The 57,671-nt window shown below is 60.9% G+C and carries 55 protein-coding genes and 1 riboswitch (1 of these 56 running past the window's edge); of the genes, 20 read left to right on the forward strand and 35 right to left on the reverse strand.

The features are described from left to right. The 7 genes from pglX to RM532_RS13175 form a co-directional block, all read left to right on the forward strand. On the forward strand, positions 1–2,238 hold a 2,238-nt coding region (gene pglX / locus RM532_RS13145), incomplete at its 5' end, for a BREX-1 system adenine-specific DNA-methyltransferase PglX (RefSeq protein WP_311653796.1). A 52-nt stretch (positions 2,239–2,290) separates the two neighbouring features. After that, a complete protein-coding gene (locus RM532_RS13150; RefSeq protein WP_311653797.1) occupies positions 2,291–4,117 on the forward strand; it encodes an ATP-binding protein in 1,827 nt (608 codons plus the stop codon). Positions 4,118–4,129: 12 nt separating this feature from the next. Then, on the forward strand, positions 4,130–4,954 hold the full coding sequence (locus tag RM532_RS13155; protein ID WP_311653798.1) for a type IV toxin-antitoxin system AbiEi family antitoxin domain-containing protein: 825 nt from the start codon (positions 4,130–4,132) through the stop codon (positions 4,952–4,954). Continuing rightward, entirely contained in the window at positions 4,947–5,876 is a 930-nt protein-coding gene (locus RM532_RS13160) for a nucleotidyl transferase AbiEii/AbiGii toxin family protein (RefSeq protein ID WP_311653799.1), read from the forward strand. Before RM532_RS13155 ends, RM532_RS13160 begins: the two co-directional genes overlap by 8 nt. Beyond that, positions 5,873–8,503, forward strand: a complete 2,631-nt coding sequence (pglZ, locus tag RM532_RS13165; RefSeq protein WP_311653800.1) for a BREX-1 system phosphatase PglZ type A — start codon at positions 5,873–5,875, stop codon at positions 8,501–8,503. The genes RM532_RS13160 and pglZ overlap by 4 nt, the downstream gene beginning before the upstream one ends. After that, positions 8,487–10,550: a protease Lon-related BREX system protein BrxL gene (brxL, locus tag RM532_RS13170; protein ID WP_311653801.1), complete on the forward strand. Its 2,064-nt coding sequence runs from the start codon at positions 8,487–8,489 to the stop codon at positions 10,548–10,550. Before pglZ ends, brxL begins: the two co-directional genes overlap by 17 nt. Positions 10,551–10,704: 154 nt before the next feature. Further along, positions 10,705–11,097 (forward strand): hypothetical protein, encoded by a 393-nt coding sequence (locus RM532_RS13175; RefSeq protein ID WP_311653802.1) that lies wholly within the window; start codon positions 10,705–10,707, stop codon positions 11,095–11,097. A 2-nt stretch (positions 11,098–11,099) separates the two neighbouring features. On the opposite strand, the gene metK is transcribed toward RM532_RS13175, so the two are convergent. Beyond that, positions 11,100–12,386 carry a methionine adenosyltransferase gene (gene metK / locus RM532_RS13180; RefSeq protein WP_349255326.1) on the reverse strand — a complete coding sequence of 429 codons (1,287 nt, stop codon included), beginning with the start codon at positions 12,384–12,386 and terminating at the stop codon, positions 11,100–11,102. A gap of 165 nt (positions 12,387–12,551) precedes the next feature. Next, positions 12,552–12,628: riboswitch (SAM riboswitch) on the reverse strand. A gap of 56 nt (positions 12,629–12,684) precedes the next feature. Then, the gene (locus RM532_RS13185) at positions 12,685–13,161 is read right to left on the reverse strand and encodes a hypothetical protein (RefSeq protein WP_311653803.1); all 477 of its coding nucleotides are present in this window, start codon (positions 13,159–13,161) and stop codon (positions 12,685–12,687) included. A gap of 168 nt (positions 13,162–13,329) precedes the next feature. On the opposite strand from RM532_RS13185, the gene RM532_RS13190 reads away from it, so the two are divergent. Together RM532_RS13190 and RM532_RS13195 are read left to right on the forward strand one after the other, a co-directional pair. Further along, positions 13,330–13,782 (forward strand): hypothetical protein, encoded by a 453-nt coding sequence (locus RM532_RS13190; protein WP_311653804.1) that lies wholly within the window; start codon positions 13,330–13,332, stop codon positions 13,780–13,782. 200 nt (positions 13,783–13,982) lie between these two features. Continuing rightward, positions 13,983–14,768, forward strand: a complete 786-nt coding sequence (locus RM532_RS13195) for a hypothetical protein (protein ID WP_311653805.1) — start codon at positions 13,983–13,985, stop codon at positions 14,766–14,768. A gap of 279 nt (positions 14,769–15,047) precedes the next feature. Here RM532_RS13195 and RM532_RS13200 read toward each other — a convergent pair whose 3' ends face one another. Genes RM532_RS13200 through RM532_RS13210 form a run of 3 tightly spaced genes read right to left on the reverse strand, consistent with a single transcriptional unit; the run spans position 15,048 to position 17,497 of the window. Then, the gene (locus tag RM532_RS13200) at positions 15,048–16,019 is read right to left on the reverse strand and encodes an HD domain-containing protein (protein ID WP_311653806.1); all 972 of its coding nucleotides are present in this window, start codon (positions 16,017–16,019) and stop codon (positions 15,048–15,050) included. Positions 16,020–16,038: 19 nt separating this feature from the next. Next, complete coding sequence (locus RM532_RS13205) at positions 16,039–17,271, reverse strand: Arm DNA-binding domain-containing protein (protein ID WP_311653807.1); 1,233 nt, start codon at positions 17,269–17,271, stop codon at positions 16,039–16,041. After that, a complete protein-coding gene (locus RM532_RS13210) occupies positions 17,264–17,497 on the reverse strand; it encodes a hypothetical protein (protein WP_311653808.1) in 234 nt (77 codons plus the stop codon). The genes RM532_RS13205 and RM532_RS13210 overlap by 8 nt, the downstream gene beginning before the upstream one ends. A 24-nt stretch (positions 17,498–17,521) precedes the next feature. On the opposite strand from RM532_RS13210, the gene RM532_RS15965 reads away from it, so the two are divergent. The 3 genes from RM532_RS15965 (at position 17,522) to RM532_RS13220 (ending at position 24,479) form a co-directional block, all read left to right on the forward strand. Continuing rightward, entirely contained in the window at positions 17,522–17,848 is a 327-nt protein-coding gene (locus RM532_RS15965) for a helix-turn-helix domain-containing protein (protein WP_349255327.1), read from the forward strand. Between the two features lie 791 nt (positions 17,849–18,639). Continuing rightward, positions 18,640–18,987 (forward strand): hypothetical protein, encoded by a 348-nt coding sequence (locus tag RM532_RS13215; protein WP_311653809.1) that lies wholly within the window; start codon positions 18,640–18,642, stop codon positions 18,985–18,987. Continuing rightward, on the forward strand, positions 18,984–24,479 hold the full coding sequence (locus RM532_RS13220; RefSeq protein ID WP_311653810.1) for a hypothetical protein: 5,496 nt from the start codon (positions 18,984–18,986) through the stop codon (positions 24,477–24,479). The genes RM532_RS13215 and RM532_RS13220 overlap by 4 nt, the downstream gene beginning before the upstream one ends. Here the strand turns inward: RM532_RS13220 and RM532_RS13225 are convergent, their stop codons facing one another. After that, positions 24,480–24,896 carry a hypothetical protein gene (locus tag RM532_RS13225; RefSeq protein ID WP_311653811.1) on the reverse strand — a complete coding sequence of 139 codons (417 nt, stop codon included), beginning with the start codon at positions 24,894–24,896 and terminating at the stop codon, positions 24,480–24,482. Between the two features lie 265 nt (positions 24,897–25,161). On the opposite strand from RM532_RS13225, the gene RM532_RS13230 reads away from it, so the two are divergent. Then, positions 25,162–25,512 (forward strand): hypothetical protein, encoded by a 351-nt coding sequence (locus RM532_RS13230; protein WP_311653812.1) that lies wholly within the window; start codon positions 25,162–25,164, stop codon positions 25,510–25,512. Then, positions 25,488–26,138 (forward strand): hypothetical protein, encoded by a 651-nt coding sequence (locus RM532_RS13235; protein ID WP_311653813.1) that lies wholly within the window; start codon positions 25,488–25,490, stop codon positions 26,136–26,138. Before RM532_RS13230 ends, RM532_RS13235 begins: the two co-directional genes overlap by 25 nt. Before the next feature lie 722 nt (positions 26,139–26,860). On the opposite strand, the gene RM532_RS13240 is transcribed toward RM532_RS13235, so the two are convergent. Beyond that, positions 26,861–28,008, reverse strand: a protein-coding gene (locus RM532_RS13240) for an IS3 family transposase (RefSeq protein ID WP_311653814.1) whose coding sequence is annotated in 2 segments (ribosomal slippage) — positions 26,861–27,768 and positions 27,768–28,008 — 1,149 coding nt in all. Because the reading frame shifts where the segments join, the coding sequence is not laid out codon by codon here. Positions 28,009–28,245: 237 nt separating this feature from the next. Then, positions 28,246–28,692 carry an Hg(II)-responsive transcriptional regulator gene (gene merR, locus RM532_RS13245; protein WP_006911920.1) on the reverse strand — a complete coding sequence of 149 codons (447 nt, stop codon included), beginning with the start codon at positions 28,690–28,692 and terminating at the stop codon, positions 28,246–28,248. A gap of 73 nt (positions 28,693–28,765) precedes the next feature. Between merR and merT the strand changes: the two genes are divergently transcribed. The 5 genes from merT (at position 28,766) to merA (ending at position 31,641) form a co-directional block, all read left to right on the forward strand. Further along, positions 28,766–29,116, forward strand: coding sequence for a mercuric ion transporter MerT (merT, locus tag RM532_RS13250; RefSeq protein WP_027965778.1), 351 nt, complete (start codon positions 28,766–28,768; stop codon positions 29,114–29,116). Positions 29,117–29,129: 13 nt separating this feature from the next. Then, positions 29,130–29,426, forward strand: coding sequence for a mercury resistance system periplasmic binding protein MerP (gene merP, locus RM532_RS13255; protein ID WP_022519794.1), 297 nt, complete (start codon positions 29,130–29,132; stop codon positions 29,424–29,426). Positions 29,427–29,428: 2 nt separating this feature from the next. Next, positions 29,429–29,686, forward strand: a complete 258-nt coding sequence (gene merF, locus RM532_RS13260; protein ID WP_033988342.1) for a mercury resistance system transport protein MerF — start codon at positions 29,429–29,431, stop codon at positions 29,684–29,686. Between the two features lie 73 nt (positions 29,687–29,759). Continuing rightward, positions 29,760–29,999: a mercury resistance system transport protein MerF gene (gene merF / locus RM532_RS13265; RefSeq protein ID WP_027965777.1), complete on the forward strand. Its 240-nt coding sequence runs from the start codon at positions 29,760–29,762 to the stop codon at positions 29,997–29,999. Continuing rightward, positions 29,992–31,641, forward strand: a complete 1,650-nt coding sequence (merA, locus tag RM532_RS13270) for a mercury(II) reductase (protein WP_082051506.1) — start codon at positions 29,992–29,994, stop codon at positions 31,639–31,641. The genes merF (RM532_RS13265) and merA overlap by 8 nt, the downstream gene beginning before the upstream one ends. A 534-nt stretch (positions 31,642–32,175) precedes the next feature. Here merA and RM532_RS13275 read toward each other — a convergent pair. From RM532_RS13275 to RM532_RS13325, 11 genes are all read right to left on the reverse strand, one after another. Then, positions 32,176–34,578 carry a heavy metal translocating P-type ATPase gene (locus RM532_RS13275; protein ID WP_311653815.1) on the reverse strand — a complete coding sequence of 801 codons (2,403 nt, stop codon included), beginning with the start codon at positions 34,576–34,578 and terminating at the stop codon, positions 32,176–32,178. Beyond that, a complete protein-coding gene (locus RM532_RS13280; protein WP_311653816.1) occupies positions 34,575–34,976 on the reverse strand; it encodes a MerR family transcriptional regulator in 402 nt (133 codons plus the stop codon). Before RM532_RS13280 ends, RM532_RS13275 begins: the two co-directional genes overlap by 4 nt. Before the next feature lie 91 nt (positions 34,977–35,067). Continuing rightward, on the reverse strand, positions 35,068–35,547 hold the full coding sequence (locus RM532_RS13285; protein ID WP_311653817.1) for a DUF411 domain-containing protein: 480 nt from the start codon (positions 35,545–35,547) through the stop codon (positions 35,068–35,070). Next, the gene (locus RM532_RS13290) at positions 35,547–36,371 is read right to left on the reverse strand and encodes a copper resistance protein B (RefSeq protein ID WP_311653818.1); all 825 of its coding nucleotides are present in this window, start codon (positions 36,369–36,371) and stop codon (positions 35,547–35,549) included. Before RM532_RS13290 ends, RM532_RS13285 begins: the two co-directional genes overlap by 1 nt. Beyond that, a complete protein-coding gene (locus RM532_RS13295; RefSeq protein WP_311653819.1) occupies positions 36,364–38,211 on the reverse strand; it encodes a copper resistance system multicopper oxidase in 1,848 nt (615 codons plus the stop codon). Before RM532_RS13295 ends, RM532_RS13290 begins: the two co-directional genes overlap by 8 nt. 45 nt (positions 38,212–38,256) lie before the next feature. Beyond that, positions 38,257–39,054, reverse strand: coding sequence for a c-type cytochrome (locus RM532_RS13300; RefSeq protein ID WP_311653820.1), 798 nt, complete (start codon positions 39,052–39,054; stop codon positions 38,257–38,259). Between the two features lie 34 nt (positions 39,055–39,088). Beyond that, entirely contained in the window at positions 39,089–39,541 is a 453-nt protein-coding gene (locus RM532_RS13305; RefSeq protein ID WP_311653821.1) for a hypothetical protein, read from the reverse strand. A gap of 546 nt (positions 39,542–40,087) precedes the next feature. Then, positions 40,088–40,396 (reverse strand): hypothetical protein, encoded by a 309-nt coding sequence (locus tag RM532_RS13310; RefSeq protein ID WP_311653822.1) that lies wholly within the window; start codon positions 40,394–40,396, stop codon positions 40,088–40,090. A 200-nt stretch (positions 40,397–40,596) separates the two neighbouring features. Further along, positions 40,597–41,394: a hypothetical protein gene (locus tag RM532_RS13315; RefSeq protein ID WP_311653823.1), complete on the reverse strand. Its 798-nt coding sequence runs from the start codon at positions 41,392–41,394 to the stop codon at positions 40,597–40,599. A 23-nt stretch (positions 41,395–41,417) separates the two neighbouring features. Then, a complete protein-coding gene (locus tag RM532_RS13320; protein ID WP_311653824.1) occupies positions 41,418–41,963 on the reverse strand; it encodes a CHRD domain-containing protein in 546 nt (181 codons plus the stop codon). Between the two features lie 243 nt (positions 41,964–42,206). Further along, entirely contained in the window at positions 42,207–42,635 is a 429-nt protein-coding gene (locus RM532_RS13325) for an efflux RND transporter permease subunit (protein WP_311653825.1), read from the reverse strand. Between the two features lie 349 nt (positions 42,636–42,984). Between RM532_RS13325 and msrB the strand changes: the two genes are divergently transcribed. Further along, positions 42,985–43,491: a peptide-methionine (R)-S-oxide reductase MsrB gene (msrB, locus tag RM532_RS13330; RefSeq protein ID WP_311653826.1), complete on the forward strand. Its 507-nt coding sequence runs from the start codon at positions 42,985–42,987 to the stop codon at positions 43,489–43,491. A 162-nt stretch (positions 43,492–43,653) separates the two neighbouring features. On the opposite strand, the gene RM532_RS13335 is transcribed toward msrB, so the two are convergent. The 16 genes from RM532_RS13335 to RM532_RS13410 form a co-directional block, all read right to left on the reverse strand. After that, positions 43,654–44,289, reverse strand: a complete 636-nt coding sequence (locus RM532_RS13335) for a peroxiredoxin (RefSeq protein ID WP_311653827.1) — start codon at positions 44,287–44,289, stop codon at positions 43,654–43,656. A gap of 63 nt (positions 44,290–44,352) precedes the next feature. After that, positions 44,353–44,592, reverse strand: a complete 240-nt coding sequence (locus tag RM532_RS13340) for a hypothetical protein (RefSeq protein ID WP_311653828.1) — start codon at positions 44,590–44,592, stop codon at positions 44,353–44,355. A gap of 13 nt (positions 44,593–44,605) precedes the next feature. Further along, positions 44,606–44,848, reverse strand: coding sequence for a hypothetical protein (locus RM532_RS13345; protein ID WP_311653829.1), 243 nt, complete (start codon positions 44,846–44,848; stop codon positions 44,606–44,608). 35 nt (positions 44,849–44,883) lie between these two features. Then, a complete protein-coding gene (locus tag RM532_RS13350) occupies positions 44,884–45,033 on the reverse strand; it encodes a MerR family DNA-binding transcriptional regulator (protein WP_311653830.1) in 150 nt (49 codons plus the stop codon). A gap of 375 nt (positions 45,034–45,408) precedes the next feature. Next, positions 45,409–46,077, reverse strand: coding sequence for a peptide-methionine (S)-S-oxide reductase MsrA (gene msrA, locus RM532_RS13355; protein ID WP_311653831.1), 669 nt, complete (start codon positions 46,075–46,077; stop codon positions 45,409–45,411). 12 nt (positions 46,078–46,089) lie between these two features. Next, entirely contained in the window at positions 46,090–49,350 is a 3,261-nt protein-coding gene (locus RM532_RS13360; RefSeq protein ID WP_311653832.1) for an efflux RND transporter permease subunit, read from the reverse strand. Continuing rightward, on the reverse strand, positions 49,344–52,151 hold the full coding sequence (locus RM532_RS13365; protein ID WP_311653833.1) for an efflux RND transporter periplasmic adaptor subunit: 2,808 nt from the start codon (positions 52,149–52,151) through the stop codon (positions 49,344–49,346). The genes RM532_RS13360 and RM532_RS13365 overlap by 7 nt, the downstream gene beginning before the upstream one ends. After that, positions 52,138–53,451, reverse strand: coding sequence for a TolC family protein (locus RM532_RS13370; RefSeq protein WP_311653834.1), 1,314 nt, complete (start codon positions 53,449–53,451; stop codon positions 52,138–52,140). Before RM532_RS13370 ends, RM532_RS13365 begins: the two co-directional genes overlap by 14 nt. A gap of 141 nt (positions 53,452–53,592) precedes the next feature. Continuing rightward, positions 53,593–53,946 (reverse strand): hypothetical protein, encoded by a 354-nt coding sequence (locus tag RM532_RS13375; RefSeq protein WP_311653835.1) that lies wholly within the window; start codon positions 53,944–53,946, stop codon positions 53,593–53,595. Positions 53,947–54,096: 150 nt separating this feature from the next. Continuing rightward, positions 54,097–54,771 carry an SCO family protein gene (locus RM532_RS13380; protein ID WP_311653836.1) on the reverse strand — a complete coding sequence of 225 codons (675 nt, stop codon included), beginning with the start codon at positions 54,769–54,771 and terminating at the stop codon, positions 54,097–54,099. After that, positions 54,768–55,637 carry a cytochrome c oxidase assembly protein gene (locus RM532_RS13385; RefSeq protein WP_311653837.1) on the reverse strand — a complete coding sequence of 290 codons (870 nt, stop codon included), beginning with the start codon at positions 55,635–55,637 and terminating at the stop codon, positions 54,768–54,770. The genes RM532_RS13380 and RM532_RS13385 overlap by 4 nt, the downstream gene beginning before the upstream one ends. A gap of 7 nt (positions 55,638–55,644) precedes the next feature. Continuing rightward, on the reverse strand, positions 55,645–55,866 hold the full coding sequence (locus RM532_RS13390) for a signal peptidase II (RefSeq protein ID WP_311653838.1): 222 nt from the start codon (positions 55,864–55,866) through the stop codon (positions 55,645–55,647). A 7-nt stretch (positions 55,867–55,873) separates the two neighbouring features. Continuing rightward, positions 55,874–56,026 carry a hypothetical protein gene (locus RM532_RS13395; RefSeq protein WP_311653839.1) on the reverse strand — a complete coding sequence of 51 codons (153 nt, stop codon included), beginning with the start codon at positions 56,024–56,026 and terminating at the stop codon, positions 55,874–55,876. Beyond that, positions 56,023–57,087, reverse strand: a complete 1,065-nt coding sequence (locus RM532_RS13400; RefSeq protein ID WP_311653840.1) for an IS5 family transposase — start codon at positions 57,085–57,087, stop codon at positions 56,023–56,025. The genes RM532_RS13395 and RM532_RS13400 overlap by 4 nt, the downstream gene beginning before the upstream one ends. After that, positions 57,071–57,460 carry a signal peptidase II gene (locus tag RM532_RS13405; protein WP_311653841.1) on the reverse strand — a complete coding sequence of 130 codons (390 nt, stop codon included), beginning with the start codon at positions 57,458–57,460 and terminating at the stop codon, positions 57,071–57,073. The genes RM532_RS13400 and RM532_RS13405 overlap by 17 nt, the downstream gene beginning before the upstream one ends. Further along, positions 57,457–57,671: the final stretch of a protein-disulfide reductase DsbD domain-containing protein gene (locus tag RM532_RS13410; RefSeq protein ID WP_311653842.1), read on the reverse strand. It continues 310 nt past the right edge of the window; only the last 215 of its 525 coding nucleotides appear in the window; the start codon falls outside the window, past its right edge; the stop codon is at positions 57,457–57,459. The genes RM532_RS13405 and RM532_RS13410 overlap by 4 nt, the downstream gene beginning before the upstream one ends.

Here is a 57,671-nt window from a genome sequence, read left to right on the forward strand (position 1 = left end):
CTGGGGCGGGATGCGGCGGAGACTCTCCTGCTACTGGTGGCGCAGGCGGAGGTACTAGCGAAAGCTTTTGATGCGGTGGTGGCGAATCCTCCATATATGGGAGGCAAAGGCATGAATGCCGACATCAAAGCTTGGGCGAAAAAGGCTTTCCCGGCTAGCAAGGCGGATTTATTCGCTATGTTTATTGAGCGAGGTTTTGGTTGGTGTAAGTCCTCTGGACAAATCAGCATGGTGACCATGCATAGTTGGATGTTCTTGCCGCGATTTGAACAAATTCGGACTGAGATTATTGAAAGAAAATTGATTTTTTCGATGGCTCATTTGGGAGCGAGGGCGTTCTCAGAAATATCCGGAGAGGTTGTAAAAGCCACTGCTTTCACTGTCCTGAATAGTGGGGCGCCGTCATACAAGCCTGTTTTTCTGCGTCTAACAGAAGGCAGTGAAACTGAGAAAGATGCTGCACTTAAATCTGGATCAATGAGATTTGAAAATAAGTCTCAGGCCGATTTAATTAAAATTCCAGGAAGCCCGATAGCCTATTGGCTGCCGGGTAGCATAGTAAAAATGTACGAGGATGGTGCGTTGCTTGGGGACTTGCTTCACGCAGCAGCAGGACTGCAGACAGGGAACAATGATAGATTCTTGCGTTATTGGTTCGAGATTGATCAACGCAAGGTTGCCTATCATGTTCAGTCTCAGGATCATGCAGAACAAACTCAACGCAAGTGGTTCCCATGTAATAAAGGCGGGGGATTTAGGAAATGGTCTGGAAATAAGGATTATTTAGTAAATTGGGAGCGTCGGGGATTGGATATCCATAAGTACAATAATGTCGATTTGCATTTCTGCGGCTCGCCGGTTCGGGCTAAGGAAAGATATTTCAATGAGTCAATAAGCTGGTCGGACATTGCATCAGGGCAGCCTGCCTTTCGGTATTTCGAACAAGGTTTCATTCCTGAAGCCAAAGGCATGTCCGCTTTTAATAAAGCGGGTGCTTTTTCTCTTCATTTCATTTTGGGTTTTTGTAATACGCCAATTGTTCGAGAGCTGGCGCCAGCTCTAAATCCAACAATGAGTTTTCAGGTTGGTAATTTTGAGAGTCTGCCGTTGCTGCTAAGTAAATCACAAAGCATTGCTCGAAGAATCGAGAAAAATGTTCGTGAACTAATCAAAATATCGGAAGATGACTGGGATATGTATGAAAGGTCATGGAACTTCAATGCACATCCGTTGATTTCGAACCCCCAAGCCGGAGGGGGTGGGATTCAACATAATTTCGGTGGTTGGATTACTCGGGTTGAAGAACACGCCGCTCGGGCACAGGCGCTGGAGGAAGATAACAACTCGGCGTTCATTGAGTGTTTTGGTCTTTCAAATGATCTCTCTTATGCGGTAGACAAAAGTGAAATCACTCTTACGTCGAATCTAGATTATCGCTACCGTTCAGAACCTGATTGCGAGGTCAAAATGACCTTTGCCAGAAAAGATGCTTCTGTTGAGCTTGTTTCCTTTTCTGTTGGCTGTATGATGGGCCGCTACAGCCTAGACTCCCCCGGCCTGATCTACGCCCACGCCGGCAACGAGGGCTTCGACCCCAGTCGCTACACCACCTTCCCGGCCGACGACGACGGCATCGTCCCCATCACCGACGAAGCCTGGTTCGACGACGACGGCGCCAACCGCATCCGCGAATTCGTCCGCGTCGTCTGGGGCGAGGAGACGGAGGCCGAAAACATGGCCTGGCTCGCCGAATCCTTGGGGCAAAAAGCCAGCGAATCCGCCGACGACACCATCCGTCGCTACCTCAGCCGCGACCTCTACAAAGACCACCTGCAAACCTACAAAAAGCGGCCCATCTACTGGCTGTTCAGCTCCGGCAAACACAAAGCCTTCGAAGCCCTCGTGTACCTGCACCGCTACAACGCCGGCACACTCTCCCGTATGCGCATGGAATACGTCGTCCCCCTCCAGTCCCGCATGCAATCCCGCATCGACAGCCTCGAACAAGACATCCACGCCGCCACCTCCAGTGCCGAAACCAAACGCCTGCAAAAACAACGCGACAAACTCACCAAACAACTCGACGAACTCCGCCGCTACGACGAAAACCTCCGCCACTACGCCGACCAACGCATCACCCTCGACCTCGACGATGGCGTGAAGGTCAACTACGGCAAGTTCGGGGATCTGCTGGCGGAAGTGAAGGCGGTTACGGGGAAGAGCGCTCGATCGCGATGAAAACGCTTGCCGCACTCGCGACGCCCCGTATGACACTGCTGGGGAATATGCCATGCGCCTAAAAGCTATCACTTTGGAGAATTTTCGCGCCTACGCTGAGCCTCGCCGTCTGGCGTTCGATGATGTGACCACCATCATCGGCCGTAACGATGTTGGTAAATCAACTGTGCTCGAAGCACTGGAGATTTTCTTCAACAGTGATGTTGTGAAGATGGAGTCGTCGGATGCGAGCGTCAGAACCGATTCGTCGGTAGCCGTTATCACCGCCGAATTTGACCAATTGCCGCACGAGCTCACTCTGGATTCAGGAGCACCGACGACGCTTGCGGGCGAATACCTGCTGAGTCAGGCGGGGACACTTGTGATTCGCAAGGACTTCGACTGCAGCAAGTCCAAGCCGAGTGAGGACGCATTCATTGTCGCCAATCACCCGCGCGTCGAGGGGCTCAATAATCTGCTGGAGCTCAAGGAGAAGGATTTGCAGGAGCTGGTCAAACTGCGCGTCCCGGACGGGCCGTTGAAGGGAAACCCTGCGATGCGGCATGCGTTATGGAGCTCGGTTGAAGATCTGGAGCTTGGCGAAGTGGGGATTCCAATCTCGAAGCCGAAGGAGGATAGCAAGCGCATCTGGGAGCAGGTTGAGCGGCATTTGCCGATATTCGCTCTGTTTCAGAGCGACCGGCCTAGCAAAGATTCTGACGGTGAAGTACAGACGCCAATGAAGGCGGCCATTGCTTCGGCTATCGCGGAGGTCAAGGCTGAAATCGAAACCATCCAGCACAAAGTCCAGGAGCGCGCGGAGGAGATTGCCGATCTGACACACAAGGCACTGCAATCCATTGACTCGAACCTCGCGCAGTCGCTGTCGCCGCGTTTCACGCCGCCGACCCCGGCCAAGTGGAACGGGCTGTTCAGCATGGGTATGGAAACTGACGAGAACATCCCACTGAACAAGCGGGGCAGTGGCGTGCGGCGGCTGATCCTGGTGAGTTTCTTCAAGGCGGAAGCCGAGCGCAAGATGGCGACTTCGTCCAGAGCACAAATCATCTACGGGGTGGAGGAGCCTGAAACATCTCAGCACCCGACTAATCAGCGGATTCTGATCGATGCGTTCAAGACTTTGGCTGCCGAGGATGGCTGTCAGGTAATCCTGACGACGCACAGCCCGGGGCTTGCGAGCGAATTGCCGGCTGACAGCGTGCGGTTTCTTCATGGCCAGCCGTTTCAAACGCCTGACATCGGGTCAGGTGCAGCTGTCTTTGGTAATGTTGCAGAGACGCTCGGCTTGTTGCCAGACAGTCGGGTGAAAGTTCTGGTGTGCGTAGAGGGCCCAACGGACGTCGCGGCGCTGCAGGGGTTGAGCCGAGCGTTCCATCAAGAGGATCCGACGATCCCAGACTTGTCGACGGATACACGCTGCGCGTTCGTCGTGGCTGGGGGTTCGACACTCAAGCACTGGGTGACTGAGCACTACTTGAAGGGTTTGGGTCGTCCCGAGGTCCACATCTACGACAGTGACGTTGGAAAGTATCAGGCCGCTGTCGATGAGGTGAATGCACGTACTGACGACCTGAATTCCTGGGCGACTTTGACCCGGAAGCACGAAATCGAATGCTACCTGCACAGCGATGCGGTGGAAGACGAATTCGGGTTCGGCATCGACGTTGTCGATCATCCAGATGACCAGAGCCCCGCGCCGCCAAAGGCATTCGGCCTTGCGTTTGCTCGACACCGAGGATTGGACAACCCGATGGGCGATTCCAAGTCCAAGCAGAAGCTCAGCTTCGCGTTTGCGAGGATGACGGCAACCCGCATTCGGGAACGCGATCCGGATGGCGAAGTCGAGCTATGGTTTCGCGAAATTGGGCGACGTCTCTGATCAAGGGTTTACATGCGCGCACACGAGGGTAATATTGCTACCTCTATGACGCGCATTTCAAACCTAATAGCTGAGCTCCCGCAAGGAGCCGTCGTCGGGAACGCCTGGCTGGAACAGCGCAGCGTCAGCCGCGATCTTGCCAAGCACTACGTGCGTTCGGGCTGGCTCCAGCGAGTGGGCGTGGGGGGCTATGCGGCGAGCAGAGGAAAGCCGACTTGGCAGGGGGCTATCTGGGGCCTGCAGCAGGTCAAAGCGCCCGTATGGCCGGGCGGCATCACAGCTCTTGCTATGCAGGGCTATAGTCAGAACGTCGGATTCGGTGCGGGGGGATATGGAAGCGGAAGCTTTGGCAGGGGACCACAGGTAACTCTCTTCTCGGAACCAAAATTTCAGCTTCCTGCCTGGTTCAAGCGACGGGACTGGGGCCCGGAGGTCTCACTGCACCGAGCAAGCCCCTTTGTTGAAGATGTTAGTGATGTCGCTTGGCAAATGGTGGACTGGCAAGACCAGCAATTGAAGGTGTCTTGCCCCGAACAGGCTGCTATCGAACTCGCGAGTCTAGTCAGGGATGAGCACAGTTTTGAGCAGTTGCAGCACGCGATGGAATCACTGCTGACGCTGCGTCCCAAGCGCATGAACCGATTGCTGGCGGCATGCCGCTCGGTCAAGGCTAGTCGCCTCGTTCTTTTGCTGGGCGAGTACTACAAACATCCCTGGACCGAGCGCCTGGATCGAGATCAGCTCAACCTGGGGAGTGGCAAACGCCAGCTGTGGGCTGGGGGCGCTATGCACCCGCAATACGGCATCACGGTCAGCCGGAGCTTGCTCCATGGCTAGACCGATCTACGAAGCACAGGTTCGGTTGCTGGTTTCCACGTTGCCGCTGGTGGCGGAAGAGCCATGCTTCGCCTTGAAAGGCGGTACAGCAATCAATCTGTTCGTTCGTGACCTTCCTCGGCTCTCGGTGGATATCGACCTCACGTATCTGCCGCTGGAAGAACGCGGGGTGGCATTGCCCAATGCTCGGGCTGCACTGCAAAGAATTGGCCGGCGCGTTGCTGAGGCGACCGGTGCTCGCGTAGACCTGATGGAGAACCGTGGCGAGGGTTTGCTGCTTTACGTCGAGCGCGCGAAGGCGCGCATCAAGGTTGAGGTCAATCCGGTGCTTCGCGGCTGTTTGAAGCCGCCGAAGTCCATGGATATTAGGGATCTCGCGGAGGACGAGTTCGGATTTGCCCGCATGCCTGTACTCGATCTGGCCGACCTCTACGGCGGCAAGATCTGCGCGGCTCTGGATCGCCAGCATCCGCGCGACCTGTTTGATGTGAAGCTCTTGCTGGATGAAGATGGGCCAACCCGCGACGTGATCGAGGGCTTTCTCGTCTATCTGATCAGCCATCGTCGCCCCATTCGGGAATTGCTGGCCCCAAGACTGGCCGACATCCGCGAGACTTTCATCAATCAATTCCAGGGAATGACGCGCGAGCCTGTGCAGGTTGAGGAACTCGAGCATGCGCGTGAGGAATTGCTGGCACGGCTGCGTGAAATGCTGACCCCGGCTGACTGTGCCTTCCTGCTGAGCGTAAAGCGCGGGGAGCCGGACTGGTCGCATCTGCCGTATCCGCATGTTCAGGAATTGCCAGGTGTTCGCTGGAAGCTACAGAACATCGGGAAGATGAAGCCTGATGCTCGGCAGCGCGATCTCGCGGCGCTCGAGGAAGTGCTCGCTACGCACTACAACTATGGAGGGAAGGAATGAGCGCGAGTGCCGTGCCAGATCGCATCACAGCCGGCCTGAGCAAGTTGCTGGCTGATGGGCATCGGGTGATCTGGTGGTCTGATCCTGAAGCGGAGTTTCTTGATGCAGTGGGTGAGCTGACACTGGACGGTGCTGAGTTCATCGCTTTGCAGGATAGCGCCGCACTGGCCATCAAACGCCGCATCGAACTGGATGAGGACGATCCCGCCATCGTGCTTTACGAAAGCCAACCCGCGCCCGACCCAGATGATGACTGGCTGTTGGACGTGCGCCTGTATGCCGCACCGTTCGCGGCGGACGCCACGTCCATGCTGCAGCAGGATCTTGGCCTGCGCAGCGCGGGCGTGCGCGATCATCTGAAGTCACGCGCGCGCTTTTTCGCCAGCAAGGAACGCACGGCAAGGCTGGCGGCCAAGATCCAGCCTGACGATCACGCCCGCGACATCGATGCGAAGATCTGGGCGGTGCTGGCGCGCAGCCCCTCTGCCGATGCCTTCACGCTGCTGATGGATTTGCTCTGCGACGTGGCGGCGCTGGAGGTCGGCACGCCGGCAGATGAGTCGCCTCTGTGGCGCGAATTGGGCAAATACGGTCTGGAGGACTTCGCCTGGCGGCTGATCGAAACGCAATTCGGTTATCGCGATAAAGCGCCGTCTCTGGCTCGGCTGGTCCTGCGCTTGTTCGTGACCGATCTTGCACAGGGCTTGCACGCGGAATTGCCGCCGGGGTTGGCGAAGTTGGTTTTGCCCGATGCGCGCATGTCTTCGGTGGCCGTGTTCCTGTCCCAATGGCGTGATTCTTCGACCCGTCAGGAGATGTACGACCGTCTGTCCGCGCGTGTGGCGGACGAGTTGCAGGTCAGGACGCACCTGAGTGGGCTGGCGCCTGATGACGTAGGCATTTGTGCCACCTTCGTGGAGCTCGAGCGGATCGTTGCCAATGGGTTGCGTGATCTATTGCTGGATAACCACGCTGCAGGCGTTGCCGCCGACATTCGCCGCATTGCGACGGGTCGGATGGAAGGGTTCTGGGCCAATACCCGCTGTCTTGATACCGCGGTTGGCAAGCGATCAACATGGCGTAGCTATTATCTGGCGCTTCTGGCAGCAACGGATCTATTCGCAGCGATCGATGCCCATGCCCGGCAGTTCACTTACGCCGGCGCCGACGAAGCCTATCGGGCATACACCGATACCCTGTTCGAGATCGACCAACTGTATCGGCAATTTCACGAGGCAGCGGATAAGGTTTCCAGCCGTTATCCGGATGCGATGGCGCCGCTGGATGAACAGGTCGAAGCCCGGTATCTGAATGGCTATCTGTCCAAGCTCGCTGCCCACTGGGATGGCCATCTGAAAGCAGGCTTGCTCGACACCTGGAAGATCACCGGCATCGACAACCAGCAGGGCTTCTATAGCCGTGTCATCGCGCCTTACGTGAAAGGCGGCGATGAGCGCCGGATGTTCGTGATCATCAGCGATGCCCTGCGCTACGAGGTAGCTGAAGAGCTCAAGACGCAGATCAATGGCCGCGAGCGTGTGGAAGCCAAGCTCTCAAGCCAACTCGGTGTGCTGCCGAGCTACACCAAGCTGGGCATGGCTAGTCTCCTGCCGCACCAGCACTTGAGTTACACCGACAAGGGCACAGTGCAGGCGGATGGCTGTTCGACAGATGGACTGGAGAACCGCAGCAAGATTCTTGACGGCGTCAAAGGCGTGGCGCTCAAAGGCGAAACGCTGGCCAACATGGGCAAGCAAGACTTGCGTGACCTGGTGCGGCCGTATCGGGTGGTATACATCTACCACAACACCATCGATGCGATGGGCGATTCTGCGAGCACCGAATCACATACCTGGACGGCCTGCCGACAGGCCATCAATGAACTGGCTGATCTGGTCGGGCGACTGGTAAACAACGCCAATGCCACGGCCATCACAATCACCGCCGATCATGGCTTCCTGTTCCGCGAGACGCCACTGGAAACAGTCGACAAAAGTGCCATGGGCCCAAAGCCTGCCGGCACGATTCTGGCCAAGAAGCGGTACTTGATCGGCAATGATCTTGATGATACCGAGTACGCGCATCATGGCCGTACAGCGGTGACAGCTGATACGGATTGCGACACCGAGTTCTGGCTGCCGCAGGGTGCCGGACGCTTCCACTTTGTGGGCGGTGCGCGTTTCGTGCACGGCGGCGCCACGTTGCAGGAGGTGGTTGTGCCGGTGATTGAGATTCGTCAAAAGTACGGCAAGTCAGCTGAATCGACGCGGGTGAGCAAAGTAAGCGTGAATGTGCTTGGACACCAGCATCGTGTCACCACCAATCGGCATGTCTTCACCTTGCTGCAGACCGAAGCTGTCAGCGAGCGGGTGCTGGCCTGCTCGGTGAATGTGGCGTTGGTCAACCAGGACGGTGAGCCGGTTTCTTCTGTGGCGTTGGTGCGAATGGACAGCGACGAGACCGATATGAACCAGCGACAGACCAAGGTGCCGCTCAGTCTGCTCGCACAAGCCGTGCACAAGGGTGATCAGCATTACCTCACCCTGAGTGACGCCGAGACCGAGGTGGAACTCCAGCGCATTCCGGTGCGCATCGATTTGGCGATAGAAAATGACTTTGATTTCTGACAACTCCGCCCACACCGGCGACAGCTTGGATCTCGACGCCAAGCTGATCGAGTATTTCCCCGGCAAGATCGTCCGTAAGGATCTGACCAAGCGCCTAAAAGAAGGCGCGAATGTACCTGTGTACGTTCTCGAGTATCTGCTGGGTATGTACTGCGCCTCGGCCGATGATGAGCAGATTGATATCGGTATGGACCGCGTTAAGCAGGTGCTGGCGGAAAACTACGTGCGACCGGACGAGGCCGAGAAGATCAAGGCCAAGATCCGGGAAGCCGGCAGCTTCAAGATCATCGACAAGGTGACGGTTCGGCTTAACGAGAAGAAGGATCAGTTCGAGGCCATGTTATCCAATCTTGGCATTACGAACGCGAACATCGAAGGCCGTCATGTCAAAAACTTCGAGAAGCTGCTGGTTGGCGGTATTTGGTGCATTGCCACTATCCGTTACTACTACGAGGAAGGACAAGGCGGTTCGCCGTTTACGATCCAAGAGCTAAAGCCCATCCAGATGCCGAACACGGATCTCGATGCCCTGCTGGATGCGCGCCCACAGTTCACGGAAGAAGAGTGGCTGGATGTGTTGCTGCGCTCCACTGGCATGGAGCCATCGCACTTCGAGACACGGGTGAAGTGGCATTTACTGGCCCGACTAATCCCGTTTGTAGAGAACAACTATAACGCGTGTGAACTGGGGCCGCGCGGTACCGGTAAAAGCCACGTTTATAAGGAATGTAGTCCGAACTCCATTCTGGTATCTGGCGGGCAAACCACGGTCGCTAACCTCTTCTACAACATGTCACGCCACCAAGTGGGCCTCGTTGGCCTCTGGGATGTAGTGACCTTCGACGAGGTTGCCGGCATTCACTTCAAGGACAACGACGGCGTCCAGATCATGAAGGACTATATGGCTTCTGGATCGTTCGCCAGAGGTCGCGACTCGATCAACGCGCAGGCCAGCATGATGTTCATCGGCAACATCAATCATTCGGTCGAGTCGCTACTGAAGACCAGCCATCTGTTGACCCCCTTCCCGGAGGCGATGATTGACTCGGCCTTTTTCGATCGCTTCCACGCCTATCTCCCGGGCTGGGAGATTCCGAAGATGCGGCCAGAGTTCTTTACTAATCAGTACGGTCTGATCACCGACTATCTTGCCGAGTTCATGCGTGAAATGCGTAAACGCAACTTCTCCGACGAGATCGATCGCTACTTCAAGCTAGGCAACAATCTTAATCAGCGCGATAGCATCGCCGTGCGCCGTAGCGCATCGGGCTTGCTGAAGCTTTTGCACCCCCATGCGGGGCATGACAAGGAAGCGGTTCGGCGATGCCTGGAATATGCCCTGGAAGCCCGCCGGCGCGTAAAGGAGCAGCTCAAGCGCATTGGCGGCATGGAATTCTATGACGTGCATTTCTCTTACATCGACAATGAGTCGATGGAAGAGCACTTCGTGAGCGTTCGCGAGCAAGGCGGCGGCGGTTTGATTCCGGAGGGACCCAGCCACCCCGGCACGGTGTATACCGCGACCACCGGGTCTGGTGGTCACCTTGGTCTATATCGACTTGAAACGCAGGCAACGAGTGGTAATGGCAAGCTGACAACCTCGGGATTGGGCTCAAGCGCGGCCGCGAAAGAACCTCTGAAGGTTGCGCACGACTATTTCAAGGCGAATATCTCCCGCGTCAGCACCATGACGAGGGCGGGGGAGTTCGACTTGCACCTGCACATCGTCGAGTTAAACAATACCGGGCCGGCCAAACAGATGACGCTTCCGGCATTTCTAGCTTACTGCTCGGGCACGATGGGGCGGCCGCTTCAGAGTCAAATGTTGGTGCTAGGCGACATGAGCCTAGGTGGCAACATCGTTCCAACGGAAAATCTCGCCGAAGTACTGCAGGTTGGCATGGATTCCGGCGCTAAAAAGGTGCTGCTACCAATGAGCAGTGCCAAAGATATTGCGTCTGTGCCCAGCGAATTGTTCTCCAAGTTTCAGGTCAGCTTTTACTCTGACCCGGTCGATGCCGTGTTCAAGGCGCTCGGCGTTGATTGAAGCTGATGGACTCAGCTCACCTTTCCAACAGAACACGTGGATTGTTGAGAGCCTGTTTCTCGGCGGACAAGCTGGTTAAGCAGTAATGCATACGAGTGATTCGCGTGATCGGTTAACCGATATTCTCTTCTACGGTCTTTATCTCGACCCGCGCATGCTCACGGACCGCGGGGTGCAACCGCGCAACCCGCGGCTGGCCTCGGTACCGGATCACCAGCTTTGCATTGGTCACCTCTCCACTATTGTGCGGTCGCCCGGTGATCATGCATTCGGGGTTGTTTACTCGCTCACCCACGATGAAATCCGCGAGCTTTACCGGGACTCTGGCTTGGATGTCTACGGACCGGAGGCCGTCATCGCCGAACTCTTCGACGGCCCCAGCATCCCCGCCGTCTGCTGGATTCTGCGCGAACCGCCGTCGCCCGACGAGCAGAACCCCGACCTCGTCGAAAAGCTCGGCCGGGCGATGGCCGAGGCGGGCCTTCCCGCCATCGACCTGTCCCGGCACACGGCCGCCGCCGTGATGGGCGTGACTGCGCCATGCTAGGATCAGTAGCGATTCGCCCACCAGGCGCGCATCTCGTCGCTGACCTGCCCGGCGCCATGCAGTTCCTTCATGAAGCGGGACAGCTGCCGTTGCTTTTCCGGCGCGCCGGGTCCGAGCCCGAGTTCTGCCCGCAGCGCATCGACCCGGGCCGTCGATTCCCACGTGAATTCCGGCAGCTCCCGCCCGAAGTGGCCGAAAGCCGCGGTCGCCGCATAGATCGGTCGTGTCAGCTCGAGGTCCCGGATGATGCCCGCCGGCGACAGATCGAAGACCCGATGGACGGCCTGTTCAATCTCCGCCTCCTCAATGCTGGCGGTGCCATGAGTGTCCACACGCACCGACACCGGGGCTGCTCGGCCGATCGCATAGGCCAGTTGCACGGTGGCCTTCGACGCCAGCTCCGCGGCCATCACCGTCTTGGCGACCCATCGCGCCGCATACGCGGCTGACCGGTCAACCTTGGTCGGGTCCTTGCCCGAGAATGCGCCACCGCCATGCGGACAGCTCCCGCCATAGGTGTCCACGATGATCTTGCGCCCGGTCAGCCCGGTATCCGCGTGGGGGCCGCCGGCCTCGAATCGCCCGCCGGGGTTGACCAGGCACTGGGAGTGGGGGCGCATCAGTGCCTTGGGCATGATCGGCGACACGACCTGTTGCATGACCTGGTTATGGAGCTCGATCTCATCGAGGGTGCCATCGGTCTGGGTGGAGACCACTACGGTTTCAATGGTCGCCGGGCGGCCGTCCTCATAGCCGAGCGTCACCTGGGCCTTGGCGTCCGGGCGCAGCCAGAGCAGGGTGCCGTCCCCGCGCAGCCGCTTGTGCTGCTGCATGATCCGGTGTGCCAGGCGGATGGCCAATGGCATCAGCTCCGGGGTCTCGTCACAGGCGTATCCGAACATCAGGCCCTGATCGCCGGCCCCGAGTTCGCCATCCTCGTGAACGACGGCCCCGGCGATCTCCACCGACTGGCCGTGCACCCGCAGGAGCACCTCGCAGCGGTCGGGGTCGATGCCGGGAAAGCTGTCGTTGTAGCCGGTCTCGCGCAGGACGCCACGGACCAGCCCGTCCAGCTCGCCACGCAGCTGCTCGAAGTGCCGTTCGTCGCGAAAGCCGAATTCGCCGGCCACCACCACGAGGTTGTCGGCCAGCAGGGTTTCGCAGGCGACCCGCGCGTGGGCGTCCAGCGTCAGACAGCGGTCGAGGACGGTATCCGAGATGCGGTCGGCCAGCTTGTCGGGGTGGCCGTCGGAGACCGACTCGGAGGTGAAGAGATAGCGCTGCGTCATGATCCGATTCCTCGTCCCCGAACAGAAACACCGGCAGGTGTCGGTCGGGGAGTGAACCGGATACCGCCGCTTTAGCCGTACTTGTATCCCGCCCGCAAGTTGGTACTTAAATCGGCGGCTGCCCGGCACCCGGGCAATAAAAAACCCGCTCAGCGAATACGCCAAAGCGGGCCTTTCCAGGTCGCTTTAGCGGCATTTGTTACGCGCCCGCAAGCTGAGCTCAAATCGGCGCGATGTGAAGACTAGCAGCGCTACCGAGGCCCTGCAAATGCGTCGCCGAGATTGGACGGGCCCGTGTTCAGGACAACGCCGCCATCAGATCGTCCTGGTGCTGCCACTCGAACTCGCGCTTGATTTCGTATCGCACGAGCACCCAAAAGTCCGGCTTGGGCTCGCCGGATTCGGCCTCGAGCCAGGTTCTGGCGTCATCCAGGCAATCGCGAAGGGTGGCGGCAATCAGCGACCAGTCCGGCTTCGGATCGTATTCGTACTGGGAATAGACCAGCCAGCTCGGCGAGGTGTGGCCGTGGAAGGCGTGGTGTGCCAGCTGCGGGGTGGGGTAGCACTCGCGGAACCGGGGATGGAGGCTGCCGTAATGCTGATGCAGGAACTGATCGACGAACACCAGGCTGAGCATGGCAGCCCGCATGCGACTGCGGTCTCTGGACCGACGAATCACCTGCTCGGTGCCGCACTGGCAGATTCTCGTGCGCTCCCGATCCTTCAACGGCTGGGCCTCGAACCAGGCGAATGTTTCCGGCAGGGAGGTGGCCATATCTGATCTCTCCGTGACGTTTTCTGGGCTTTTCCGACACGCCCTGTCGGATGGATCTGCCAATAATGGACAGCGCGCAGCAAACGTCGCAGGGTGAGCGGTGTCTAGCGGGCAGCCTGACGCGAAAATTGCCAAGCGGCTAGTCTCGACGTCTCGGGAGCGGATGCCATGAGCCAGATCAACCGATTGGAAGAACCCACATTGCAGCTCCTGTCATTGCTAGTCGCGGGCGTGCTTCTGAGCGGTTGCGTTGCAACCGGCGAACCCCGCATGCGGACGCTCTCGGAATTCCAGTACGGCGACCGCGATACCGGGACCATCCGTGACAGCAACTATCAGCGGCAAGGCGATATCCAGCAGCGGGGCGACGACTACATCATCCGCGACAATCTGTACCGCGCGAAGTACCGGCTGGACCGGCAGGCCGACGGCAGCTATACCGTGCGTGACTCCAATTACCAGCCCGTGGGCGAGATCAGTGCGCCTGACGCCGGCGGCACGCGTCGGGTGCGGGATGGCGGCTACCGTCCTAAGGGGCGTATAGAAAGCAGAGATGGTGAGACGATTTATCGGGACCCGAGCTATAAAAAACGCTTGGGAACGGAACTTGAGCTGGAATGACGTCCGGTTCGAAGGCCGAAAGCCACGTGTTAGCGGTGACGAACTAGTATTCCATCGAGTCTCTGGCAGTTTACGGCCATCCTGAGCCACCCTTCCGACGGCGTGACAGATCCTGACGCGGCAAGAGTCGTCGCCATCGCGGCTGTCGGGCCCCGAGCCAGCGTAGCGACTCCATCCCATCGACTAATGGAGAAGCTCACATGGGAAACTCGGAAGTAGATAGCAAAGAGCCTCGTGGTTGCTGGACGCTGCCCAAACTGCACTTGCGCGCCGCAACGCGAGAGTTTGGCCGGTACTTGTGGTGCTGGGCACCGGCACCAATCGAGGGTGACTGGCATTTGACCGTGGCTGTGGCCAACGTCGGCGGTGGCTGGCGCGTCGCTGATCGCCACTTCGGGGATGAAGCCTCGGCCTACCGGGCGGCGGCCCGTTACAACGCAGCTCGGGGCGTCGAACACGGCGCCATGGAACGAATCCGAGCATCTGCTGCGGCGGCGCCGGCAAGAGGCGTGTCATTCAGACTGCCGAAGGCTTTCGAGTTCTCGAGCAACGTTTTCGAGGGTTTTCAGCGGTACGCGGAACCCTGGAAAGAGGCCGCATGGCCTGTCCCCCGGCCAGACTTTCCGTTGCAGCTGTCCGAGGAAAGTGAAGCCGCGGCCGAGGACCAGCTAGCCGGTTGCTATTGGGCTTGGTCCGTGGTCGAGTTGATTGCTGGATGGGGCGTGTGTGCCATCGCGGCGAATCGGGCGGGTGTATACGTCAGCCCGGAGTTCGTCTCCGGTATTCGCGAGATGGCTACCGCTGCAGCGGATGCAAATAACCATTATCGCGGCGTGTCCAAGGCTCAGGCCGCTCGCATTATCGCGAGCGGCCAGTTTGCTGATGGATGTGTCGGGGCTCATCTCGACCAATTGCTGCGCGCCGGCAAGTATCACTATTCGCTGACAACCGGGCCTGATTCCGGAGGAGGACAGGGCGCCATCTGACAGGTGGTCCTCGGGCACCGTTGGCGGTTAACAGATACCGGTAGTGCCGGCGCGACCGTCGTTTCATGGCGCGCCGAGTATCAGCATCGCGGCGTATATGAGAATAAAGCCCAGTGCGATCATCATCAGGCGCTCGTATGGATTCATGGCGCTTCTCCGGTTTGTTGTTGTTATTGATCGGAATCGGCGTCGTCGGATATGCAGTTGCCCCGCATGGCCCGGCTCGCCGCCGAGCCATGCATGGCAACGCGTTGTGGCGGCGGCGGGCCGCCGGTGGGGTCAATGCGGCAGCGCGTGCTGCTCGCTTACCAGCGTCTGATGCGCCAGTACAGGTAGCGCGGCGAGCTGTTGCCCGGCCAACGTCTCACCCAGTAGGGCCGACAAACGCCGGCCATTGGCCAGACCGGCACTGATCCGGTCGGCGTACACCACGATGTCGGCGCCCACGAAACGCGCGCGATGGCGCATCGCATTAGGTTGTCCGATGTACCCGAGCATGTAGTTCAGGGCGGCAGCCAGATCCGGCGCGCGCGAGCGCAGCCACTCCAGGTGTCTATCCAGCAGACGACTGGTCTGCACCCCGTGGTCGACCAGCTTGTAGTGCACCGGCCGGGTGTCGTTGTCACCCACGGTCCGGATTTTTCCCAAGTCGTGCATCAGGGCGACGACCTTGATGAGATCACACTCTACTGGTGTAAGCGCTCCCTCAGTCAGCCGATCACACAGCGCCATCACATGCATGCTGTGGATCAGTAGACCGCCTCGGGCGGCGTGGTGATGCCCCAGACTCCCCCGGCAGGTCAGGATCGCCGGGCTGATACGGGTATCGAGTAGCACCCGGTTGATGAAACGACGCAGCGGCTCGGGGTCCAGCTTGCCCACCATGGTCTCGAGCGCTTCGAGCGCGGCAACGGCCGCCTCGGGACACAGCGACCGCGGCAGCAGCCGGGCTGCATTCCTGATCTCCGGCTCACTGATGGTATGCAGGGCCCGCAGATCGCCGATCACGCGGCCCCCGAATCGGCGGACATACAGCGCCGCCTGGACCGGAACGGGCCGATGGACTGGCAGATTCCCCAGCAGGCCGGATTCCGGCCAGACGTAGGCGTCGATCGAATCCCTGCTGTCCTCCAGGGTCGCCGTGGCGAACCACTTGCCGCCGGATGTCTGGCGCTGGGTCACGTCGGTCAGCAGATACTGGCCCTGGACGATGCTGTTGAGACGCGTAGGCGCCTTGTCGAGTGCTGTCATGACAGCCTCCTTTTTCTTATTAATGGGGCGTTGTTGCGTTATGGGACGCAGGGACTGCGCCAACGCCTGAGTGCGCGTCCCTGTGCGAGGTGATCTGACCGGCCAGCAGCCGCTCCATGGCCGAGCCGTCGCGCCGTGTCAGATTCGGCACGAATCGCGAGTAGGTCTTGAACAGCATGGTGGTATCGCTGTGGCCGAGCTGTCGGGCCACCCACTCCGGGTTCTCGCCCGCCCCCAGCCAGAGCGTGGCTGCCGTATGCCGGGTCTGGTACGGCCGGCGCCGCTCCAGGCCCAGATACCGAAGTAGGGGGAACCAGACCCGGTTGTTGACGTTATCCAGATCCAGCGGCGCCCCGGCGGCATTGCAGAACACGAAGTCCGACAGGCTGGCGGTGGCCTCGTGCTGTACCTGTAATGCCTCCAGCACCGGCTGACTGAGGTCGACCTCGCGCTGGGACCCATCCGTCTTGGTGGTTTCCAGGCGCCCGCGCACCAGGTTTCGACGCACCAGAATCTGGCGCCGCTCGAAGTCCACGTAGCGCCACTGCAAGCCGTGTAGCTCGCCCGTGCGCAGGCCGGTGAAGAACCGCACGATCAGATACGGCCGATAATCGGGCCGCACCGTATCGATCAGGGACCGGACCTCGGCCATGGAGAAGGGGTGAATATCCACCCGCTGCTGCTTGAGCCGCTTGATGCGATCCACCGGATTGGTGAAGTCGTAGCGCTCACCCGCCTCGCCAAGGATCTGGCCATGGATCTGGATGATGCGGTTGACCGTCTTGGCTGATAGCCCCGGATTGCCCGAGCGGCCCGGCACTTCCACCAGCCGCGCCCGGAACGCTAGGATCCCGGCCTTGGTGATCTCGCCCACCGGCTGCTCGCCGAACGCGGGAATCAGGTGCCGGTCGAGCGTGGAGCGAATGGTGGCGCAATGCGAATTCCGCCACGCGGGTCGATTCTCGGTAAACCAGGTCTCTGCGAACTCTCTATATAGAGGCGTGCCCTGGACAGCCTGGGTGCCACTGGCGGCGACAGGGCCGGCAAACCGGCTCGCATTCTTGCTGCCCGGGAAATAGCGCGCGTAGTCGAAGGTGCCCAGGGTGATCTCGGCTTCGATCTTGTCGAGCACCTTCTGCATGCGTTTCCGGTTGGACGCGTTGTCCGTGAGTTTCGTGTACTCACGGCAGCGTTGGCCCTGGTAGCGGAAGTCGAAGAAGAGCTGGCCATTGTTAGCGCGAATACTAGACATGGCAGTTCGCTCCATTCGCCATCGGAATGGAGGTATCGAAGGCCGGCTGCATGAACATGTCCGCTTCGATGGCCTCCCAGATGTATAGAATCTTGCGTCCGTTGAACGGCCGAAAGTAATGACGTCCTTCGAGGAGGACTGAATCCTTCAGCCGTTCACGAATTGTTCTCGCGTCATACTTGATGCGTGCTGACAGCTCGTTAGTCGTGAGATACGTTTGTGTCATAGTGTTTCCTGATGCGCAGGGTATATGATCAAGTGCGACACAAATGTATCAACTAATGATACAAACGTCAATAATAAGATTCATATTCGGCGAGGGGAGCCGTCCGTGATTCGTATCCTTTTCAAACAACTCCTTGATCAGAAAGCGTTTACTGAGCGCCGGCGCATAACCATGAATGAGGTTTGCGCTGAGACAGGGCTATCCAGACCAACGTTGTCGCGCATCGCGAATACGCCGGGATACCGGACCAACACGGATACGATCGACACCCTGTGCAGGTACTTCGAGTGCCAGCCTGGAGAGTTACTCACGTGGGTCGATGAAGACGCCGACGGTCGAAATGGAGGCTGACTAACTTCGATCGAGCCAATGCTGGGCCATGGCTGGGCCATATTTGGGCCATGAGCCGGAGTGCTGCCCGTCGCTTTGCAGTGGTGGGAGTCCGGCTGAAGAGCCGGCGGTGCGCAGGCCGGGCCAATTGACCGGACGGAAAAGGCTCTATTTCAGTTATTTGCAGGTAGGTCTTGCGACGCACTCGGCAGACCATTACAATGCGCGCTCACCGGTTGCGGGGTGGAGCAGTCTGGCAGCTCGTCGCTCATAACCCTAATGACGTAGAATGTGGCAAGAGATGGCTAGCGGGCATAATTGGTGTAAAGCGTTGTAAATAAATCAAATAACAACGTTACGTAGAACAAAAATACAACCAAATTAGCCCTGATGCCGCCGATTAGCGAGTTGTTTTTGAGGCAATAGAAGTCTACTCTAATCTGACCGTCGGACTTCGGTCGAATGCCGTCAATAAGCTTGTCACCAGTCAGCTGAACGAAGCCGTCCCGCGCCTGTGTGATGCCAGAGGCCGGCGGATGGCATGCGGTCGACTACACGACCTTGCACTGGCCCCCACTGAGCCGATCACACTAGCCGGCGGTGTGCCGGCAGCGCTCAGACTTGGCGGGTTACTCCACCGACTCGCAAGTAGCGTCGCACAAGACCGTCATCTGGATCGGAATGGTCTGCCATCGGCCAAACGCTGGTCCCGCCGAATCGAACCCCGAGAGCACTCCCTGCCGGTATCTAGTCTTGTATGGGGGACCACGACCGTAGCGGATTGTCGCGAGCTACCTCAGACGCGGCGGCTCTTGCTGACAATCCCGCATGTGGCCTTGGGAGAACTGGAGAAATGGGCACCGCCGGTCGTCCTGCCGGGCGCTAACGCCAGCAAGGCGCTCGTGATCGGTAACGTGCTGACGGCGGTTCTATTCAGGCATATCGATCCGTCACGCCAGATCAAGGTGCGCCGACTGAAGCGCAACACCAGCCTCCGTCGCTCCCTGGACGAGATCTGCGTGCTTACGCTCGCGGCGTTAGATCCCCTGTATCGCCGTACTCGACAACTGCTTCCCGGTATCGCCAATTCGCTCGAAGAGGCGCAACTGCTTAGTGGCTACAGTCGAGCGCGTTGCGCGCAGCTGAGGCGGGTGTCATGACGTCGGCGCTGGATAGGCTGGATCATGCGCTAGGCGGTAGGTGCAGCCGGAAATCCCTTGTCAGCGCACTTTATGTTCTTCGGGCACCGAAAAATTTGACTGCGATTACCGTGGCCGCGGGAGAGTTCCTCAAACGAGCGGAAGAATATTCAGGATTGCAGGTTGCACGGGAACTCCCGGATTATCGGGCTCGGTTGCACACGCTGTCCGAGATCGCACGTCTGGAAACCGATGATGCGATCCTGAAAGGCACCGTCATCGAAGGCCGGCAGCTCCCGCTTCGCCCGTACACAGGTGATAGTGCGATCTGCGAGGCTCTGCTGATCGATTCCGCCGGAGATAGCCAGCAGATCCAGGAGTTTCGGCAGCTCGGCGCGTGGTTCATCTGGCAGGCACAGCGGATGCACTTCAGATTCGCCGATGAATTGGAATATGAGCGTTATCTGCTGGACGACACCACCAGGTTGAACACCCGCCAACACGGCGGTCGGCTGTACTCCGCACTACTGGCGTTCCGGCGACTCGGCGATCCGGCGAGCGGTGATGTGCTCAACCGCATCGTGCGCGAGCTCCCCATGGACCTCGACGATCGATCCAGCCTTTTGCTCACGGCGATAGTGCATCTCATCAAGTCGAAGCATCCTAACCGGCAGCGTGAAATCCGGGATTTCGCTTCGAGCAAGCTGGGCTGTGGCTCCGATGAGTTGGATCGGCTCATGCCGATTGTAGCGGCGGCATTGCCAGATGAAATCGGTCGTCTACTCCGAACAAACTGGAATACAGAGGTCGCAGTATCGGGTCGCCACTCTCGTGGTGGCAGTGTCCGGGGGCGGCGGATTGATCGACCCCGAGTTCAGTACACCCGCCGACTGACACAGCTTTTCAGCAGGGTGCAGGAGGACGAGATTCATGCCGGTAGCGCGATCGAAATATTTGCCGCCCCTGAGGAAGCGGAGCCCGAAACACCATGGGTCGAGGATGACGACCCCGACGACAAGGTGCTCGCGGAACCGGATATCACCCTGTTCCTCGCCGACAGCACGGATCTTTACCGGGGCTTTTATGCAGCCAAGGGGGCGCAACATGCCCAGGAGTACGCCCAAGCACAGCTGCGATGGGCACGCTGGACGCTGAGTGAAGAGGCGATCGCAAGAGTAATAGAGCGGATCGCCACGGATGACCCCGGCGGTGATCTCGCTCATGAACCCTGGGCGCGTCTAGCGGTAGGATTGTCCCTGCTGACCGGACGCGCGCTCAGCGAAACAGCGAATGTTCTGGTGACGCGTTCATCGACAGCCCCTACCGACAATCGGCCGATCGTGGTCGATCTCGCGGCGCAATCCATCAGTGTGCGGGCGGGAACGCCCAAGCTAAGTCAGTCACCCACGGGTCTGACCCTGTGCCATCCGCATGTGAGCGCTCTAACGCTGCGGCTACCGGCTTCCTGGAGCGCGTTGCTGGACCAGGTTCGTGTTGCCAACTACTCAGCCGAAGGCAAGCCGCAGAGTGGGGCGCTTGCGCGAGCAGCGAGGAGCCTCTTGCGAAGCCTTGAGCCGCACTTGCAGGTAACCGAAACCGGTCTGCGATTCGCGCTCGTGCGCGCATTGGCAGAAGAGACCCGAGGTGACCTTGGCGCGCTCGGGGTGATCACTGACGGCGGCGAAGCCAACAGCGACAATATCGTTCATTACGCATCTTATGACGCGCGATGGCTGGCACAGCAGTGGCATCGGGCAGCCTCTCGGCTGGTGGGCGAATTGCCGTCGCCAGAAGCGCTAGCAACGGCTGGCCGCGTCGGTGCCATCCATGCGTTCAATGTCGAAAAGCTCGCTGCCTATGTCGCCGACATCAGAGATCGGCAGCTACAAGCGCGTGAGAGGGGCGAGCCCATCCGGGCATTCAACCTGGCCACACTTTACCTGTCCCTGTGGCTGAACCTGGCCGTGGCCGGCCGCAAGTCGCGGTCCCCGGTGCCCACTCTGATTCTCGACGATGGCTGGGCATTGGTCACCGACAAGAGCCGGGCCGATGGCAGCACCGACCGGCTGGTGCCCCTCACTGACAGCCTGCGGGAGCAGCTTGAATCCTACCTGGCGCTGGCGTCCGAGCTGTCGCTGACCTGCCCGGAACTGGATCCGCTGGTCAGTACAGAATTTGGCATCGAGGTCCGGCTGCAATATGTAAGGGCAAACGGGGAGGTGGTCCCCTACCAGCCCAAGTTCCAGGAAGCGCACGAAGACCTGGACGCATTGCCGGCTAACTGGGGGCGTAAGCTCGTGCGGTCCGAATCGGGCCATCTGCCCGGACGTTACCGAGATGCCGGGCTTGGACATTGGGTTCGTGGACGACATCCGCTCGGTGAGATTTCCAGCCTTAATTGCCGGCAATTCCGTGGCGCATGGCTGGCGTTGCAGGCGGATCTCGAACACCGGCTCGGTTTTTCAGTAGTACCGTGCCTGGAGCCGCCGACCGTGCGTCGGCCGCGGCCAGTTCGGCCGGCCACGGCCACCGGTAGTCGGCGGCCGGCGCCTACCGCGCCAAAGGCGCCTTCGCTCTTGCCGGATCAGGAGGTGGAACGGCTGTTCCGCGAGGAAAGCGACGCCACTTTTCAAAGCCTGATGGACACGCAGTATGACTGTGATCCGGGTCGTGCGATGGAGTTGGTTCGGCGTGTGACCAACCGAGATCCGCGTCGTCCCCTCGAGGAACGATTGATACTGGCGGAATCGGCCTGCACGTACTTGCGCAAGAAACGAAAGGTGCCGTTATTCGCGATGCGGCCGCGGCGCATGTTCTCGTCGCGCACTGTGCTGGTGGCTGGCGCGATGCGCACCTATTTGTACTGTCGGCAAGTGGTACTACCGGCTCTGCACAAGGACCTCGCCTATCTGCCGCCGCGCGGACAGATCGGCGAGCGGCGCGGCCTCATGCGGCCGCAGGATATTCGGTCCGTCGATCTCGGCAGGCTTGTCATGATCGCCATCTGGCGACTGGGACTGGCGCAATGGCCGCTTATCGAGGCCTGGTTGATAGCACTGGCGACCGGGCAATCCATTCTGGGCACCGGGGCAGTCCGTTACATGATCCTTGACACCGTCTATCGTCCGACGCGTGAGCCCATGCGGCGGACAGTGTTTCTGGATGACTTCACGACGGCATTGCTGGTCGGCGAGCGGCCCTACATCGGAGAACTGGCTCTGGAGTGGAAACAGGGGCACGGCAAACAGCCACCCAATGCCCTGCAACGCCGGTCGAAGGCGCAAGCCGCCATGAATCGTTACCTGAAATTCGTTTGCGCCGATCAGGAAAAGATCCGCTTGACCGCAATGGCTCAGGCGGCGGTACAGCACATCATGCTGCATAGCTCGCCAGTAGTCGCTGGCTATGCTGCCGGCGACTTTTTCAGCCAGGACCTGGACGACAGCGAACTGCGACGGCTTGGTGGACTGGCGCCGTATCGAGCCAAGGCGGGTCAAGCGCGTGTGTTAGCCACTAGGGAAAACGACGTCGAGGACGGTGACGTACCGCCCGATGTAGCCAGACAAGGAGCCGACGTCATCAGCGCGATGGTCCGACATCGCGGCTCTCATGTGGAACAGTGGGAGCGCTGGATCCGGCAGCATGAGTCGAAGTCGCCGGCGGAAAGGCTGATTCAGGCCTTTGCCCACTGGTTGCTGCGGCGAACCACTGAGCGTGCCAGCGAGACGTCTCGTAAGACATCCGGCGGTCGATTCAACACGCGTGCCCAGCGCTACTACAAGAACCGGATCAAGGTGGTGAGCCATGCCATATTCGGATTTGCCGAGGACTCGCCAGAGTGGAGCTATATCGATGAGAGCACCCTGGAAGCACTGGCCGAATTGAGCCTGCCGCATTTTCCGGAGCGTCTACACCATGGTGCCTGGGTCCAGTTCCACCGTTACCTGAAGGACGAGTATGCGGACCATGCCGGATACGAGATCGGGGATCTTGGCCTGCCGCGTGACCGCGCGGTATCTGCAAAACTGATCAGTCCGGACAATCTGACGCGGCTGAAGGCACTTCTCCCCTCGGCGCGTTCCGGGTTGACCAATCCCGCCTGGCGTATCGCCGCCCAGCGACATGTCGACCTGATAGCAACGTACGGTCTGCGGCGCGCGGAAAGTGAGCATCTGCGAGCGAAGGATGTTCAGGGGGATCTGACCCGCGTCCAGCATTACGATGAACACCGACTGAAAACGGCCAATTCCAATCGTGTCCTGCCGCTGTGTTTTGCGCCAGAGAGAGTACAGGAATGGATTGCCGAGGCACACGCGTCCGGCCAAGGCCGCCTGATCGATCCAGGAACGGATGTGACGGTGGCGGGGCACAATTTCTTTGCAGCACTGAACGACTGCATCAAGGCGGCTTGTGATGGTGATGATTCCATGGGATCGCACCACTTCCGGCATACGCTGGCGAGCCGGTTGACGCTGACCCTGTTGCGAGATGCCGTCGATCTGCCGGCGCTTTACGGCGATATGCCGTGGCTGGAACCGATGCTCCTTGACGATAGACAGATCGAGCTTCTGATGGGGGCCGAGGGTGATTGCGGGCAGGGCATGCGTGCGGTGAGTGCGTTGCTCGGACATTCCCATCCCACAACGACCATTCGCCACTACGTGCATGTATTCGGCCTGCTGCTGCATGCTGCCATGCGATCCCATGACCCACTCGATATCACCCGCAGCTTCGAGCGCAGATTTGCCAGTCGGGCGACGGTCCAGCGGTGGGCGCAGAAAGCGAGGACAACCGGGGGGGAACCTAGCCGGACCATCCGTGACTGCGTCGAGTCCTGGGCGGACGGCGGCGTCGATCTTGACGAGAGGACGCTCGAGGCAACATCCGGACAATCACCGGCCGAGAGGTCGGCGTCCGGTGCCCGAACCATCGCATTCGATCTACTAGAGGCAGTCGATCAATCCCTTCGAGGCGGGGTCGAGCTGGTCGATTCCGACATTCTGAGCGCTGCACGCAAGGGACTCGAAGGATTGCGGGCCGTTCCCAGCGGGAAAAAGGGCAGTGACCTGCCGCGCCACAGTGTCCTGTCGCCGGCTGGTCCGGGCGCGACACCATTACCCCCGCCGCTGCGTGCGAGAACGGCATCGGCCGCGGCGGAAGAGGTTTGTCTCTGGCTGGCTTATCTACAGCGGCATCGGCCTGTTGATCTGAGCTGGATACTGGACAAATGGGCCTATGCGACCGATGCGAAGTTCGGCCACATGCGCCTGGACTCGCCGGAAGAAGAGGAGCGGGCGTCGGGTATTCCAGGTACTGATCGTCTGAGCATCGTGTTCGAAGAGGCCGGGAGTTCGAGAAGGAAAACGCTGGTGCGACGTACCCATAAACAGTTTGCCCGCATACGCGTGTCCAGTATCGTCAAGGGCCGACCGACCGAGCGCGGACGAACACGCGGTGCCATCCGCTGGGCGATGAGCCATGCAGTGGCACTCCGGGGTGAGTTCGGCGCCTGACTAGCTCGTCGAGCGAGACTGTTTGGCGCGGTGTCGTTCGGTGAGGGTGTTTGCCAGCGTCTTGACTTCCTCTTCGTCATCTTCCGGCACCCACAAAGAAATCCGCTTGAGACCCGATTCGATTTTCTTCTGGTCGCATCTCGCCGTTCGTTTGGCGCCGCCAGAACGGTTTTGCTTTTTCGTTCTGATTACACCGTTGAAGCGTTCGCTGGCGTCATCCGGCGTCCGGTGGAGCCAGCCATCGAGTTCATGTTCGATGACGTCTGCCGATGCAGCATGACCGCCCCCTTGAGAGTTCTTGCCCGTTCTGGCGTCAGCACTAACGTCAGCGCTAACGCTGTTGCCCCGTCTCACTTTCTCTTCGGCTGGTTGTGGTGCGTGTTCGGTGCCGTCGAAGAAGTCTGCGTGTGAATGCATACCGGATGTCCAATCTGAGCGACTTGTTTAGCCTGACTGGGCACCCACCGGACAAGTGGGGGTTATAGGAGTGGAGATCTGCTGATACGGGGCACCATGCGGACTTGCCAGCCCGTTCTGGCGGGAGCGCGTTCAAGGGAGACGTTACACCGCTAATCCCTCCGAAAATCAGGGCTGTTTCGACGTGGCAATTTCTCGTAATGTGAAACGCGCCGCGCCATCCGTGGATGGAACCAAACAGGCAATTGCAATACGCGAGTGAGCCATGCAAGCCGAGCACATCGTCCATTTCCGTTACGGTTGGCCCATCGGGATGAAGTTGCGAATTCGGCCGGTTGATTGCCTGCCCGCCGAGTATCAGCACCTCGGTGGCTGTCTGGTCATCGTGACTGGGCTCGCCAACCAGAAAGTTTCCGGTATCAGCAAACAGTTCGTCTATCTGCTGCAAGGCCGAGACGAACGTTTCTCCAGCGAACGGATTCGACCCGAGGATCTGGAACTGATACCGGACATCGACCCTGTCGCGTACGAAACCAATCAGGCGGTCGTGGCCGCATTACCGGACATGTGGTTTCGGAGAAGGTGGACCAGATGGTCGGGCCGATCGGGGGCTTGATCAAGGAGAGACCAATGGCGCTAACGACTCCTGAAATCTGCGAACGCTACGCTCGTCTCATCAACTGGGAAGCGGAATCGGTTGATGCGTTCGTTGCACTGCTGCATCCCGAGGTGGAATGGGTCACCAAGAGGCGGCGTTTCAGCGGCAAGCGGCGGGTCGAACTGCTGCTCCGGCAGGCCAGGCATGCCAGACGGCGGACCCAGGGGCTGCATTACGTTGCCCTGGTCAGCGGCCATCCCAGGGACGACGGCAGTCATACCGATTGTGTGGTTACCGTGCCGATCCGCCAGCCGGACAAGCACGATAGCCGGACCTATTTCGCAACCGATGGCTGGTTCATCATCCATATGTTCACCTACCACGAATGGATGGACCGGGCCTGGCCCTACCCGGAGCGTCTGAAGCGAAAGCTCGCCGAGTTGCATAGCAAGGGCATCCCCATTAATCCCGTGCATCTCAGGCCACAGCCGCAGAAGATGGTATGGCCGGATGATGGTCGCAATCTGGAAGATGCCGACACGGATCGCGGACAAGGCGGTCTGAGAGTTATTCGTGAGCACGTGGCCGAGGCATTGGGCGCAAACGCGGTCGGGGAGCTGATTCCCGCTCTTGGGTTGGAATGATCGAACGGGCGAGACAGTCGTCCACTAAATGCCGGGAACTTCAGGAAGGTTACTAAACCGGGTAAGGAAATGGGTTTATCAGTCGTTCACTATTGCAGGATCGCCACTACCCAGTTATGCCGCTGATGGCTGGCACCTCACGCAGTAGGCTTGCCCGCCGGCAGCCCAGTGAAACACAGTAGCTGGCATCGCAAGGATGCAACTGGAAAATCGCACGCCCTTACATAAGACCTAGTGCGAGCCGAAGGACACATAGGTGAAGCAGAAAGGAATAAAGAGTGGTTGAGTATTGTCGGGAAATTGCCGTGAACGCAATGAGATGGATCAAAAGGTCGTTTCGATTCGGATTTCTGTCAATATTTCTGGCTATTTTCGCCCAGGTCTCCTGCACCCACACGGTTATGGAACCATCCAGAGATAAAGGCAAGACAAAAAAAGCTGGAGAACCGCCGGCGGTTACCGAATCTCCCATAAATCAGCCGAGGCGGGATAGGAGCAGAAATAACGTTCGAGATGCCCTGGATAGTGCGTTAACACTGCGCGCATTTGACTCGAACCAGAATCAGGTTGGCCAAGGTAGTGGCTTTTACATAGGCGAAGGGCGAGTGATCACGAACGCGCACGTTATCGCAGATTCAGATTTCATAGAGTTCTATGACGGAGATGGCACGCGGGTTGGCAGTGCCCCCTATGCGTCATTTATCGATCGGGTTCGGTCCCGCTCACACGGACGGTTTGGAAAGGGCGTGAAACTGCTGATCGAGTTTATCGAGTCTACGTTGCATCCTTGGGTTGTGAAATCGCTCGATGTAGTCGAAGACGTCTGAGCGAGCCTGGGCTCGGGTCAGGTATTTCCGTCGGCGGACCCGCTCGCGCTTGAGCACGCCGAAAAAGCCCTCGCAGGCGGCGTTATCACCGCAGTGGCCGACCGCACTCATGCTGCTGACGAGATTCTGGTCTTTGAGAAAGCCCTGCACCTCGTGACTGGTGAATTGCGTGCCGCGATCCGAATGCAGGATCACCGGCTGGCCGGGGTCCTCACGACGTCCCAGCGCGGCGGTCACCGCATCCAGCACCAGCTGACGCTGCTGCGTCGCGCCCATCGACCAGCCGATCACGAGCTTGCTGTAAAGGTCGATCACCACGCACAGAAACAGCCAGCCTTCGGCGGTGCGGATCTGGGTGATATCGGTCACCCATTTGGTGTTGGGCTCGAGCGCGACGAAGTCGCGCTCGAGATGATTGGCGATGCCGATGGGTCGCAGCCCCGATGGCTTGTAGCGCCAGGCCCTGGCCACGGGGATACCGTAGATGCCGTGGCGGCGCATCAGGCGTGCGACCCGATTGAGACTGGCCTGTTCGCCTTCAAAGCCGAGTTCTTCGTGCATGCGCCGGCGTCCCATCACGCCGAGATGATCGGCATGGATCGCCCGAATGCGGCTCAGTAGCCTGCGATTGTCACGTACGCGAGCACTGGGCCGGCGTTTCTGCCAGTCGTAGAAACCGCTGTGCGAGACCCGCAAACAGCGACACATCAGCCGCACCGGATAGTCGCCGCGGCCAGCATCGATCGCCTGGTACTTCAACTCGATTCCCTGGCGAAGAATGTGGCCGCGTCTCGCAAAAAATCGCGTTCCTTTTTCAGGCGCGCGTTCTCCCGCTTGAGCCGGGCCACCTCCTCGTCGCGGGGCGTACCAGTGCCGCCGAAGGCGGTCCGGCCTTGCTCGTCGATCTCGCGGCGCCAGCGACTGAGCAGGTTGGCGGCAATGCCAATGTCGCGGGCGACCTGGGTTACGCTGACATCCGGATGGCGGGTCAATTCAACCGCTTCGCGCTTGAACTCGGTACTGAATCTTCTTCGCTTGGACATGGACACTCCTTTGGGCCATTGTGACGCCTTTCGTAAGTGTCCGTGCTAACGGGACCGAACCCGAGCTTCGACCTGGTAGTGGAGATCATGCTCTTCCATCTTGGTGCCTAGGACGTGGTACTCGGGAAGGTGAAGGATGTTGTCAGGCAAGCTAGTCATGCAAACTTTCCTTGTCGACATGGTCCATAGATGATCGCGACTCTTTGACCGCGTTGTTTTCAACGAACTGAAGGTGAGTTACTCCCTTGGGTCTTCTGCTTCTCTGAGCCCTTCATGCAATGACGCAATTAGCGGGCAAGTGATATTGCCTTGTTGTGCATGGCATCTGTCGACCATTTCGCTCAGCACCTTCTCAATTCTTTCAAGCCTGTCGATCTTCTCGCGAACGTCCCCTAACTTGTGCTCTGCGAGAGCACTGGCTTCTTGACAGTGGGCGCCATCTTCCAGCCGAAGTAGGTCACTGATCTCATCCAGACTAAAGCCCAGCTGCTGCGCCGTTTTCACGAACGTCAACCTGTCGATATCGGCGGCACTATAGCGTCGAATACCTCCGGGAGGGCGTTCGGGCTCCGATAATAGCCCTCGTCGCTGGTAATAGCGGATTGTCTCGACATTGACGCCGGCCGCCTTGGCCAGGCCGCCAATGGTCATGGTGTCCGCCACTTTATCTGCATGTCTCTTCATGATGCTTGACTCCGTACCAAGCTACGGAAGTAACCTTATCGTAGCTCCCCCCATCCCGAAAGGAGAATCGTCAATGCGGACATCTAAAACGGGGCGAGGGCCCCTGGCCGCCGGAGGAGTCGCGGCCCTCCTGGCCTCGGCGTGTTGCCTCGGCCCGCTGGTGCTGATCACGCTGGGCGTTTCCGGCGCCTGGATCAGCAATCTGGCGGCGTTGGAGCCCTATCGCCCGCTCTTTATCGGCGTCGCGCTGGTGGCGATGTTCTTCGCCTGGCGTCGCGTCTTTCGGCCAGTGGAAAAGTGCCAGCCGGGAGAGGTGTGTGCCGTGCCACGGGTCAGGACGGGCTACAAGGCGATCTTCTGGCTCGTATCGCTGCTGGTGCTAATCGCCCTGGTATTCCCCTACATCTTGCCCCTGTTCTATTAAAAGGAGATCTACCATGAAAGCTCGTTTCGCCTTCATCGCGCTACTCGCCCTGCTCAGCACGCCCGCCTTAGCGGCCCTGCAGACCGTGACGCTGTCGGTGCCGGGCATGACCTGTGCCGCCTGCCCGATCACCGTCAAGGCCGCCCTCAACAAGGTGGACGGCGTCTCGCAAGTCGACGTGAGCTACGCGGATCTCGAGGCCGTGGTCACCTTTGACGACGCCCGAACGTCGGTGGAGGCATTGACCGAGGCCACCATCAACGCTGGGTATCCATCAACCCCGACATCCTCGCAAGCGGATCGAGAGTGATCATGAAGAATCCCAAGCCCCTGCTGCGCGTGAGCGTGATCGGCACCGTCCTGGTGGCATTGTGCTGCTTTACGCCGATCCTGGTGATCCTGCTTGGCACGGTGGGCCTGGCGGGGCTGACGGGCTATCTCGACGTTGTGTTATTGCCGGCCCTGGCCTTCTTCATCGGCCTGACCATTTATGCGATTTGGCGTAAGAAGCAGTTCGACGCCTGTTGTGACAACGGCTCTATCAAATCAAGGAATACGCCCCCTGAGTGACATCAAGCAGCTGCACATCGCGGTCATCGGGTGAGTTGTTTACGAGCTTGCCCGCCACGGTGAAGGAATAAGCGTGAAAGATTCGCAGAAATTTTTAAGCGTCGTGCTTGGCACCGGGTTGATGGTGCTGTGTTGCGCCGCGCCAATCGCCCTGGTGCTATTCGGTACGGCGGGCCTGGCCGCGTTGGCAGGCTATCTCGATTACCTGCTGTTTGCCGCCCTGGCCATCGGCTTGCCTCTCTACGCGCGATACCACAAGCGGAAGCAGGATGCCGGCTTTACTAATGAAGACTCGGAGAAACGTGATGATTGAACTCAACGTGAGTGGCATGACCTGTGACCGCTGTGCGGATCATGTCAGGGAAGCCCTGGAGAAGCTGCCCGGCGTGCAGTCGGTGGAGGTATCCTATCCTCAGGGGACGGCATCGGTAGCCGTTGATCCGGAGACACCGGCCTCGGCGTTGACGTTTGCCGTGACCCGACTTGGCTACCAAGCTCGACTGGCCAACAGTGGGCCCACTTCCCCGGCAGGCGCATCGGTGTCCAAGGGCCGTGATGAAGACGCCCCGCACATCGCGGTGATCGGCAGCGGCGGCGCCGCCATGGCGGCGGCCCTGAAAGCCGCCGAGCGCGGCGCCCGGATCACCCTGATCGAACGCGGCACCGTCGGCGGTACCTGTGTCAATACAGGCTGTGTGCCTTCGAAGATCATGATTCGCGCGGCCCATATTGCCCACTTGCGTACGGAAAGTCCCTTCGATGCAGGCCTGAGCGCCCAGGCGCCGGTGGTGGATCGGGCCAAGCTGCTCGAGCAGCAGCAGCGACGTGTCGAGGAACTGCGTGACGCCAAGTACGAGGGGATTCTGCGCGACCACCCGGCCATCACGGTCCTGCACGGCGAGGCCCGGTTTATTGATGCCCATAGCCTGATGGTCAAGCTGAACGAGGGCGGCGAGCAGGTCGTCCACTTCGACCGCGCCTTAATCGGTACTGGCGCCCGACCGGCAGTACCGCCGATCCCGGGTCTTGCCGACACCCCCTACCTGACCTCTACCAGTGCGCTGGCCCTGGACACCCTTCCCGAGCGGCTGATTGTGATCGGCGCCTCGGTGGTGGCCCTGGAACTGGCCCAGGCCTTCGCCCGGCTGGGCAGCCGGGTCACGGTGCTGGCCCGCAGCCGCCTGCTCTCCCAGGAAGACCCGGCGGTAGGGGATGCGGTGGAGGCGGCGTTTCGCCGCGAGAGCATCGAGGTCCTCAAGCAGACCCAGGCGAGCCGCGTGGACTACACCGACAATGAATTCATTGTCGACACCAACGCCGGCACCTTGCGGGCGGATCAACTGCTGGTGGCCACCGGACGGACACCCAATACCGAGGCCCTGAACCTGGCGAGCCTCGGCGTGGAAACCGCACGTGGGGCGATTCTGGTCGATGAGCATCTGCACACCACGGTGCCGGGGCTCTATGCCGCCGGTGACTGCACCGATCAGCCGGAGTTCGTCTATGTCGCCGCCGCCGGGGGCAGCCGGGCTGCCGTCAACATGACCGGGGGCGAAGCCACCCTGGACCTGAGCGCCATGCCGGCGGTGATCTTCACCGACCCCCAGGTGGCCACCGTCGGCCTGACGGAAGCCGAGGCCATCGAGCAAGGCTTCAGCGTCGATACCCGCGAGCTGGACCTGGAAAACGTGCCGCGTGCGCTGGTGAATTTCGACACCGGTGGTTTCATCAAGCTGGTGGCCGAACGCGACTCGGGCCGGTTGCTGGGGGTGCAGGCGGTGGCGGGGGAAGCCGGTGAGCTGATCCAGACGGCGGTGATGGCGCTACGCGCACGCATGACCGTACACGACATCGCCAATGAGCTATTTCCCTACCTGACCATGGTGGAAGGGCTCAAGCTCTGTGCCCAGACTTTCACCAAGGATGTGACGCAGTTGTCCTGCTGTGCCGGGTGAACGATATGAGCGCGACCGTGGTGCCACTGGGCGGCGGCACCACGGGTTTTGGGCATGGACACCACAGGGAGCTCTGTCACGATGAACACGACACTACCCGATTGCGGGATGATGGGGGCGATGGGCTGGATAATGCCAGTGATCGGAATTGCCCTACTATTGCTGCTGGTCCTGGGCATCGCCTGTTTGGTGAAGTATCTGCTCTCTAGCAAGTGAGCGTACTGAGCGAGCCATCAACCAGCTAATCCGTTGTGGGTTGAGTTTGTCGGCCACCTTTCTCTCTCGCATACCAACCAGATAATCCGGATACCCAGAAATAATAAACGGGCGACACCCAACGGTCCCGAGTAGGCCACCGTTAATACCCATACCCATTGCATCAGTGTGGGCAGGTGGGCGTTGTTTTGGCGCAAGTCGCGGAGAGTCCAGAGCACGCAGGCGACGACTACCGTTATCCATATACCCAATACGACGGGGCTGCCAAGAAATTGCCTAATCATCTCTATCATGTGACTTAGCTCCCGATTTTTCCGATTAAAGTTCGGCGCGCCGCAAGCGCAGTGCGTTGGTGATGACCGATACCGAGGAAAAACTCATGGCGGCTGCGGCCAGCATGGGCGAGAGCAACATGCCAAAGATGGGATATAACACGCCGGCCGCCACGGGCACCCCGGCGCCGTTGTAGATGAACGCAAAGAACAGATTCTGACGGATGTTGCGCATGGACTGCTCGGATAGCCGGCGGGCCTTTGCGATACCGCGCAGATCGCCCTTGACCAGGGTGATGCGCGCGCTCTCCATGGCCACATCGGTACCGGTGCCCATGGCGATGCCGACCTCGGCCTGAGCCAGTGCCGGGGCGTCGTTGACGCCGTCGCCGGCCATCGCCACCTGGCGGCCCTCGCCCTGGAGTTTTTCCACCAGGGCGTGCTTGTCCTCGGGCAGGGCGTTGGCCTGGACCTCGTCGATGCCCAGTTGATCGGCGACCGCCTGCGCGGTTTTTTCGTTGTCGCCGGTGAGCATGATGATCCGCAAGCCGGCATTGTGGAGAATGCGCACGGCCTCGGCCGTGGTTTCCTTGATCGGATCAGCCACCGCGATCAGGCCGGCGATCTCGCCGTCCACGGCGGCGAGCATGACGGTCTCGCCCTCGCTTCGGCGTTTGTCCGCGGCATCGGCCAGGGGGCCCGGATCAATATCGTTGTCCTGCATCAGGCGGGTGTTGCCGATCAGCACCGCGCGGCCGTTAACCGTGCCGCGCACGCCCTTGCCGGTGATCGAGTCGAAGTCGTCGGCGTCGATCGGCTTGATACCGCGCTCGGCGGCGCCGTCCACGATGGCGCGGGCCAGCGGGTGCTCGCTGGCGTTCTCCAACGAGGCGACCCATTCCAGCAAGTCGGCCTCATCGACACCGCTCGCGGTTTCCACGCCGACCAGCTTGGGCTTGCCCTCGGTCAGGGTGCCGGTCTTGTCCACCAGTAGCACGTCGACCTGCTCCATCAGCTCCAGCGCCTCGGCATCGCGGATGAGCACGCCCTCGCGGGCGCCGCGGCCCACCCCGACCATGACGGACATCGGCGTGGCCAGGCCGAGCGCGCAGGGGCAGGCGATGATCAGCACTGACACCGCCGCTACCAGGGCATAGGACAGGGCCGGCGCGGGACCGACCCAGGCCCAGGCGACGAAGGCGAGGATGGCGACCACTACCACGGCGGGCACGAACACACTGGCGACCTTATCGGCCAGACCCTGGATGGGCGCGCGCGAACGCTGGGCTTGTGCCACCATGTCGACAATTCGGGCCAGCACGGTGTCCTCGCCCACGTTGCCCGCGCGCATCACGAAACCGCCGGTCTGGTTGACGGTGCCGCCGGTGACGGTATCCCCCACTTGTTTTTCCTGCGGAATCGGCTCGCCGGTAATCATGGATTCGTCCAGCGTCGAGCGGCCCTCGATAATCTCGCCGTCCACCGGCACTTTCTCGCCGGGTCGTACGCGCAGTCTGTCGCCGGCCTTTAGCGCATCCAGCGAGACTTCTTCTTCCTCGCCGTCGTCCTTGATTCGGTTGGCCGTGGGCGGCGCCAGGTCCAACAACGACTTGAGCGCCTGCGAGGTCTGCCCGCGGGCGCGCGCCTCCATCACCTGGCCGAGTAGGACCAGGGTGATAATGACCGCCGCGGCCTCGAAATAGATCGGCGCGTGGCCGGCCTCGCTCTTGAAGGCGGCGGGCAATAAATCGGGCAGCAGCAGCGCGAAGATGGAAAATCCGTAGGCCGCGCCCACACCCAGTGCAATCAGCGTCCACATGTTGGGGCTGACGTTGAGCATGGATTTCCAGCCCCGCTGAAAGGCGAAACCGCCGCACCACAGCACGACCGGGGTGGCCAGCGCGAACTGAATCCAGCCGAAGGCATTGCCGAAAAACTCGCGGATACCCAGACCCGGCACCATCTCGCCCATGGCCAGGACCAGCACCGCCGCGGACAGCGGCACGCTGACCCAGAAGCGCCGGCTCATGATCTTGAGTTCGCCGTCGTCCTCGTCGCTGGACACGGTCGTGGGCTCCAGCGCCATGCCGCACTTGGGGCAGTCACCGGGCTCTTCGCGCACGATTTCCGGGTGCATGGGACAGGTATATTGGGTGCGCCGCTTGGGCGGCGACGCGGGCTCCAGCGCCATACCGCATTTCGGGCAGTCGTCCGGCTGATCACTCTCGACGCCGGGGCACATCGGACAGACGTACTTGTCCGCCTTGGCTTCGGCGGTTGGCTGTGCCGACGCCTCCGGATTCAGGATCGTCTCGGGGTCCGCGGCGAACTTATTCCGACAATGCTCGCTGCAAAAATGATAGGTCTCGCCGGCGTGCTCGTGGCTAAGCGCCTGCTCGGGGTCCACAGTCATGCCGCAAACTGGATCCTTAGTGGTCATCTCGTTCATGCCTCGCTCCTGTCGCTCAAGGCTTCGATAATGGGGCAGCCGGGCACGGGACCATGACCGGAACACTGCTTTTCCAGTTCGGCCAGGGTCTTGCGCATGCGTCGCAGGTCGTCGATGCGGGCCTCGATCTGGGCCAGCTTGGCCTGGGCCACGGCTTTGACTTCGCTGCGGTCGCCGCCGTCCTGGAGGCGCAGCAACGTGCCGATCTCGTCCAGGGTGAAGCCCAGGCGCTTGGCGCGGCGAATGAACTGCAGGCGATCCGTGGCGTCGGCCGGGTAGCGGCGATAACCGCTGGGCGCGCGCGGCGGGTCAGGCATTAGACCGCGCCGCTCGTAAAAGCGGATGGTCTCCACGCCGGTATCGGTGGACTTGGCAAGTTGGCCAATGGATAGACTCATGACTGACTGCTCCAGTAGGTAACCTAAACCAGCCTATTCCCGTACCCGACTACAGAGTCAAGAGGCTGCTATCGGGACGACGGCACGCTGGTTACTCCAGATTGCGCGCGGGATAGCGATTGAAATCTCGGTTGCCCTCAGGGTCCAGTAGCCAGACCGTATAGGCCTGGCGCCGATCATCCACTTCCATACCGGGGGAACCCAAGGGCATGCCGGGCACGGCTAGACCTTCGGCATCCGGTTGCTCATGCAGCAGCCGCTTGATGTCGGCAGCCGGGACGTGGCCTTCAACGACATAGCCGCCGATTTCCGCCGTGTGACAGGAACGCATGTCGCGGGGGAGATTATGCCGATCCTTTACCAGGCTCATCTGCGCGGTATCACGCGTTTGCACGGCGAACCCATTGGCCCTGAGATGCGCCACCCATTTCTCGCAGCAGCCACAGGTGGGGCTCTTGTAGACGACGGCGGTGGGCAAGTCGGCTTGACCGGCGGGCGGCCCCTGGCTGTTGCAGGCGGCGAGACCGGCGGCCAACATCAGCAGCGCCACTCGCCGGCGGGCTTCGCGCATCAATACCATGCCCGGACACCGATCACGAAGTTGGTGGAAGAGGTTGCCTCGCCCGCGCGTTCGGCGATGTCCTCGGTCTCGCCGTACAGCGCCTCGTAGCGTACGCCGATGTAGGGCGCGAACTCGCGCCTGATCTCGTAGCGCAGGCGCAGGCCCATTTCGGTGTCGTTCAGGCCCTGGCCCAGACCGTACTCGGGCACGTCGTTGGCGCTGGCGTTGAGTTCCAGGCGCGGTTGCAGGATTAGGCGTTGGGTGAGCGGCAACTCGTACTCGAACTCGCCGCGGAAACTCACGTCACCGTCCTCGCTGACGAAAAACGCGGTATCGGACTCGAACCAGTAGGGCGCCAGACCCTGTATGCCAAGCACGCCGAAAGCGCGGTCGGCACCGGGATTGGTGTCATAGCGAATGCCTGCCTGGGCGCCGAAGAAGGGGCTGATCATGCGGTTATACAGCGCCTGGAACTCGGTGTCCTCCGGTCCGCCGCCGTGGGTGGGTCCCTCGCCCTCGGTTTTCCACCAGAACTTGTTGGTATCGCCGCCGAGCCAGCCCTGGGCGTCCCAGAGGTAATTGTTGGTGCCCTCGGGGTCGCCGTACTCCAGGCGGTCGATCAGGGCGAAGCCGAACAATTTCTGGTCCTTCGTTATCTTGGGCCATTCAGCAGGCGCACCGCTCTGGGGATTACGTTCACCCGGCGGATAGATGGCATCGGGATCGGCATTCTGGCCAGGCAATTCCCTTTCGTCGGCCGCCGGCGCCAAGCCGGGCAGCGCCAGAATGAACAGCACCAGGCCCGATAGAAGGGGCAGACGGGTGTTAAACATCGGTGTTCTCCTTTTTGCTGCCGGGGCCGACTCGCACGACGCGGGCCATGCCCATTTCCATGTGATAGAGAAAGTGACAATGGAAGAACCAGCGGCCCGGTTCGTTGGCGGTGACCAGCAGCGACACGCGCGAGCCGGGCAGCACGCTGATGGTGTCCTTGAACGGGAGATGCTCGCCCTGCTTGTTCTCCAACTCCATGAACATGCCGTGCAGGTGAATGGGGTGCTCCATCATGGTGTCGTTGATCATGATCAGCCGCACGCGCTCGTTGTAGGGGAAGTCGATCGGGCTGTCGGCGTCGCTGTACTTCACCCCGTCAAACGACCACATATAGCGATCCATGTTGCCGGTCAGGTGCAGCTCAATGGTCTTGGCCGGCTCGCGTTTGTCGGCCATTGGCTTGGTGTTGCGTAATTGGCTGTAGGTCAGCACCCGGTGCGGCACATCCTTGAGGCCGGTCCCGCGTTCGGCCAGGCGGTAGCGCTGGACGGTCGCTGTGGTGATATTGCCGGGACCGTGGCCATCAGGCCCGTGGCGAGCGATCACCGGCCCGGCCGGCTCCATCATGGCGATGCTATTGTCCGCGCCCATGCCGGATTTGGGACTATCGCCGCCGGGCATGGCATGGCCCGAGTGCGACATGCTCCCGCCGCCCATGTTCATCATGTCCATATCCATGCCCATGTCGACCATGGTGCGCGTTGGCTGGGCGCGCAGGGGCGGCACGGACGCATCCATGCCCGGCCGGGGGGCCAGTGTGCCGCGCGCGTAGCCGCTGCGGTCCATGGACTCGGCCATGAGGGTATAGGCTTGATCCGCTTTCGGCTCGACCACGACGTCGAAACGCTCGGCCACGCCGATCTGAAACTCGTCGGTTTTCACCGGCTCCACGTTCTGGCCGTCGGAGGCCACCACACTCATGGGCAGCCCCGGGATACGGACGTTGAAATAGCTCATGGCCGAGGCGTTGATCACTCGCAGGCGGATGCGCTCGCCGGGCTTGAACAACGCCGTCCAGTTGGCGCCTGGATGCATGCCGTTCATCAAATAGGTATAGGTGTAGCCGGTGACATCGGCGATGTCGCGCGGGCTCATGCGCATATTGCCCCAGGCCATGCGGTCCCGCAGGGTCGCGCCCCAGCCGGCCTTGGAGACGTCCTCGGCAAAGTCGGCGGCCGTGCGCTCGCTGAAGTTGTAGTAGTCGCTCATCTTCTTCAGCTTGGCCATCAGCCGGTGCGGGTCCTCGAAGGTCCAGTCGCTCAGGACCACGACGTATTCACGGTCGGCGTCGATATGGTCCTCGCGGCTCTGCGGATGGATGACCAGCGGCCCGTACTGGCCGAGCTGCTCCTGTAGCCCGGTATGGCTGTGGTACCAGTAAGTGCCGTACTGGCGCACCGGGAAATCCACCTCGAAGGTGTCGCCCGGATCGATGCCGGGAAATACCACGCCGGGCACGCCGTCCATCTGGAAGGGCAGCAGGATGCCGTGCCAGTGGATGGAGGTGGATTCGTCCAGGTGGTTATGCACCCGCAGGTGGGCGTTTTTTCCTTCCCAGAGCTCCACGATGGGGCCGGGCACCGAGTTATTGACGGTGATGGCGGAAGCGCGGCCGCCGGCGATGTCGATGGTCTCGCGCCGGATGTGCACGTCCATGGTCACGTCGCGGGCCGGGCCGCCCGGCACGCGCGCGGCGGTGGTGTCCAGATGCGGCCCGTGGGGCGCCGTACTGGCGCGTGCATAGGTCGGCAGTAGACTGTCGAACCCGGCCAGCAGGCCGGCGGAGGCCATCGCCTGTAACAGGCGGCGGCGGTCTTTGCTGTAATTTTCGTGTCGCATGGTTACCTCGTGACTTAATCGGTTGATCTGTGCGCAGGTTTTCGATTAATGCTGATGATCGTGGCCGTCGTCGGCCGACTCAGGCTGGGGTGCCGGCTGTTTGTCATGATGACCGGGCGCGCCGTGACTCGGGCTTGCGGATTCGGCGGCCGGCGGCGCGGTGTCCTCTTGCCCCATGTCCATGCCTTGCATATCGCTGCTTTGCCCGTGAGCCGGTTTGGTATCGTGATGGCCGGGTTCGCCGTGTCCGCCGGCATCGTGCGCGTTCTGGCCGGCGGATTCGGGTTCGTTGCCATGCCGATGGCCGTGGCCATCATCAGCCGGCGCGCTGCGCTTGGCCTGGGCTACCAGAGTGTTGTAAGCCTCGGGCGTGGCCTCTGACATTTGGTCGAGAAAGGCGACCAGCGCCCACAGCTCTTCGTCCTTGTGGGTGGGGCCAAAGGCCGGCATGCCGGTCATGCGCACACCGTTTTTGATAACCCAAAACGCTTCGGCCAGCGTGCGGTGCGGGATGACCTCCGCCAAATCCGGCGGCGGCGGATTAAGGCCGGTACTTACTGGGGTCTTCGACTTCCCGGGCGGTGTATGACAGCCGCTGCACATGGCCATAAAGTTGCGTGCGCCTTGCAGCACTCGCTCGCGGCCGCCCAAGTTCTCCGGCACTTGTATTTCATCGGCACGCACTGCGACCGAGTTGGCGTAGGTGCTGTGCAGCAGCCAAGCCACCGGCGCGGGATCCCGCCAGGTGGCGGCCACGTTGAACAGACCGGAATAAACCACCGTCGGCACTGCGATTACGGCACCGACGATTAGGACAACCAAGGTGATGATTACTGTTTTCATAGGGATTCTCCGTAAAGCTCGGTAACTGCCGGACTCATTTCGAGGCAGCCAGGGAGAATGGTCCGAACAACACTTGTCGCCGCTCGCTCGCGGGCGGGGTCAGGGAAATGATCACGCGGAAATCGCCCGCATCCGGCAATTGCGCCGGCGCCACCAGTTGTTGCTCGCTCGCGCGACGCAAGGTCAAAGCGCGTGTGCCCTGGTCCGTCCAGAGAAGGGCCTCGGCCCGCATATCTGCCAGCAAAACTGGGCGCCCCCGTTCGTCACGGGCATAGACCGAAAGCCTGTCCGGCTCAGCAACCAATTCCAGGAACAGATCGCCTGCACGGCGCACTTCACCGCCATAGCGAGGCTTGTCGGCATGGCTGGGGGCATGTGCCCCAGAAGCCTGAGCGAACAGGCCGAAGGTCAGTAGAATTAGTGCCTGGAATACCCGCCTATTCGACGAATACGCACTGCCCGATGGGCGAGTCTTTTGGGTAGACATGTATCACTCCGAAGTAAGAGAACAGGAACGGGCACGGCTGACCGTACCCCGCACTGCAGGGCGTTACTTCAGGTGATAGAGGGCGGCCGGTATAGGCGGTTTTTGTGGGCGTGCAACGAAGCGGCGGGTGATATGGACTGCAGACTATGCTGCCAATCATTCCGGGCGTCCGGAGTGGACGAGTTCAGGGTGCCGGCGGCGCTGGCCGAGCAGTGGCCGGCTACGTCGCAATGACAGGGACAATCGTCCTCCGCCTCCATTGAGCCTGCCTGCGCTTGAAGATGGTGATGGGGGCCATCCGCCGTGTTCGACTGCATGGTCTGCGATGCGCTTTGCGCATGCACGCAAAACGGCGCCGCGGTTACGGTATTAGCCGCAGCCACTTGCACGCAGAGTGCGATCAGAAGCAGGCGGATCATGCGTGCAGGTCTTGGCAATCGATCATGTTCACCGCTTGAGTATAAGTCTGGACCTTGGTACGGATGCAAGCGCCAGCCATGACCTTATAGGGCTTGCGTGGACCGGGCTCGCTTTCGCTGCCGAACGCTAGAAAGTTCGTGCCGGTAGCGTATTCAAGACCGGCGCACCGCCGAACTGCCCGTTATCGCGCAACCGGTTCATGCAGTCGGAATAGCCCATGGCCCAGTTGGCCCGGTAGCCCGGTTCGTTCTCGAAGCGGCCTGAATCCTGGTTGTATTGCCGCTCATCGCTGCCGGCGTCGGCGAAAGCCGAATCGCAGCCGGCCCGGTATTCGGGGGAAGGGTCTTGCACTTGCTGCGGCGACGTGGCGCAACCGCCCAAGGCCAGCGCTGCCACAGCCGCCGAGATAATGGAAGGTGATTTTAATAGTTGCATGGGTTCTCCTCGCTATTGGTAAATGCGCCACCGTCTAAAAGCCGGTGGCTAATGACTTGTTCCTGAATAGCTCCCTTCATGCTAGGTCATCGACTCGGCTGATGTAACTATTAGAAGCCCATCAATCAGAGGCTGCCTGCGAGTTGTTGAAAGAGCGACTCCCGCAGGAGCCGCTCTTGAATACACCAACATAGCAGCGGTCACCCCTGCCTACGCTGCCTGATTCGGGCAATACCGGTCAGGGCCGCCAGTAGCAACAGCGCCCACAAGGGATCGAAGCCCGGGGCAGCGCCCTGGCCATCCCACAGCGAGCAACCGCCATCGCCGCCGCCATTGAAGTCATTGCCGTTGTCGTCTGGACCATCGGCATCGCGATTTTGGTCGCCGTCTGGTTGCGGCAATTCGACGAGTTGGCCGCAAGCGGCGGGCAACGTGGCTTGATACGCCCCGTCAACCGTCATCCCATGCAGCACGATGTGCTTGCTGGGAAACGGCGTAACCGCGTCTTCACTGACGTCGCCGTTGGGACCGATGGTAAAGGTGTTGACATAGGTCACATCGCCCCGAGGCGGGGTAGCGGTCGAACCCGCTTCGTTATCCGGGTTGGACTGGCCTACCGGAAAGGGCATCAACTCCAATTGGATAGGGCCATAAGTATCCCGGCCCTCTGCCACTTGGACCAGATTGTCGCCATCGTCGTCCTGTTCCAGCGTGGGACAGGTGGCGTTGCGGTCGTCGTCGAAGCCGTGGATGTGCTGCGGGTGCGCCTGCCCTGTTTCGAGGCCCTCGGCGTAGATAATCACCGTGAGCTGGTCGCCCTCGCGCGAAACGATGGCTTCGCCGGAGGCGCTGGAGTTGTTCAGGCCGGTCAGCTGCGCGCGGTAGACTTCAACGTCCTCGGAGGATTGAGCCAGCGCCATGCTGGGTACGCCCATCACTAACATCGTCAGGGTCGCACCCCAGGTCAACGGCCGTTTTAGCAATTCAGGTAATCGCATGATTGCTCTCCGTTGTGATGGGGTTACTGGCCGTCCTGTTGCGGACGCGGGATCAACTGGCCACAGGTCACCGGGCGGGTGGCTATGTATTGACCGCCTACGGTCAAGCCGTGCAACACGATATGCCTATTTTCCAGCGGCTGGAGCTGCGCCACGCTGGGGGTGTCGCCCTCACCTAGCTGGAAGGTCTGACGATAGGTCACGTTGCCGTTGTTATCGGCGGTGGGAAACGGCTCCAAAGCGAGAATGATCGGCCCGTAGGTTTCGCGGCCCTCGGCGACGCTGATCTGGTTGTCGTTTTCATCTCCACTGTTGCTGTCCTGGGCTAACGTGGGGCAAGTGGCGTTCTCGCTGGCGTTATCATTACCGTGGATATGCTGTGGGTGCGTCTGATTGGCTTCCAGACCCTCGGCGGCGATGATGACCGTCAACTCATCGTTGCTCGAATCCAGAGCCACGAAAGCGCTGCCGGTGACGCCGGAATTATTCAGGCTATTCAGTCGAGCCTCGAAAGTATCTGGCGCGGCGCCTTGGGCGCCGGCGGCCGAGGCGGCGGCAAGCGCTACCAAGCCGATTACAGAGGTTACTACGTTGGGGAGGGACTCTAATCGCATAATAAACTCCAAGATGGGAGAACAAAGAGCAAAGCCCATGCCTTACTAAAGACTATAAATTTAAAATACGGCCTTAAATTGCTCATTAAGAGCTTATAAGCACAGAAACAATCGAATCAATAAGGGTATAACCTAGTTTTAATAGGGATAGCACGGACATGATATTCAAGCTAAGTCGGTTTCTTGGTACCCGATTCCTCAGGCCGCGTCCGCGCCGGTGTCGGAGGTGTACATGATCGAGATCAGGCCCATGAACAAGGCCAGGCCGGTCATCAGCATGGGCCGGATACGCTGGCCGGCGACCGCGATCATGCCCACGGCCACCGCCACCGCCACCGACAGCTTGTAGCCCAGAAACCACAGCAGCCAGATGCTGCCCACCAGCGAGAACGGGATGGTCAGCATCACGATCAGGGTTTCGGTGAACGAGGCCCGGTGCATGAACAGCATGAAGAAGATCAGGCCGAGGGTCAGCGGCACCAGTATTTGCAGCCGCGCCTTGGCCCGCTCGAAGCTCTTGAACTGGCCGGCCCAGGCGATGCGGTAGCCATCGGGCACATCCACACTGTCGGCCACCACTTGCTTGGCGCGTTCCACGTAGTCGGGTATGCCGAGCCCGTCGCCCACGTTCAGGCCATGTGGGCAGCGGCCCCGCGGTCGATATCGAAGTCCAGGAAATAGCCGCCGGTAGTGCGCTCGGCGAAAGTGCTGCGGGTAAACGGCACGGGCCTGTCGGCGTTCTCCCAGGACGATTTCGATGAGATCGCCTGGCTGCTTAATACCCGGCCGCGCAAATCGCCGAACTGGCGATGTCTGGCCGAATTGTTTACGCCCGATGAGACCGATTTCCAATGTCACTTTGAATGATTTATTGCACTTAGACCTTGAAGCCCGCCATTGCAGTATTTTTCAGAAGTGCAATTGCTTTGCCTATTTTGCGGTCTAATCAAGAGTATACGTGCACAGAGAAAGTTCCATGAATAGACGAGCGGTTCTTACAGGTTTGGCTGCCATCGCAACGGTGCCTGTCGCCGGATATTTCGCATTTAGCAAGCGTAACTTGGGCGATACCAAGCAGATTACAGGTTCGGGCGTGACCCGAATCAATAAAACTGAGGCCGAATGGCGGGACATACTTAACCCGCAGGAGTTCGCGGTGTTGCGCGAAGGGGCGACCGAACGACCCAACAGCAGCGAATTGAACGCGGAAAAACGGCCCGGCACATTCGTTTGCGCCGGTTGCGATTTGCCGTTATTTAAAAGCGAATGGAAGTTTGGCTCCGGCACCGGATGGCCGAGCTTTTACGACTATATCAAGGGCCATTTGGAAACCAGCGCCGACTATAAATTAGTCGTGCCGCGTACCGAGTATCACTGTGCCCGTTGCGGCGGCCACCAGGGCCATGTATTTGATGACGGGCCGCCACCGACCGGTGAACGCTGGCGTAACAATGGCGTGGCATTGAAGTTTGTGCTTGCCTGAGCAGGGATAGTATGCGAAATACAGTGGCCGGATTTGTCCGGGCCATTGCCCACCACGCGACCGATGCTGCGCAACTTAATCGGCAGCGCCGGCAGCACGTGAGGCGTGAAGTCGGCCAGCCAGGGTGCTAGTGCACCCTGGCTGGCCGGTTGCCGCCGAAGTTTAACGATTCGGCTGCTTGGTCACCCGCAGATAGGGCTTCAAGGTCTTCCAGCCGTCCGGGAAGTGCTCTTTGGCCTCTTCGTCGGACAGGGACGGGACGATGATCACATCCTCGCCGTCTTTCCAGTTCACCGGGGTGGCTACCTTGTAGCCATCGGTGAGCTGGATGGAATCGATGACCCGCAGGATTTCGTCGAAATTGCGGCCGGCGCTCTTGGGGTAGGTCAGCGTCATGCGAATCTTCTTGTTCGCATCAATCACAAATACCGAGCGCACCGTCGAGGTGTCGCCTTCGCCGGGATGCAACATGTCGTAGGTTTCCGATACATGCCTGTTGGTATCGCCGATAATCGGAAAGTTGACCGCGCAACCCTGGGTCTCGTCGATGTCGCCGACCCAGGCTTTGTGGTCCTCGACCGAGTCCACGGACACCGCAATCACCTTGCAGTTGCGCTTGGCGAACTGCTCTTTCAGCCTGGTGGTTTCGCCCAGCTCGGTGGTGCATACCGGCGTGAAGTCGGCCGGGTGCGAGAACAGCACGACCCAGCCGTCGCCGATCCAGTCGTGGAAGTTGATTGTGCCCTCGGTGGTTTCTGCTTCGAAATCCGGGGCGATATCGCCTAAACGTAAACTCATGGTTGTTTCCTGGTTACGTGGGTGGGTGTGTGAAATTCCAAACGAAAGTGAGTTATGGGCGGTTTATTCGTCCGCGCCGTCGCCTTTGCTCCCGCGCATACACATGGCAAACATCAGTAAGCAGCCAATCATGGCGAAGGCAAAGGTCAGCAAGTTGGCGGCGACCAGCCAATCCCAGCCCAGCGCGAGGCCGACGCCGATAAGCACGGCTACGACCAGCCAGACGCGATTGCGGCCTAGCCAGCTTTGAGATTGAGTATCGACTGAACGTTTTAGTTGGGTGTCATGTGGTTCGTTAGACATGGTTGGCACTCCTTCACTTGCGCAAATACTTGATCAAGGAAAAGATGGCCAGCACCAGCACGACGAGAATCAGCAGGCCGAAAAGCATGCAGACGAGCATCATCGGGCCGCTCATCATCATGCCGCCGCCGTCCATCATGCCGTTTTGCATCATCTCGGATTGACTCATTTTGCCGGAGTCCGAAGACTCGGCGGCCCAGGTGAGGCCCGCGAACAGGCTGAACAGGGTGAACGTTATATTTTCGATCCATTTCATGGTGTTACTCCGTTGGGGAATTGAATATTGACTGCCTAGCCCAGGTGTTTGGCCCGACGGATAAACCGCAGGCGGTCCGCGGCGTCCCGCGGGTAACGGCGGTAGCCGCTGGGTGCGCGCGGCGGCTCGGGCATGAGCCCGCGCCGCTCATAGAAGCGGATGGTTTCCACCCCCCGTGTCCGCATTTTTTGCCAGTTGTCCAATTGAATAGCTCATATCGCAACTCGGTGTATGTATTTCCGGAAAGTATAGAGTCTGTAGTGTGGTACGGAGTCAATAGCTGCCACAAACCGTCCGATCAGGGCCAGGATTCAATCTGCGGAGTGGACCGAAGTCGTTCATGTCCGGTTTCTCCGTTAAGGGATTGAATATTGACTATCGTGACGACTGTCAGGTGGCTCGACCGCCGTCAGTTAACGCCGCTGCGGTGTTTTTCCGGGCACGCCCTTGGGCCGGCTTTGTGCCGGTGAGGGCGAGCCTTGCCAGGTGGTCCGTGGCGATCCGTGTGACTGCTCTGCTCCTTTGTGATGCGTTGAAAAAGAGCGCGACATATTTCGGCGTCATTTCGGTCCCCAGAGCGCTTCCAGCCGGTCGGCCCGCCCGCAGGCGGTCTTATAAAAGTTGTAGCGCACCGGATTTTTTTGGTAATAGTTTTGGTGGTACTGCTCGGCCATGTAAAAGGGGCCGGCCTCGGTAATCTCGGTAACGATCGGTGACGGTGCGTCCGGGTCTTGTTGCAAGGCCTTTTTCGAAGCGGTGGCCTGTGCTTTCTGCGGGTCGTTCGTGTAGAAGATGCCGCTGCGGTACTGACTGCCGCGATCACAGAACTGGCCGCCGGCGTCGGTGGGGTCCACATTGCGCCAGAACACGGTAAGCAGTTCGTCGTAACTGGACTTTTCCGGGTCGTAGAGCACTTCCACGGCTTCGGTGTGCCCGGTGTCGCCGGCCACGACTTCCTTATAGGTCGGGTCGGCCAGTTGGCCGCCGATGAAACCGGAGGTGGTTTTCACCACCCCGGGCACCGGGTCGAAGGCTTCCTCCACGCACCAGAAGCAGCCGGCGGCGAACACGGCGGTGGCTAGGTCCTCCCGGTCCACGCCTGCCGGCAATTCTTCCGGACCCGAGCGGGTTTCGGTAGTGGCCGATTCGCCGCAGGCGGCCACCAGGGTCGTCAGCAGCAGGGCCACTGCCGCCAGCGCAGTGGTTTTTATCATTGGGTGTTTTGACATGGTTTACTCCTGTTAGTTAACCGACGGCTGCGGCTGTTCGGGTGGCCGGTTTGGCTTGTGTTGCTCTTGGGTTTCGGTGCTCAAGTCTCGGCCACGCCAGAAGGCAAAGATGGCTGGAAAGACAATCAGCACCATGAGCAGGGCCGTGCCCACGCCACCAAGCATGGGCGCCGCTACGCGCTTCATTACGTCCGCGCCGGTGCCGTGGGTGAGCATGATGGGCACCAGGCCCATGAACAGGGCCAAGCCAGTCATCAGTTTGGGTCGCAGGCGCTTGGCCGCGCCGTCGACGATCGCTTCGGTCAGGTCGCTGCGATTACGCATTCGGCCATCGGCACTGTATTGACGCCAGGCGATGTCGAGATACAGCATCATCAAGAGGCCCAGCTCCACCGCCAGGCCGGCGACGGCGATGATGCCGACCGCCACGGCTACGGACAATTTGTATTGCAGAAACCACAGCAGCCAGATCGCCCCGATCAGGGAAAACGGCAGGGCCAGCATGACGACCAGCGTTTCCACCAGCGATTTGCGGTGGAAATAGAGCATGAAGAAGATCAGGAATACCGTAAGCGGCACCAGGATGGATAATCTTTCCTTGGCGCGTTCGTAGCTCTCGAACTGGCCGGCCCAGGCGATGCGGTAGCCGTCCGGCACGTCTACCTTTTCGGCTACAACCTGCTTGGCCCGTTCTACATAATTCGGAATACCAAGACCGTCGCCGACGTCTACGAACACGAACCCGACTAATTGTCCGTCCTCATTTCGGATCATGGGTGGGCCGGTGCGAAAGTTCAGATCGGCCACCTGGGTGATGGGGATTTGTGCCCCGCTGGCCGAGGTAACAAACGTGCGCTCCAGCGCCTCCACGCTGCTGCGGTAGTCGCGGTTGTAGCGCACCAGGATGTCGTAGCGCTCGCGGCCCTCGACGGTTTGCGACACCGCCTTGCCGCCAATCGCGGCGACGATCACGTCCTGCACGTCGCCTACGTTCAGCCCGTGCCGGGCGGCCGCGGCGCGGTCGATATCGAAGTCCAGGAAATAGCCGCCGGTGGTGCGCTCGGCGAAGGCGCTGCGGGTGAAGCGCGCGGTGCGCGTATCCGCCTGCAGGGCCTGCTCGATATCCGTGGCGGTTGATTCGATGACCGACAGATCCGGGCCAAACACCTTGATGCCCAGCGACGAGCGGATGCCGGTGGCCAGCATCTGCGTGCGGGTCTGGATCGGCATCCACCAGATGTTGGGCATGCCGGGGAAGCGCATCTGCTCGTCCATCTCCGCGACCAGCTTGTCCCAGGTCATGCCCTCGCGCCACTGGCTTTTCGGCTTGAGCTGGACGTTGATTTCCATCATGGACAGCGGTGCGGGATCGGTGGCGCTGGTCGAGCGCCCGGCCTTGCCGAACACGCGCTCGACCTCCGGGAACTTCATCAGCTCGCGGTCCATGGTTTGCAGGGTCTGCTGGGCCTCGGCAATGGACATGCCGGGCAGGGCGGTGGGCATGTAGAGAATGCTGCCCTCGTTGAGCGGTGGCATGAATTCGCTGCCCAGGCGCTGGAAGGGAAACACAGTGGACACCAGCGCCAGTGCCGCTACGCCGACCACCGCCCAGCGCCAGCGCACGGTGAACCGGACGACCGGTGCGTAGCCGTCGACCAGTTTCCGGTTCAGCCAGCTTTTGTCGCCGCGGATTTTGCCGCGGATCATCAATACCGCCAGCGCCGGGACCAGTGTTACCGATAAAAGCGCGGCAAAGAACATGGCATAGGTCTTGGTGAAGGCCAGCGGTTTGAACAGCCGGCCCTCGCTGCCTTCCAGCGCGAATACGGGCAGAAAGGACACCGCGATGATCAGCAGGGCAAAGAAGATCGATGGCCCGACTTCCTGCATCGCGTCGATAATGACCGCCGTGCGCTTCGGTTTGGATTCGCGCTCGCTATTATCCGCCTCCCAGACGTTTAACCGCCTGTGCACGTTCTCAATAATTGCAATTGCCGCATCCACCATGGCGCCGATGGCCACCGCAATACCGCCCAGCGACATGATGTTGGCGGTCAGTCCCTGGTAGTACATGGGGATAAAGGCCAGCAGGATGGCGATGGGCAGGGTGATGATGGCCACCAGCGCCGAGCGCAAATGCAGCAGGAACACGATGATCACCAGCGAGACGATAATCATCTCCTCGGTGAGCGTGACTTTCAGCGTGTTTATGGCGCGCTCGATCAGCCCCGAGCGGTCATAGACCGGCACGATTTCCACACCGTCGGGCAGGCTGGCCTTGGCCTCGTCCAGCCGGCGCTTGACCCGCTTGATCACGTCCAGCGCGTTCTCGCCGTAACGCATGACGACAATGCCGCCCACGGTCAGGCCCTCTCCATTCAGCTCGGCGGCGCCGCGTTGTAAGGCCGGGCCGAGGCTGACGTTGGCCACATCCGATACGCGAATCGGCACGCCATTGTCATTGGTGCCTAGCACCACCTTTTCCAGATCCGCGGTGGATTTCACGTAGCCGCGCCCGCGGATGAACTGTTCGTGGCCGGAGACCTCCAGCACCCGGCCGCCGACGTCGTTGTTGGAGCGGCGGACCGACTCGATGACTTTTTGCAGCGGAATGTCGTAGGACGCCAGCCGATTGGGATCGACGTTGATCTGGTATTCCTTTTCATAGCCGCCGACCGAGGCGACCTCGGCCACACCGTCCACCGATTCCAGCGCGTATTTCAGGTTGAAATCCTGGATGCTGCGTAAATCGGCGAGGCTGTTGTTGCCTGATTTGTCGACCAGCGCGTACTGATAAACCCAGCCCACGCCGGTGGCGTCCGGTCCGAGGGTGGGCGACACGCCTTCGGGTAAATCCTGGGATGCGGAATTCAGGTACTCCAGCACCCGCGAGCGCGCCCAGTAGATATCCGTGTTGTCCTCGAAAATGACGTAAACGAAGGACAAGCCGAGGAAGGACTGACCGCGCACGTACTTCACCTTGGGCGCGGCCAGCAATGTGGTGGTCAGCGGGTAGGTGATCTGGTCTTCGACCAGGTCGGGGCTGCGCCCCGGCCAGTCGGTGAGGATGATGACCTGCACGTCCGACAGGTCGGGGATGGCGTCCAGCGGCGCATTCACCAGCGAGCGGTAGCCCCAGAAGCTGGCGACCGCCACCACCAGCAGCGTTAGCAGCCAGTTGCGGGCGGAAAAGGCGATCAGACCGGCCAACGGGCCGGTGCGATAGTCGCCGTGCTGATCTTCGGGTGGCGGGATCTTGTTGTGGTCTACCATTGTTCGATCCCCGTCTTCAGCTTGGCTTCGGCGGCGATCAGGAAGTTGCCCGAAGTAATGACGTCATCGCCCGGTTCGAGGCCCTGGTTGATTTCCACCCAGCCGTCCACGCGCTGGCCGGTCTTCACGCGCACCGGCTTGAGTTTTCCGTCCTCGCCCATGTCCTTGAACACCACCCGCGATTCTCCGGCCACCAGCACCGCGCCTTCCGGCACCATCAGGCGGCGGCCCAGGTTGGCCTGTAACTTCACCTCCGCATACATATCCGGTTTGAGCGCACCGTCAGGGTTGTCCAGCACCAGGCGGATGCGGGCGGTGCGGGTCTTGCCTTCCAGGTAGGGATAGATGTAGTCCACGTTGGCCCGATATTGCTGGTCCGGGCCGTAGGGCAGGCTGACCTCGGCGGTCATGCCCTTATCGATCAGCGGCAGGTCGGCCTCGTAGACTTCGGCATCGATCCAGACGGTGGACAGATCGGCGATGCGCAGCAGCATGTCGCCGGTCTTCATGTGGCTGCCATCAACGATCATCTTTTCGACCACGGTGCCGCTCTTGGGCGCGAAGATGGGCAGGTATTCAAAGGCCTCCCCGCGGCGCTCGATGGCGCGTACCTGGTTCGGGGAGATGTCCCACAGCATCAGGCGCTTGCGCGCCGCGCGCACCAGGCTGTCATCGGGGCCGCGGCTGGCCAGACGCTGGCGGGTCTCCAGATACTCCTGCTGCGCGGAGAGCAGTTCCGGGCTATAGACCGTGAACAGCACCTGGCCCTTTTCCACCCGCGTGCCGACGTAATCGGCCTTCAGTTCGCCGATCCAGGCGTCGAACTTGAGGCTGACGTTGCTGATGCGGCGCTCGTCGTAGTCGACTTGCCCGACCGCACGAATGGTCTTGGTGACTTCGCGCATCTCGGCCTGGCCGGTTTCCACGCCGATGAGCTGGCGACGCTTGGCATCCACCGTAACCACGCCGGATTGCACCTGTTCGTTGGTGACCGAGGTTAGGTCCATGCTGCAGATCGGGCATTGGCCGGGGCCGGCCTCCTTGACCGATGGATGCATGGAGCAGGTGTAATAGGCGATGCCTTCGGGGGTGGCGGTGGCCGCACGCAGACCGTATTCGCCGGTGGTGAAGGCCAGCACCAGATCGCCGTGGCCCTGTTCTTCGGTAGACACATCCACCGCCAGGACAAAATCGCCCTCGCCGGGCACATCCAACACCCCGCGATAGACGCCGTTCCCGCCGGCTTCCAGTTGTACGACCTCGGAGTTGCGTCTGCCCTGCATGCCCTTTCCGGACATGCCTTTGGACATCGCATCGTCTTGCATCATGGCGTCATCGGCGCGCATGCTGTCGCCGCCGTCCATCGCCATGCCGTCTTTTTCCATCCTGTCACCGCGGTCCGACATATTCGGCGACATGGACTCGCCTTGCTGCATGCTTTTCCCGTCGGACATCGCGTCGTCCTGCATCATGCGGTCGCCGCCTCGCTTGGACTCATCCCGCATCATCGAATCGCCATCGTTCATGGCATCGTCTTGCATCGAGCGGTTGCCGCCGGATGACGCTTCTTGGTCCATCATGGCGCCCTGGTCCTGCATTCCCTGGTTCAATTCGCGCTGGGCCGCGACGCGCACGGTGGCGCCGTTTACGGGCTGGTCGTTTTCATCCAGTACGGTGACCTGAAGCAAGTTCCGGCCGGCCATCATGGCCGTGCCCTTTTTCATGGCCTCCATGGCCTCGGGCGTTTCGCCCGACATGCCGTCGCCGCTGTCCATGGCCATGCCGTCTTCTTGCATCACGCCGCCGGTATCGGACATGGAATCGGACATGGCACCGCCACCATCCGCTGGCATCGAGTCGCCTTGGCGCATGCCTTTTCCGGACAGACCGTTGGACATCGCGTTGTCCTGCATCATGCGGTCGCCGCCGTCCTTGTCCATGCGGTCTTTTTTGATCTTGTCACCGCGGTCCGACATAGCCGGCGACATGGCGTCGCCTTGCTGCATGCTTTTTTCACCGGACATCGCGCCGTCCTGCATCATGCGGTCGCCGCCGGACATGCCCTGATCGGCCATCATGGTGTCCTCGCCGCGCATGCCGTCGTCTTGCATCATCGCGCCGTCCTTGGACATGGCGCCGGGCTCCATCTTGTCGCCCGACATGGCGTCGCCAGGCACCATGCTGCCGCTGCCCAGCACCTCGACCTTCACCTGGTACTTGCCCACGGTGTAAAAACCGCGGTCGTTTTTCTCCGGGGATTGGCCGGCGGCCATCTGGTCGCCGCGCATGCCGTCTTTTTGGCTCATGGAACCGGCCACCGGCGTGCCGCCGGAGGTAATGGACAGCCCCTCGCGGCCGGTGGCCATGTCGAAGCCCAGCCGGGTTTCACCGACGCCGTCCTTCTGGATGTAGAGGGACAGCGGCCATTCGCCGCGCATTTCCAGGTTCAGCGGCCCTGCGTACCGGCCGGGTTCGACCTCGTCCAGCTCGGCCGGTGCACGCATGGACGCCATCGCGCCCATGGCCGACATTTCGCCGTAGGCCTTGATGGAGGCGCCGGTCACCGGTTTGCCCTGAGCATCGGCAACCTTCACCGTGAACTGGTTGTCGCCGACCCTGGGCGCCTCGGGATTGATGTCCACCGTGACCCGGAAAGGGCCGGATTCATAGGTGGTAGCCGTGGCCATGTTCGCTGGGGCCGGACCGGCGCCGGTGAAATAGCGGAAGCCGAAAAAGCCGACGGCGCCGGCGATCAGAATCACCGGCAGGGCGATCAGCAGCGTGAACTTAAGGTTTTTCATTTTGCACCTGTAGGGGGTCTGCGCTCGCCGGGGCGGCATCGATCCGCGGCAGTTCGCCGCCGGTCCAGCGTTTCAATTCGGCCAGCGCGGCGAAGTAGTCCGCGCGGGCGCTTTCCAGTTCCAGCTCGGCTTCGAGCTTGAGTTGTTCGGCGGTGATCACGTCCAGGAAGGCGCCGCCGCCGGCGCCGTATTCCGAGCGCGCGGCGCTCAGGTTTTCCAGCGTTCGCGGGATCAGTTCGGTCTCGTAGAGCGCGATGGTCTCGGCCGCCTTGCGGGCGTTCGTGCTGGCCTGTCTCAGATCCGCCAGGAGGCGGGCCCGGGTGTCCTGCCGCTCGTAGCGCAGGCGCATGGAGTCCGCCCGGGCGGCATCCAGGGCCGCGCGGCGTTTGCTGCGATCCAGCGGCAGGTTGATGCTCAGGCCGAATTCGGAGCGCGTCTCGCTGGCGGGCCGATAATCGTTGTTGCGCACGATCAGGTTCAGATCCGGGTAGAAGGCTTTTTCCGCCAGGCCTTCGCGTGCCCGGTTCGCAGCCAGCAGTTCGTCCATGCGCGCCAGTTCCGGGTGGCGGCGCAGGGCCGCATCCCGCAGCGCGGCGTAGTCGGGCAAGGCGCGCGGGGCCGGCAGGCCCGCGGGCGGCGGCAGGCGCCGGTCGGCGTCTCGATTCAGCAGCGCATTGAGGCGCGCGCATACGGCGTCCTCCAGGCGGGCGAATACCAGGGCCTGTTTTTTCAGGCGCTGCAGTTCGACCTCTGCCTGGAGCACGTCCTGCTGGCTGGCCAGGCCGGCGGCGTAGCGGTTCTCGGCGATACGCCGCAGCTCGTCCACCAGATCCTGGTTGGCGGCGTTGATCTCCAGTGCCCGGTGCACGTAGGCCCACTGGGCGTAGTGCTCCAGGGTCCTGGCTTCCAGGCGCAGGCGCAGGGCTTCGACGCTGTCGCCGGCGGCGGCGGCCTCGCGCCGCGCCGCATCCGCGCGCAGGCCGAGGGTGCCGGGCCACGGCACTTCCTGGCTCAACTCGACAATGCCGCTGATGCCGCGATCCTCGCCCGCCGGCGTGGTAAAGCCGTCGAAGGTGCGCGGTGCCGTGGTCACCCGCAGGCGCGGGTCGGGCAGGGCGCCCGCGGGCTCGATGCGTGCCTCGGCGGCATCCACCGCCGAGCGCATGGCCGCCAAACCGGCGTTTGCGGACAGCACCTGCTCGACCAGCTTATCGGGATTCAGGCGATCTGCGCTGTCGCCATCCGAGGCAACGGCAACGCCCGTTGCCACCCCCAGCAACAAAAGCAGTGCAAAACGCACAGACGTCTCAGCCCGCGGTGCGCACGGCTTGTGGTCACGTTTTAATCTCGCAGCATGATGCTGCGCACGATACGAATGGGACATGCCCCATCTCCAAGCGGTTAAACACATCGGCGCGCGGAGGCACCGACAGGCAAACGTCTAGCTTTGGATCAGGGACGGGGGTCGGATGAGGTCTTCGGGGTGCGCCGGCAGGGCTCTGGTTCTTAACGTGGCGGCACGCGGACCCTGCAGCGGCGGTAGGGCAAAAGCAATGGGTGTATTGTTAAACGTCGCCGTGCCACCCGTGGCGCAGGGCGCGTCGCAGGCAGCGCAGTCATCGCATTGGCCGCAGCCGCACTCGTTCTGCTGCTCGGCGTCGCTTACATGCTCGTGGCTAGTAGCCGCTTCCGCCTCGGCCATTTCATCGGCCGACATTTCCATGCAGGGGGGCGCGCCAAACGCCGCCGCCATGGCCGGCAGCGGTATTGAAATCGCCAGGAAGGCGATCAGCATGGCGCGTAGCAGTCTCATTGCAGGTTTAGTTTAGGTTAAATCCCGATGGATTTGTAATGACCGTGGTGGATTAGACCCGACCCACGGCAAATCAATTGCAGCAAGTCTAAAGCCTTTACCTGGGTACGGAGTCAAGCGATGTCTGGACGGTCATGGGTAATTGGCTGTGCCGGCGCCGGTAGCCGCTTGCGCGACGGCTTTTCTTCCTTTGGCCCTAGTTTCAACCGTGGCACCCGCATCGATCAAACGCTCCAGATCGGCGGCAATATCTGTAACCGTCAATGACTGATTGAATAACAAGCGGGCATTACCCTGTCGGTCGAACACGAAAACAGCGCTGCTATGGGACACGGGGTAAAACCCGTTTTTGTCCTTTTCGCCATAGCCGTAGGTCACGCGGTAGCGTTTGGTCAGTTCGCGCAACTGCGCCTGGCTGCCGGTTAGGCCGATGAAACGCTCGCCGAAATTATCGGTGTAGCGGCGCAAGACCGCCGGAGGATCGCGTTCGGGGTCGACGCTGACGAACAGCACGCGGATGCGTTCGCGCTGCGCCGGTTCGAGCGTAGCGATGGCCGCCTTGAGCCGGCCCAGGGTGACCGGACAGATGTCCGGGCAATGGGTAAAGCCGAAAAACAGCAACCGGATATTGTCGGCGTAAGCGCCAGCGCTGACGGGCTCGCTATTTTCGTCGACAAGATTGTAGTCCAGCTCGGGCATGACGCCGGTGATGTCATGCCCTCGCCACGGCGGTTCGGACTCGCCACAGGCGGTGAGCCCGGCCACCAAAAAGAGTAACGAGATTAGACGCAAGGGTCGCGTGTTCATAGTGCCTCCGAGGCTGCTGGGTAAGGGGTCGGGCTGCGCCGGGCCCGCTCGTGGCGGAAGTGCAGGCGGAGCAAGACCAGCGTGGCGAGCACGCTCATCATGGCCGCGGGGATCCAGGTGAGCAGCCCGCCGAGCTGCTGGTCCACCATTGGCGAAATCGGCCAGGCCCGGCCGCAGACGGCGTAGACATCGAAGATGACATCGCGTGACAGTGCGATCCAGGCGCCCAGCAGGATCTGCGGCGGCATTACCGCGCACAGAACGGCGATACGCACCCCGATACCGCGGGTCACCGGCGTGGCGCCCGGCGGCCGCGGATCGAGCATGAGCCACCAGAACAGCAGCCCGTCGATCGCCATGCTCAGGTTCATCAGCCAGTAGTAGCGGGCGCTGAGCATGGCGTCGAAATGCACCGACGGAATCAGCCAGAAGTAGATCAGCCCGACGAACAACAACCCGGCGATCACCGGCTGTTGCACGACCCGGTAGATGGCGCGCACCGGCAGGCTGCCGGCCAGTCGTTGCCACGCAGCGCGCAGCCAATTCGGCGACCCCGCGGCCAGCACCGCCGAGGGTGCGCTCAAGGCAATCAGGAACGGGCCCAGATGGTGCAACACCAAGTGCTGGCCGCGATGCACGAAGAACATGTACTGCGCCAGATAATCCAGATGCGTCTGCATCACCGCGTACATCATCGCCAGCCCGGTCAGAAAGCCGAGCGCGCCCGGCATGTCGCTAAGCTGAGAACGCCGGCCCAGGCCGCGCACATAAATCGCAAGCACTAGCATGAAGGTCGCGATCAGCGGCCACAGCGGCTCCCACGGCAGTAGCAACCGCAACCACGACAGGAGACCCTCGTCCACCATGGCCGGGTTAACCGTCCCCACTTGCCGGCGGCGAATCTCCACTTGCGGGCTGACGTTCCAGGAGCAGTACGAATGCCAGCGCGCCCATGACGATGAATATATCGGCCAGATTGAAGGTGGGCCAGCGCAGGCTCTGTACGCCAACGTCGATGAAGTCGGTGACCCGGCCGTCGACTAATCGGTCCAGCAGGTTGGCGATGCCGCCGCCCAAAAACAGGCCGGCGCACAAGCCGGCGCTAGGGAGCTGCTGAAATAGCCGTTAAAGTTTCCGCGGATTTCGCGGCGAAAAGCGTTTCAGCGGGCTTTTTGGTCATTTTTTGCTCGATTCGGCTGTGAAAACCGCTCAAATCCCATATTTCGCGGACACCAATCCCACGGCAGGCGCTCATGCCGCCTCCAGCGCCACCATGCGCACCAGGTTGTAACCGGTATACACCAGTAACGCCTGGGCGCCGACCCGCTTGAGCCCACGTAGCATGGTGCGCTTCAACGACCGATTGAATTTGCCCCAGCCAAAGGGGGTTTCCACCCGGTGGCGGGCGTGGATGGACTTGGCGTAACCCGCATGCCGGGTCGTGCGCCCATCAATGCACGAGGATCGTCGTCGGGTGTTCTGCGCGACATGGGGTGTGACCCGCGCCGCGCGAGCACCGTCGATAAAGCGTTGCTGATCGTAGAGCCGGTCGGCGCCGACCGTCAGTCGGGATTGGCCCGCTCGACGATTGAGCATGTCCAGGGCCGCATCGACTTCGGCCGTGCCCCGCGCCTGGGTGAGCTGGGCATCCACCACCAGCGCGTGCCGGTTATCGGTGAGCGCATGCGTGATGTAGCACAAGCGCGCGGGCTGGCCGTCACCCTTGCGATAAAGCCGGGCGTCGGGATCGGTCTTGCATTCATGTGTATCCGAGCGGCGGGACTCACCTCGAAAATCCGGTGGACCCGCGGGCGGGTCCGAATCGTCGTCCTTGCGCCGGTAACTGCCCATCGACGCCCAGGCTTCCACCAAGCTGCCATCGACACTGAAGTGCTCCTCGGATAACAGCTTGCGGCGGCGGGCCACCGAGACGACCTGTTCGAGCAACTGGCCGGTTACGCGATGATCGACAAAGCGCTCGCGGTTCTTGGAAAACGTGGAGGCATCCCATACCGCATCGTCCAAGGACAGCCCCACGAACCAGCGGTAGAGCATGTTGTAGCGAATCTGCTCGACCAACTGGCGCTCGCTGCGAATCGAGTACAGCACTTGCAGTAGCAGCGCCCGAATAATGCGCTCCGGCGCCACCGAGGGGCGCCCGGTGTGCGAGTAGCTGACCAGCAAGGTCCCGCGCATGCCGTCCAGGGCCTCATCAACCAAAGCGCGTATCCGCCGCAACGGATGATGGGCCGGCACAAAATCGCTGACCGCCGAGTAACTGAATAGCGAGTCCTGCTGGTTATCCGTTCCCCGCATCGCGGCGACTCTCCCTTGATCTAGCAATCGCTGTATTGTGGCGAAAATGTGTGGGGTTTTTCAGCAGCCCCCTAGGCCCCAGGGATTGCCGCCGCAATAACAGCCCGAGCCAGACGCAAAACCCGGACAGCACCGCCAGATTCAGCAGGGGCACGAAAAGCCCGCCACCGGCAAACAGGCTGAAGGCGACGCCGGTGTTAAAGCCCAGGTGCAGCCGCAGGGTCTCGCCGAGTAGCGGGAGCGGCGGCTGACCCGCCAGCATGGCCTGCGCCCAGCTTTTGGTCGCGAGGTCGGTGCCGGCGGCCAGCAAGGCCGCGGCGAGCAGCAATGGGAGGGTTCGACGCATGGGCCGGTTGTTGGGTGTCTCCGTCATGGCGCGTCGGCCTGCGCGCGGACGGTATCCGGCGTCAGGCAGCGTCCGCTGTCGTGGCACGCCTGTACCTGTACTGCAACGCTCAGAGGCTCGGTTGCACTTGCTTCGGGCAAGGTGGCGGTGATGACGCTGCCGTCGTCGTATACACGCCACGGCGCGTCACCGAGCCCGCTGTCGATGTCGCGGCCGGCGGGGTAGTCGACCGTCAACG

The sequence above is a fragment of the Spectribacter hydrogenoxidans genome (assembly GCF_031846275.1).
In the GTDB taxonomy this organism is placed as follows: domain Bacteria; phylum Pseudomonadota; class Gammaproteobacteria; order Nevskiales; family Salinisphaeraceae; genus Spectribacter; species Spectribacter hydrogenoxidans.

Coding starts and splice junctions, on each gene's coding strand:
- RM532_RS13155 (WP_311653798.1), top strand. CDS start 4,130: ATGCGCGCACACGAGGGTAATATTGCTACCTCTATGACGCGCATTTCA.
- RM532_RS13190 (WP_311653804.1), top strand. CDS start 13,330: ATGAGCCAGATCAACCGATTGGAAGAACCCACATTGCAGCTCCTGTCA.
- RM532_RS13380 (WP_311653836.1), bottom strand. CDS start 54,771: ATGAACACGCGACCCTTGCGTCTAATCTCGTTACTCTTTTTGGTGGCC.
- RM532_RS13290 (WP_311653818.1), bottom strand. CDS start 36,371: ATGTTTAACACCCGTCTGCCCCTTCTATCGGGCCTGGTGCTGTTCATT.
- RM532_RS13300 (WP_311653820.1), bottom strand. CDS start 39,054: ATGAAAACAGTAATCATCACCTTGGTTGTCCTAATCGTCGGTGCCGTA.
- RM532_RS13365 (WP_311653833.1), bottom strand. CDS start 52,151: ATGAAAAACCTTAAGTTCACGCTGCTGATCGCCCTGCCGGTGATTCTG.
- RM532_RS13345 (WP_311653829.1), bottom strand. CDS start 44,848: ATGAAATGGATCGAAAATATAACGTTCACCCTGTTCAGCCTGTTCGCG.
- RM532_RS13275 (WP_311653815.1), bottom strand. CDS start 34,578: ATGAACGAGATGACCACTAAGGATCCAGTTTGCGGCATGACTGTGGAC.
- RM532_RS13200 (WP_311653806.1), bottom strand. CDS start 16,019: ATGACAGCACTCGACAAGGCGCCTACGCGTCTCAACAGCATCGTCCAG.
- RM532_RS13400 (WP_311653840.1), bottom strand. CDS start 57,087: ATGCGGGGAACGGATAACCAGCAGGACTCGCTATTCAGTTACTCGGCG.
- RM532_RS13395 (WP_311653839.1), bottom strand. CDS start 56,026: ATGAGCGCCTGCCGTGGGATTGGTGTCCGCGAAATATGGGATTTGAGC.
- brxL (WP_311653801.1), top strand. CDS start 8,487: ATGACTTTGATTTCTGACAACTCCGCCCACACCGGCGACAGCTTGGAT.
- RM532_RS13340 (WP_311653828.1), bottom strand. CDS start 44,592: ATGTCTAACGAACCACATGACACCCAACTAAAACGTTCAGTCGATACT.
- msrA (WP_311653831.1), bottom strand. CDS start 46,077: ATGTCAAAACACCCAATGATAAAAACCACTGCGCTGGCGGCAGTGGCC.
- RM532_RS13295 (WP_311653819.1), bottom strand. CDS start 38,211: ATGCGACACGAAAATTACAGCAAAGACCGCCGCCGCCTGTTACAGGCG.
- RM532_RS13185 (WP_311653803.1), bottom strand. CDS start 13,161: ATGGCCACCTCCCTGCCGGAAACATTCGCCTGGTTCGAGGCCCAGCCG.
- merR (WP_006911920.1), bottom strand. CDS start 28,692: ATGAAGAGACATGCAGATAAAGTGGCGGACACCATGACCATTGGCGGC.
- RM532_RS13375 (WP_311653835.1), bottom strand. CDS start 53,946: ATGCTGATCGCCTTCCTGGCGATTTCAATACCGCTGCCGGCCATGGCG.
- RM532_RS13230 (WP_311653812.1), top strand. CDS start 25,162: ATGCAAGCCGAGCACATCGTCCATTTCCGTTACGGTTGGCCCATCGGG.
- merF (WP_033988342.1), top strand. CDS start 29,429: ATGAAGAATCCCAAGCCCCTGCTGCGCGTGAGCGTGATCGGCACCGTC.
- msrB (WP_311653826.1), top strand. CDS start 42,985: ATGAATAGACGAGCGGTTCTTACAGGTTTGGCTGCCATCGCAACGGTG.
- RM532_RS13150 (WP_311653797.1), top strand. CDS start 2,291: ATGCGCCTAAAAGCTATCACTTTGGAGAATTTTCGCGCCTACGCTGAG.
- RM532_RS13285 (WP_311653817.1), bottom strand. CDS start 35,547: ATGCGCGAAGCCCGCCGGCGAGTGGCGCTGCTGATGTTGGCCGCCGGT.
- merT (WP_027965778.1), top strand. CDS start 28,766: ATGCGGACATCTAAAACGGGGCGAGGGCCCCTGGCCGCCGGAGGAGTC.
- RM532_RS15965 (WP_349255327.1), top strand. CDS start 17,522: ATGATCAAGTGCGACACAAATGTATCAACTAATGATACAAACGTCAAT.
- merA (WP_082051506.1), top strand. CDS start 29,992: ATGATTGAACTCAACGTGAGTGGCATGACCTGTGACCGCTGTGCGGAT.
- RM532_RS13235 (WP_311653813.1), top strand. CDS start 25,488: ATGGTCGGGCCGATCGGGGGCTTGATCAAGGAGAGACCAATGGCGCTA.
- merP (WP_022519794.1), top strand. CDS start 29,130: ATGAAAGCTCGTTTCGCCTTCATCGCGCTACTCGCCCTGCTCAGCACG.
- RM532_RS13195 (WP_311653805.1), top strand. CDS start 13,983: ATGGGAAACTCGGAAGTAGATAGCAAAGAGCCTCGTGGTTGCTGGACG.
- RM532_RS13225 (WP_311653811.1), bottom strand. CDS start 24,896: ATGCATTCACACGCAGACTTCTTCGACGGCACCGAACACGCACCACAA.
- RM532_RS13310 (WP_311653822.1), bottom strand. CDS start 40,396: ATGCAACTATTAAAATCACCTTCCATTATCTCGGCGGCTGTGGCAGCG.
- RM532_RS13205 (WP_311653807.1), bottom strand. CDS start 17,271: ATGTCTAGTATTCGCGCTAACAATGGCCAGCTCTTCTTCGACTTCCGC.
- RM532_RS13350 (WP_311653830.1), bottom strand. CDS start 45,033: ATGCGGACACGGGGGGTGGAAACCATCCGCTTCTATGAGCGGCGCGGG.
- metK (WP_349255326.1), bottom strand. CDS start 12,386: ATGACGCAGCGCTATCTCTTCACCTCCGAGTCGGTCTCCGACGGCCAC.
- RM532_RS13160 (WP_311653799.1), top strand. CDS start 4,947: ATGGCTAGACCGATCTACGAAGCACAGGTTCGGTTGCTGGTTTCCACG.
- RM532_RS13220 (WP_311653810.1), top strand. CDS start 18,984: ATGACGTCGGCGCTGGATAGGCTGGATCATGCGCTAGGCGGTAGGTGC.
- pglZ (WP_311653800.1), top strand. CDS start 5,873: ATGAGCGCGAGTGCCGTGCCAGATCGCATCACAGCCGGCCTGAGCAAG.
- RM532_RS13315 (WP_311653823.1), bottom strand. CDS start 41,394: ATGCGATTACCTGAATTGCTAAAACGGCCGTTGACCTGGGGTGCGACC.
- RM532_RS13305 (WP_311653821.1), bottom strand. CDS start 39,541: ATGTCTACCCAAAAGACTCGCCCATCGGGCAGTGCGTATTCGTCGAAT.
- RM532_RS13335 (WP_311653827.1), bottom strand. CDS start 44,289: ATGAGTTTACGTTTAGGCGATATCGCCCCGGATTTCGAAGCAGAAACC.
- RM532_RS13360 (WP_311653832.1), bottom strand. CDS start 49,350: ATGGTAGACCACAACAAGATCCCGCCACCCGAAGATCAGCACGGCGAC.
- RM532_RS13280 (WP_311653816.1), bottom strand. CDS start 34,976: ATGAGTCTATCCATTGGCCAACTTGCCAAGTCCACCGATACCGGCGTG.
- RM532_RS13175 (WP_311653802.1), top strand. CDS start 10,705: ATGCTCACGGACCGCGGGGTGCAACCGCGCAACCCGCGGCTGGCCTCG.
- RM532_RS13385 (WP_311653837.1), bottom strand. CDS start 55,637: ATGGTGGACGAGGGTCTCCTGTCGTGGTTGCGGTTGCTACTGCCGTGG.
- RM532_RS13210 (WP_311653808.1), bottom strand. CDS start 17,497: ATGACACAAACGTATCTCACGACTAACGAGCTGTCAGCACGCATCAAG.
- RM532_RS13405 (WP_311653841.1), bottom strand. CDS start 57,460: ATGACGGAGACACCCAACAACCGGCCCATGCGTCGAACCCTCCCATTG.